The following is a 57,671-nucleotide window of genomic DNA, read 5'->3' as shown; positions in this document are numbered from 1 at the left end:
GCCAACTACTCAATTATTTACAGCCCCTCGCTCTGCTAGGCGCAAGGTTTTATGTTGCTTGGGTATTTTTTGCATCCGGCCTAACAAAGTTACGAGATTGGGGTTCGACCTTATTTTTGTTTGAAGAAGAATATAGTGTGCCTTTTATCCCTTTTGAACTGGCGGCGTATTTAGGCACCGCGGGTGAATTAATTCTGCCTGTTCTATTGGTCTTAGGGTTAGCAAGTCGCTTCGGTGCGTTAGGTTTAACCGTGGTAAATATTGTTGCCGTTGTTAGCTTAACTGAGATTGCTCCTGCAGCTCTTTACTCACACGTTATATGGGGCTTATTATTATTACAGGTCGTGTTGTTTGGCGCAGGAAAACTCTCATTTGATAATTTGTTAAAAATAAAATTAAGTAGGTAGTGTTGAGCAAACTATTCTAATGAAGTAGTGTTTTGCCGCTTTCTTTGTCAAAACATCATTAACCGTTATAAGACGAAGCCAAGTCGACAGATTTGAGCTTTTTTAAATGAGGCATATTTTAAATTACTTGGATAAATACTTTTTGTAAACACTCTTGAGCAACGTCATCCGAGTAAAAAGAACGACGGGAATGGCATAGATTTTAGTGCTGTATTAACAGCACTAGAATCTAATAAGCTAAGTAGTCATTCTCATTAGCCCGTCAATATGTTCATTTGATTTTTCTTGTTTTACGGTAGTAGAAGATTTCCCTTTCAACGAATTTATAAGCTTTTGAATTGGATAGCACCGAACATTATGTTGTCGAATAATGAAGAGGAAATCACTTTTTAAATTACCAACCTTTTAATTAGCCAAAGATTGATAATTAAATAATAAGATCAAAAACGGACAATGAAATAATCACTTAAATACAAAAACATAAATTTCACTAACTACTTGCCATAACTTGTTGAGGTCCATTGAAGTCACAATTTATGTCAATTTTTACAGTATATTTTCGTATGAATTGTTCGAGTCATATTGCTGAGAAATCTCCTTAATAAGCTGTTAGGCTGCCACAACCAACACGACTCAGTAGAAGTGTTAAAATTTTCGATTTACCTGTCAGGATATTTTACATGACTATGGGTAAACGGACGGGCTTTGTCTATTAATCCCTTAAAAACAATTTATTAACGTTATGGTGTGGATGTTGCTTTAGAGTTATGAGTACTCAAAAAAAGGAAAGTAATATGAAGAATATATATCGGTCCATTTTTGCAATCGTAGTAACTGTAGTAATCTCGGTAAATGTACAGGCGACACCTATTCATCAGGCATCCTCCGTCACAGCAACAACAGCGGATTTTGGTGGGTCTTTTGCACTCGTAAATATGATTAATCAAAGTGGTCTATCTGCCGGGTATACTAGTGGAGTCACTGATTTCACTTCATATACTGGCAGTACAACACACAATGGCTTGGAGGGGTTTAGCGTCGGTCCCGATGGTCAATTTAGTTTTGATTTAGGGTCAGCTTTAAATATCGACGGACTGGCCTTATGGGCTTCAACCAACATTGGTTCTCTTGCGTCCTTCGACCTTTATGCAGATACAGATCAAATTTGGGGTAATGGTGTCGGCTCACTGCTTGGCTCTTTTAACGCTCTTGGGGGCGTTGGATCAGACCCCGCGCAAATTTTCAGTTTCGCAGCTACTTCAACTCAGTTCCTTCATATCGATATCCTATCCACCCAAGGTGGTATTGGCTTTCAGCCGGGTATTGGAGAAATTGCTTTTAGAGGTGCATCAGAAGTTCCAGAGCCAATAAGTATTGCATTGCTTGGTTTAGGTTTAGCTGGAATTGGATTTTCGAGAAAAAGATAAAAGCCTAGTAATTTGATTAGTCCTATTTAAAGTCTCAGCTAGTCTGGGACTTTTTAGCCTACAAAGTGTTACAACATAACAACACTTATTCCTAAACATCATTTCGACATTAACTTCTAATGTCTCGAATGTGACATAGTTCGTCTTTCCAATTCAGCCATAAATATTCACTATAGCGAACAGTTGACCTAAATAATTAATGGCTAAGTACAAAAAACCAGCTTAACAGCTGGTTTTAATTCATACCTTTTTTGCTCACCTGCCAAGATTAAATTCTCGGAAAAAACACTAACTAGCTAATATTTTAAGCGGTAATGACAAAGCATCATTGCCTGTTTGACCAACAAACCAAATAATAGCGCTTAAACCTCCAACAGTAATTACATACCACAACGCTGAGACAATTTGTGCATAGCGATTTAACGGTAATAAGTCACTTAAATGTCGACGCTTGTATTCAAAGAATATTTCAATGCTACCAATAGCCAGTAAAAAGCCAAGCAGAGCTAAACCAAAATAGTAACTAATATAAACACCTAACGCAGCACCTAACATACATGCCACTAAACCTACTTTCGAATTGATTGAAAATGCGATACTTTTCAGGACATGTCCGCCATCTAACGGTAATACTGGCAACATATTAAATAGATTAAGCAAGGCATTAAACACAGCTAAACCAGCGAGTATTTCGATATCTGTAAGCCAATAACCAATTAAGCAGGCAACAGAGAGTATTAAACCAAAGAAGGGCCCCATAATGGAAATAACAATATCTTGCCAGCGGGTATTAATTTTGTCATCGCTAAGGGCTAAACCGCCAACAAAGGGAATAAGATAAATACCTTTGGTTTTCAATCCAAAATATTTCATTGCTTTTATGTGGCCATACTCATGAAAAACTAAGCAAAGAATAAGTGCGATGGCAAACTCAATAGAAAACAGCCAGCTATAAGCAGCCAAACTGCCAGCAGCAAACAACACTTTAATGACCTTGGCACTTTTTAGAAGTTTTAAACCAAGACCCGCCATACCAACAAAACTGAATTTAATCGGTTGTTTGGTGTGTTGTGCAATTTGACGTTGCTCTATATCTTTTTCAGTGAGGGTATTTTCTTGTAACAGCTCATCATTGACTAAAAGCTCGAATTGCAGATCAAAGGGCTGCCATTGCAATGAACCTTTAAGTTCAACTTGCAGCTCTCCTTGTTCACTTCCTTCTCTATGCAAAGAAAACTGATGTGAAAATGTCTCACTATCGGCATTAGCATTAATTTGAGAGACACACTGATCCCCCCAAAATAATTGCTGCCACCCAGCCAATGAACCTTCTAACCGAAGTGTTTGACCTAAACACTCTATTTCTAATAATTGCACTTATTTAACCTAGCATGTAAAAACCTTGCCCGATTATCGCTATATTTTGTTAACCAGCAAGGTTTATCGAAAAAAAAATTGAATTGAGTGCTGATAAATAAACTATTCGCATGAAATATTATATTTACATGTGCAGAATATTTAAGAGTGAAATGATTTATTCAGGGAAATACTTTTTGAGCCCATAGCTTGACTTAGCGAGTTCCTCCTAACATTCATTTGATCTTCAGCAGATAAAGCCGCACAATCCCCGCCAATAGTTCCCGCTAAAACAACACCTAAAAATGACGCTCGATAATTAGCCCTGAAAACAAAGCAGAGCAATCATATGCAGTGAGCAGAGTAAAAATAATGAATTCAAAAATGCAACTTTCCAAAGAAGATCTTAGAAAAAACAAACCAACACGAGATGAATATTTAACTACCCCAAAAATCCCCTTAATAGTGGTCTTAGATAACGTCACCAATAGTTACAACATAGGTGCTTTTATCCGTTTGGCAGATGCTTTTGCTATCGAAAAAGTCATTGTTTGTGGCGCGCTAACCATTTCAGATAAAAAAATGAAAAAAGCCTCTAGAAACGAAGCAAAATGGGTTTGTGTTGAATATAGCGACAGTACAACAGCAAGCTTACAAGCTTTATTAGATGAGGGACATAGTATTTATAGTGTCGAGTTATGCCATGAATCTGCTGATTACACTAGCGTTACTTACCCTGCTAAATGCGTATTAGTACTAGGAAATGAACGCAAAGGCGTGAGTGAAGCAGCATTGAAATTAAGCCATCAGCAAATACATATTCCTATGTTTGGCATGGGTAACTCGCTTAATGTTTCTACTGCTGGGGCTATTGTTTTAGCCGAGTGCGCTAATCAAATTAGAAACCAATCATAAGACTAATATATTGTAAGAGGGGCTTATTCACAATAAAAGACTCAGTTTTGTTGGAATATTTCTACATTTCTTAATATGAGGTAAGTTTTACCTATAGTTAGCTAAAAACTTACCTACATTAGCTTTCGTTGTTTTAGTTAACTTCTGAATCATTGCAAATGGCACTTGCTCAATGCCTGCTCGTTGTTGAATATCATCTAACATAATTAGCCAAAGCTTTGCCGTCATTTCTGAATCATATAAGGCTCTATGAAAACTGCCATTTGAAGCAATGCCTTTATAGTTAACTAATGTGCCTAACTTATGATTTGGCGCCCCTTGATATAATCGGCGAGACAATAATAACGAGCAAGCGAATTGACCATCATAATTCGACGAAATACGCTTTAGTTCGCTGTCTAAAAAGCGTTTATCAAAGGAAGCATTATGCGCAACCAAGTTTTGCCCTTGAATAAATTCAGCAAAACGATCCATGACATCATGACATGGCGCTGCTTTGCTTAACATTTCATTAGTGATCCCCGTGTAATCGGCAATAAAATGACTTACCGCTCTTCCTGGGTACATTAACTCTTGAAAACGGTCAGTAACCACACCGTTTTCAAGTTTTACCGCACCAATTTCGATCGCTCTATCACCATTATCAGGTGACAAACCCGTTGTTTCAAAATCGAGGATTATAAGAGAGTTTGCATTCATAAAATCAGCTATAGAGTCGTTAATGGTAGTTTTGAGACGTCTTTAATTTTCAGTTAATGATATCAGTTATTGCGAAAAATTTTCTAGTTTATTCCGTATGCATAGGCAAGGATAACACCACTTCAACACCTTGTTTAGCATGAACAGAACCTTCATCATCACCATGAAGTGAACATTGATAATTGTCTATTTTTATGGAGCCATTATGGTTGAATAAAATTTGTCGACATAGCGCTAAACCAATGCCACTACCTTGAGGTTTGGTGGTATAAAAAGGCACAAAGACATTAGCTAAGTTGGCAATGCCTGAACCAAAATCTCGAATAGAGATATGTTGCCAATGCCCATCTTGAGAGCAGTAAATCTCAATAATTTTGTCATCGATATTGTTCATTGCTTCAACCGAGTTTTTAAATAAATTTATCAACACTTGTTCAAGTTGATTTTTATCCGCTTCGATTAATAAACCACTGTCAATTTTACTCCGTATTTCACATTGTGGATAAAGTGTCGAGAGACCATCAATCAATAATGCTAATTTGAATACTGATTTATTCGGTTTAGGTAGCTGAGATAGTTGACTGTAACTGGCAATGAACTGGCTTAAAGAATCTGCACGTTCATTGATAATGTTAATGCCATCAAGTAAAGGGGCTTTGTCTAAATCACTATCTGCCCTTTGTAATTTTTTTTGCATAGATTGACTAATGGCAACAATGGGCGTTAATGAATTATTCATTTCATGGCTCAACACTCGGAGCAAACTTTGCCAAGCCTGTCGCTCTTTTTCCATCAAAAGACGTTCGGCATTTGTCAGAGTATAAAGTTGATGTTGTTTGCCATCGCTTAAAAAAGACTCTTTCGATAAAAAGTGTTCGCCCTTAATAGTGCCCTCATTAAATTCAATGATACCTGCATTGGCACTAATAATTTCAGCACCAATGGGCAAAGTCGCAAGTTGAATAGTCTTGATATTATCAACATCTGCCAATACTAGTTTATGTGCTGAGGCATTCGCCATAACGACAAAACCTTGCTCATCTGTTGCTAATACCATGGCATCCATTTGTTCCATGATTCGTTCTAATAACAATCGTGATTCTTTAGCTTCAATTTTATGTTGCGACAAAGTATCGGCTAAAACATTAACCGAATTGAGTAACTCTTGAAACGCTTGGTTCGTTTGTAACCGTCCTCTCAACGTGTAGTCACCATCAATCATTGACTCAATTAAGCTAGATAAAGTGCGGATTTGATACTGTGAACTTTGCCTGCTCGCCACAATAGCAAAACTGCACAGCAACAATAAAACAATAAGGATAAAAGCGATTAAATAGCCTGACATATTAGTAAAGAAAAGTGCAGTGGCCGTAATGATAAAACACGGAATGCACACCAATAGTAATAATTTTTGCTGATTATCACCGCGTTGAATTTTTGAATTACCCAAAAGTAATTGCCAGCTTTTTTTAATCCAATTCATATTTACTCAAACGTCGATAATAGCCGCTTCGACTTAACCCCAAAGACTTCGCTGTTTCAGTGGCATTACCACGGTGAAACTTCAATCGCTTAATTAAGGTTTTTCTTTCAATTTCATCGAGACTTAAAGTAGGGTCATCTAACGATTCAACGTCATTGTTTTCAGCGCCTGTTAATCTCAAGTCAACAGTATCAATACTATCTTTTTTACAAATAAACAGTACTCGCTCCATCATATGGCTAAGCTCTCGAATATTACCGGGCCAGTCATATTGCTGCATGGCAATGATCGCATGCTCAGTCAATTGAGGGCATGCTCGATGGTATTTAGCACTAAAAGCATGTAAAAAGTGCGCAGCGAGCGCAGGGATATCTTCCATTCTTTCTCTTAAAGAAGGCACCCTTAACTCAATAGTATTGAGTCGGTAATACAGATCTTGTCTAAAAGTATTGTTTTTAATATCGGACAATAAGTCACTGTTAGTCGCCGAAATAATACGTACATCTGCATGTAATGACTTGCTACTGCCAACCGCCTCAAATTGTTGTGCCTCGAGCACATGCAACAATTTAGCTTGTTGCGCAAAAGGAATGTTGGCTAATTCATCTAAAAATAAAGTGCCTTGCTCTGCCATTTCGAAGCGACCAATACGATTTTCTTTAGCGTCAGTAAACGCCCCCTTGACATGGCCAAACATTTCACTTTCAAAAAGAGATTCTGGTATTGCGCCCATATTAACTGGCACAAAAGAGTGTTTTGCTCGACTAGAAACACTGTGAACATATGCAGCAAGCATGCTTTTCCCGGTACCATTGTCACCCGTTAATAAAATGCTCATATCGCTTTGGGCTAAGTCATCAAGTGTTGCTAATAATTCTTGCATTGTTTGAGACTGTGCAATGATACCTGCACGACTGTCAGGGTGAGCTTGTGAGGTTAGTAATTGGTTTTGCTGACTGAGCCGTTGTGCTTTTTTATCTGATTTAGCCAACGCTAATTGATTATCAATTGCGCTGAGCATACGTTCATTTTTCCACGGTTTCTGAATAAAATCTTTTGCGCCAGCTTGCATTGCTTCAACGGCTATATCAATTGTCGCCCAGCCCGTCATCACAATAATAGGAATATTAAGTTCAAGTACCGAGATTGCTTCAACCAATTGAACGCCTTCAGCCCCTGAGGTGGTGTCTTGTTGAAAATTCATGTCAAGTAGAATCAAATCGATACTTTGCATATTTAAACTTTCTAACGCCGCTTGTGGTGTTGTGACCGCCACAATATCATAGCCTTCATCAGCTAAAACAAATTTTAAACTAGCAATGATATTAATATCATCATCGGCAATTAATATTTTTTTATTCACAAGCAATTATTCATAAAGAGTTAAGTTACCAAGGTTATATAGTCACTTTAAGTAATATCGAGAAAATGAACAAGAATTAGATGACTATAACCAAGCCACTTGAAGATGCGTGGCTCTGGACGTTTGAGCACACCCGGTATTATAGGTGTGCACCAAGAGCATAATTTTATTCATAACGTAATGCCATACTCGGTTCCATTTTAACGGCGCGTTTAGTGGGTGCAAATATTGCCAACATTACAATAACGGATAATCCTATGACAACCGTTGTAGCAATAACGAAGTAGAGATATACCGGAAAAATTTCTTCAGTAAACTTGTGAAAACCAAAAGAAATTAAAGCAAATAATATTACAGCCAAACCTAAACCGATAATTAATTGACGAGCGCCTTGCTTTAAAAACATCTGGGTAATATTTTTATCACTCGCACCAACCGCACGCCTAATACCGACTTCATGGGTACGTTGAGCCACTGAATTTGCTGTTAGACCATAAATGCCTACCATAGCTAACAAGAGCGCAAAAAAGCCAGTACCAAAGGTTACATTAGACATTAGGCCCATAGAGTCGCGCATCATATGACGATTTTTACTCGCTAATTGCACAGAGTATGTCATTTCAATAGAGCGATCGGTATCAAACATGGCTTGATAAAAAATTTCTTCTGCATTTTGTGTTGTGGGTAAAATCCGATAATAAACAATTTGAAAACTACTAATAAATTGTAACCCTGATAAATACACTTCATCGGCGCTATCTAACCGGCTAAACATAGTCGACGGATTTAATCGGTCTGTAACCACACCAACAACAAACACTTTTTCATTTTTATTATCAATTTTAACCTGAAAGCTTTTTTCTAAAGGTGATTCACCAGGCCAATAACGCTTAGCCATAGATTGACTTATCATCGCTGTTTTACGGTTGCCCAGCTTATCAAGGTGGGTAAACTGTCTGCCTGCCACTAAGTTAATACCAACCGTTGAGGTTTCACCAATAACGGTAATTGTATCAATTTTAGGTTTACTCTCTTCAGATGGATAATCTCTTCCTTCGAGAGTTACCGTCAATTGAGGCCGCCAGTCGTTTGCGACAACACCAACAATATTCGGATGCTGCTCCATCCTTTCTTTCAGCAATTGAAATAATGCTAACTGCTGTTCTGGCTCAGGATATTTACTTTCCGGTATAGTCATCCTTGCTGACATCACATCAGTATAGTTATCCCCCATTTCTAGGTTTATAAACTTATGTGATATATAAGCGGAAACAGAGCCAATTAACATTAATGTCGCCACTAGAAAAACTTGACTGGTAACTAATATTCGAGAGATTCTTCCTGCTTTTTTACTTTGTGCACCGCGAGTACCATCTCTTAATGTGGCATTAATATCTTGCCTAGCGGATCGCCATGCAGGTAAAAATGCTGATAATAAAATAGTAACAAAAATAAAGGCTATTCCCATTAACAAGGTCTCTAAATCCATGCCCCAATGCCACCAAAATGAACCTCCGCCAGGAACCCAAGAATGAAAAGCAATTTCGGTATAATCTAACGCAGCGCCCACTAACAGTAATGACAGAACACCACCAACGCTTGATATGATGATGCCTTCCCACATTAACTGACTAACCAAGCGAGCAGTGGTTGCCCCCAGAGCAGCACGAATTGCTGTTTCTTTTTGTCGTTCGATAGTACGTGCCAGTAATAAGTTACCGACATTGATACAAGCAAGTAATAAAATTAACCATGAAATACCATTTAAAAAGACAAAAACAATGCCACCTTGCCCGTTGGTTTGTGCTGATTGAAATGACATCAGTTTGGCGCCTTTTTCAAATTCAGGCAGGTTATATAACTTAACATTTTGCTGATAAACTTGATTAATAGCTTGGCCTAACTCTAACTCAGCTTGCTCAATAGTCGTATCAAGGTTAAGTCGACCATAAGCATGATAACTTTCACTGAGCTGTGCCGCAGTATTGAATACGCTATCAGACAAAGGTAACCAAACTTTTGAAGTATTTGGAAACAAATATCCTGCTGGCATAACGCCAATCACATCAGTAATCACACCGTTTAGCATCAGTGATTTTGATAATACATTTTCATCGCCATTAAGTTCAGATTGCCATACGTCATAGCTAATTAATGCTACTGGCGCAGCACCTACTTGAGTATCTTGAGTTTGGATTGTTCGACCTAAAATAGGTTTTGTTCGACTGAATTCAAAAAAACCACTTTGGACATAACTGCCTGAAATATCTTTGCCCGACGCTTCAACAGACAATCGAATACTTCGATTATCATAAACACCAAACTCGGAAAAGCTGGTTACACTCTCTTTAACACTGCTAAATTCATACCCTGTGATTAAATTATAATTACCGTCAAATTTGACGGTAATTGCTTTTGCCGTTTGTGCTTCAGGTATTGGCAGTGGTTTATAAACCATGGTGTATAAAAATGAAAAGGTGTATAAGCTAATCGATAAGCCACCGACTAAGACACCTAACGTCATCGCAGTAAATTTAGGTGCTTTAAATAACAAACGAAAAGCGTATTTAATATCTATTAACATCGACATAGTACTTCTCCTCAGATTTAGCTAGCAGCCAATTCAGCTGGTTTAATAGTCGCTTTATCTTGCTTGTTGTGATTATCTTTAATCAATTGTCCATCAAACATCTCCAAGCAACGACTCGCTCTTTTCGCTGACGAGGGATCATGAGTTACCATGCAAATTGTTGCACCATCCTGATGAAGGTGATCGAAGAGTTGTAATACTGCCTCCGCATTTTTTGAGTCTAAGTTGCCTGTCGGTTCATCCGCAAGAATAATGGCAGGGTCATTCACTAGGGCTCTAGCAACGGCAACACGCTGTTGTTGTCCGCCAGATAACTGTGAAGGGTAATGATTTTTACGATGCCCCATTTCCACTTTTGCTAAGACTTCATCGACTTTCGCTTCTATGATTTTTTTTGATTTTCCACTTTGATATGTCAACGGCAACATAACATTTTCAAATACCGTCAGATCTGATATTAAATTAAACGATTGAAAAACAAACCCTATTTGCTCGCTGCGTATTTTTGCTCTTTGATCTCGTGTTAATGCGGAAACATCATTCCCTGCTAAATGATAATGCCCTGAACTAGGCGCATCTAATAAGCCTAATAGGGAAAGTAAGGTCGATTTACCACAACCCGACTGGCCACTGAGAGAGAGGTATTCCCCCTTATTAATCGTTAGGTTAATAGTATTTAACGCCCGTGTTTCTATTTCTTCGGTTAAGAATGTTTTACTAATATTTTTTAAGGTGATGAGTGCTGTCATAATTATTCCCATATCAAATCAGCAAGTTGCTTGTTTCTAATTTTCACTTTTAACGAGTGTACTTTGTGTCACTATTTGTTCAGTATTATTGGTTGTACAGCCTTAATTGAGCTTAACTTCTTGGTGTTCTTGCCAGCTTGAGGTATCTGAAACGATAATTTCATCGCCAAGCATCAAACCTTCAATAATTTGAATTTTATTCACAGAGCTCTGCCCTAAACCAACGGCATGTTTACTGGCAAACTGCTGATCTTGGCTCAATTTATACAAACCGACTTTGCTATGTCTAGGCGCATAAACAGGGCGTTTAACGTACAAAGCATTTTCTATGTTACTAATGGCAATCAAGCCATCCACAGTTAATTCCGGACGAGCTTCTACCGGTAGATCACTGATTAATTTGACATCAACTAACACCATGCCAGATTTTACCGCAGGGTCGATACGCATCACTTCGCCAATAATTTCACTGGTGCGAGTATCAATAGTCACCAATTGACCTAACGCAATATCTCTGACTCTAACTTCTTGTACTTGTAACTCTGCAAATAAGGTTTTTTGATCAGCGACTAAAGCGACACTATCCCCTACTTGTGCCCGTTCACCGAGCTCTAGTGAGACTTGCTGCACCACACCAGAGGTTGAAGATCTCACTTGCAATGCAGCAACCTGCTCTTTCACCCGCTGATAATTATTTTCGACTAAACCAATTCTGGCGTTTTGAGAAATTTTTGTTGCTGCCATATTCGCTTTCATTTTTTTAGCTTTTTGTTGCTGGGCGCGCCAATATTGCATTTGTTGCTTAACGGTTAGCTGGCTTCGTTGATATTCGAGCGCAGAGACAGTCGCATTCCCCTGTGCCAAGAGCGCAGTTTCTGCATCAAGTTTTAGTTTCGCTGATTGATAGCTATATTTTGCGGACAATACTGAATTTTCTAAATCAACCATCTGAGACTCTAACATCACAAAGGCAACATGACTTTCAGCCTTTTTTGCTTCAAGCTCCCAGCGCGCCTTTTCTAAATTACGATGTAGTTCAGGGTTAGATAATGTTACTAGGACATCGCCTTTATTGACTTCAGCGCCAGCTTTCACAAAAACTTGCTCTGCTCTACCTGACACTTGTGAAGATACCCAACGAATATTAAGCGGCTTTAGCACACCTGTTGCCCGTACATTCACTCGAAAGTCACCTTGCTCTACTTTGGCAATAACCACAGCGCTTCTTTCAATAAAATAAGAAGCATTTCCTAAAATATTCTTTATTGAATAAGTGCCTATTAATAGAGCGACAACAAGTAAAACAACGCCATATTTTTTCCAAAACGGTTTTGGATTAACTTTTCTTTGTATATCCATAATTCATCTTATATACGTAAAGGGGATGAGTTATTTATTACAAGTCTTGTGCCAGAGACAAAACATAAAATAAACCCATGATAATTAATGGTTTTATTTTATATTGAGTAATTAATCATTAATGCAGTGTATCAATTACGACACAGTATTGAATATGTGGCGTCGCAATTGTGGGACATAACAAGGTGAAGTGTAGATGAGCATTACTGCGTTGTGATGAGCGATTTGTATTAATTTCTATTTCAGTGTTGTGAAAACAAAAAACATCTTATTAGCACGTTAGCGTTCACCACTTGTTTCCTTGAGTCACACACATAAGGCATAATGAGGTATCTAAACATGAATAAAAGCAGTGATGGTTTTCAATCAAATCACTACTTTTATTGCGCTTTAATCGGTGGGTTAACTAACCGGAACTCGGTTTAAGAGATATTTAACGCATTAAAATATCTACACAAACCATTCCGATGAGTTTCTTGCTTGATAGTTTTTCTTAATTCAAAGCAAATTTCGCGTCAATAGCAGGTCTATTGCAAGTAAATTTAACGCAGAAGTTAGGAAAAATAGCAGCTAGATAAACATTTGTTAAGCCAAGTTCAGGTTAACTATTATTTTGTAACCACTCAGTTGCCTCAATAATGTCAGCGCCGCCAAACGACAATGAGATTAAGTTAGCTGCAACCAGCTGGTCACCAGTAAAGGTGTGTTGCTTATATTCTAATTTAGGCGCAGCAATAGCATCAGAGATAACCTGACACTTATAACCTTTATTTACTGCACTTCGACAAATGGTTTGCACGCAAGCTTGTGCCATTGCACCGACAATCACTAAGTTATCAATAGCCAATTCAACCAGTGTTTGTTCTAGTGTAGTCTCAATAAAGCTGTCTATGTGATGTTTTATAATGACAGGTTCATTTTCAGCCGGTTGAACCCTTTTTTCAATGTCAGCACCTGCCGTATTGGCAGCAAAAAAGGTAGCATCAGCCTCTTTAAATAGGTGTTGTATATGAATAACCGGCATTTCATTTTGTCTAAAGTAAGCTAATAATTGGCTCGCTTGTTTCACAGCTAAATCAGTATTCTCAAGTTCAAAACGCCCGCCGCTAAAATAATCATTTTGCAGGTCAACCAACACTAAAGCAGTTCTCTTATTATCAACTGGTTCAGTATGTTGTGTTAGTACCGTAAAGTCGTCCTCTTCAAGGTACCACTGACCATCTTCTGCTCGGGTCCACAACTCTTTGCTTATAAAGCCACTGGCAATATTCATAGACCAATTTGCTGATAATATAGCTTGCCCTTCATTTAAAACTTTAATATCAATATTTCGGTAAACTAAATCACTGGGGTTACTTTTGGCAAACTCAGACCAAAAGCCAGCAATAGCTTCTGTTGAAGTGAATTTTCCAAAGGGATGAACTTGCATTATTGCACTGGGTAAGTAGCGGTTAATACATGCTTGAACATTTCCTTGATTGAAATCAGAGATCCACTCGGCGCTAGCTTGCATAACGTTATTTCTAATAGTGTTTAATGTTATTTGATTCATTTTTTATCTCTTAGTTATTTGAGAAGCACCATTTTATTGTTATTCTTAACATTAATAATCAACCAAAAGATGAAAACAATGTTCAATAAAAGTGAACAAAAACGTTTAGCATACCAAATGTTAGTATTTGATGAAGTGCTTAAACAAGGCTCATTTACCGAAGCAGCTTATAGTCTAGGGCATACCAAATCAGCAATTAGTCAATACGTGAGTCAGCTTGAACAAGCCTTAGGCGTGCGTTTACTTAATAGGAGTACTCGAACATTAAACTTAACACCCACAGGTCAGCTGATTGCCAAAAGAAGTGAGCAATTACTTGAATTATTAACCGTAACGTTAGATGAAATACACGAAAATGCGATAGCACCAGCAGGACGGATAGCAATAACGGCGCCACATGCTTTTGAAGCATCCTTAGTCACTCCCATTATCACAGCGTTATGCAATGAATACCCTAAGCTTACCCCTGAGCTGATCTTTACTGACGAACGTTTAGATATACTTAAACATCAGCTTGATGTCGCCATTTCTGTCGGCCCTCAAAAAGACAGCTCCTATCATGCGATACTGATCGGTGAATTAGAAAGTGTGCTAGTCGCTTCACCACAATATTTGGCTAAGCAGAGTGAAATTAATGAGCAAAACTTATCACTGCAAACGCTAATCATGCTGCCTTGGCAGAGTAACTTTGTCTTAACGAAAGGCGGGGAGGATGTAATCAGCTTTGATAGTTTAAAATACTTAAAAATGAATACTTCAACCAGTGCTATCAATAGCGCGGTAACCGGTGCTGGTATCTGTTTAATACCCTCAGTATTTATTAAAAATGAATTACAGTCAGGCACCTTACAGCGAATACTTCCTGATTATTTGGGCGAGGCGAGAAATGTATACGCCGTGCATTCTTACCAGCAACAATTACCGCTAATTTTACGATTGTTTATCAATAAATTAAAAGCTAAGTTCTTACAAGCACAATAAACAGCTAACAATAGAAGCGCCTTAAAAGCCGCCGTAAAAATAAAGCGCTAATGGGATGAATAAAATTGATACCACAGTACTTAAAAAGACAGACAAACTCGCTTTCTCTGGCTTCGCATTTAACAATACTGCCAGTGAGACGGTATTCCCTGCAAGTGGTACGATTGAAAACAAAATGAGTACTTTGTATAAATCGTCATTGAGCAACTGAATAAACGCTTTATCTAAATAAATAAGTGCCAAAATTGCAGCGGGCCAAAAAATAAATTTGATGATAAAAGAGATTTTTATAAATTTAACATCTAAATCTTCACTTTTATTAAAGCCATGAAGCCCCATTCCCAACATCATCATCCCTAAAATCCCATAGGCACTTTTGAACTGATCCGAGTAAAACGTCAGTTCTTCGGGAAGCTTTATCCCCATAACATTCAAGGTAATTCCGATAATGAACGCATGTAAAATCGGCAGTTTTATTATCTTTATTATACTTTGTTTAGCAGTAAAATTTCCTTTTGCCGTAACATAAAAGCCTGTGGTATTTTCATATAACAGAGAAGCCAATACAGTAAAAATATAAATATTTGCTAAGTTTGTATCGAAAAAAATTAACGCGAGAGGAATACCAAAATAACCAGTATTTCCGGTTCCACTTGAAAAAGCTAAAATGTTTCCCGTTGGATCATTCCAGTTTTTTCCAAAAAGGAACAAGGTGGCAAAAGCAATGATAGAACCGAAGATATATAAAAAAATAGGTAAAAAGGCAACACTTACATTGATTTCTACGCTCATGGTTGCTGATAAGACAACAATAGGTCCTATGATATAAATAAGTAGAGCGGCAACACTGTGCCTTTGAACATCCAAATACTTTGTAGCAAAGAAGCCTAAACCAACGTTGATGTATAGTGGGAAAATTTTGATTAATAGTATTAAGAATATATTCACATTACTCTTCACATCACTTGGATAAACGTAAAAAACAATACCACAAACTAGGCTCGCCTATATTGCCTATTTACAATATCTTATTCTTGGCCGTTCTTTAATGGCTTAAAAACTAGGACATTGGTGCAATAAATTAACCCTATTATCGTTTTTTATCTAGAGAGTTACCCTTCCATTAAACACAGTCTTACTTTCATCGCTATGAGTTGCGTTGCCATCTAACACTTTCCTTTGTCTGGCATAAAAAAGCTTTATAAAGGGCTTAATAAGCCCTTTAAATATCCTAACACCTCTAGCAAGAAATAACTCATACCTAAATAACTGCCTTACCGCGCAAGGCTAAATAGCATGATTGGCCATGGTCGCGTTTAGCGTTATTTAGCCCACTGCAAAGAGTATTGGTTAGTCGTTGGTAACAAATGGGCAATAGACATCACATATTTAGCTTTCAAACGACCAAGTTCTGCGGCTTCTCTTTTCAGGGAGACTAATCCACCGGTCGGATCATAGACAGCATTCGTTTGATAATAGAAGGTTGACAACGCCCCCTGTAAATAGAGGGCTGCTGGCCTGATGCTTTCATTACGAACCTGAACAAGATCTCGTACTAAGTTATCAACCTTTATCTTACTCAGGCTTGATATAGGCTGTTCTGACAGTGCAAGTATTGCATTGATTAAAACAACTCGATCACTCGCAATATCAGGGAATGTATTGGCATTCATCCGAGATCTTGCTTGGCTAAATAAGCCTGCTTTTAATAACTTATCGATCTCATCAAGTGTTGTATCATGATTGAATTTAAAGTTGCCGGAGACTAAAGCACTATCAATTCGTTGGGCAACATCCATGAAGTCAGACGATGAATTACAATAACCGGCATCAAGCCACTGCGTTCGAGCTAATAAATAAGTAAACTCATCATGAGTGGTTGTTTCCATCCAGCAATCATCTAACTTAACGGGAATGATAACCGCTGGAGAACTTTGTGCTAAAACCACTTCTTTAGCCACTTCACTAGAGCCAGCTATATTATTTGCTTTATCGCCAATTGAATTGGCGCTTGTCATCAGCACAAAAACATCAATATCCTTTAACGCTGTAGCAATATCCTTGGCATAATAACCACCCGGTAAAATTGCATCTTGATCAAACCAAACATCATACGAAAGTTGTTCTAAAGCCTCTTTCAATCGTGTTACCGCCGGTCTATCAGATGAGCTATAGCTGATAAATACTTTGCTCATTAACTTTCCTTTTTGTGCTGCTGTAGTTGATTACGAATATTCTTAATAGCTTCATCAGCTTTATTACTTGTTTGGCTAGAATCTAACTCAAATAAACTCGTTTTCGCTTCAGCAATACGACCATCAACGACTCGCAACTCATCTTGTTTTTCTTCTTCAGATAAGTCGTCATCTTCTTCAATGCTGGCCCGTTCATCTTCTAATTTTTTCATCAACATTTCAGGACTAATCGTTTCAACATCTTTAGTCTCTTGGTGTATTTTTGACAAACTTTCTTCATTTAGAATTGTTAAACGAATTTTTTCTCCACTGGCAACTGATAAAACAATTTCAGTTGCAGAGATATCTTTGTTTTCATCTTCCCAAAAGTCGTCACGATCAACTTCTTTTTTCGCAATATTGGTAACGTCTTTATAATAAAAAGCATTCGCTTCTTTACCGACCGCTTTGTTGGTTATAAAGTCGTAATACGTGGTGAATACATCAATTTTATCTTTGGTTAAGAAAGTGTACTGGATAAATTGCACAGCACTCACTAGCGTACCGCCTTTTACTGGCCAGAACGAATATTCATTTTCAAATACCAGTTTACTGGCAACTTGAGAGCGTCTCTCTTTGTCTTGAATTAAACTAAAGGTGGGTAGAATAATAGGCTCTTGATTTTTATAGATAATATCATCTTTATCTAAACCACATTCATTCATCGCTAATTCTTGTATTTTACCATTGATCAATCCATCAATGTGGGTTTGAATAAATTGCCCTTGATAAAGGTCTCTATTTTCTTCCTGTAATACAGGTATTTGACTGGTTAATTTTTTTCGATAGCTCTTAATATTATCAATCAGTTGGTAATATCCAGGTAATAACACATTGAGCACGGTCAAATTATTCACTTCACGGTTAGCGTTTTTATTGTGCTTGCGTGATTTAGACCAAAATAACAGCCAAAAAACAGCCAAAAGTACCGCTGGAATATAAACAAGAATGTCCGGATTTTGTTGTGCAACCCTCAATAGCTCTCTGTTCTCTGACACAATAGACTCAAGTAAATCGGGTTGTTGTAATAAAAACCAACCTGCGCCTGCAGCAATAGCTGAAATGACAAAGAAAATCCAAGCCATGGTGCCAAATGTAGCTTTTTTGGAGAAATAACGCGCTTTTCTACTCTCTCCCTCTTCAATCAATTTTAAGAGTTCTTTTTCTTTCGTTCGAGCCGTTTTAATCACCGATTTTAATGCCGTTTTGATTTTTTCAAATATTGGCCGGCTAAAGAAGTTCCAGACTTTCTGCTCAGATGTATTATTCTCAAATTCTAAGGCTTGTTTCTCTAGTTCATGGTGGGCACAAAAAAAGCTCTTTTTCGAGGCAAGAAGGTTTCTTGCATGCTGAAAGTAGCTAACATCTGGGTTTTTACTGATAAACTGCTCCGTTTCTCGAAGTCCCTTAGCTAATTGATCAAATAACTCGACAACATCTTTGTTATTTTGGTATTCACTTTCCAACGTGCCATTTTCATCAAAGAGTGAAATGATCGAATCACTGCGCTTAATTAGCAGTTGCCTCGATTCTAGTTCACAATACGCTCCAAACACAGGGAATGTAAAAGAAAACGATTTAATTAATTTTCCTTCTTTTGTCCATAGAGTTGGCTTAGTATTTTCCGTCCAAATCAACCAATTACCCGATGATAACCGATGAGCAGCTTGCAGTTGCTTTTTTTGACCTTCAAGCTGAACGATTTGCTCACCCGAGAAAGTCCAAATACTCACAGAGTTAGCTTCTTTAATTGCCACAATATCGTGATAAAGAAAGAATTTAACTTGTTCTAATGATTCTAGTGATGTTTCAATTTCACTGATCATTTGACCATTTTTAGTATTCCAGAAACGAAGAAAACCATCGGTGCTAGCAGAGACCAAGTTGCCATCATCAAGCTCGATTAGACCAAGAACCCTTTCATCATGCCCGGTCAATGTTTTCAGATGAGGTCCCTGATTTAAGGATATTTGTAAGCTATTCTCTAAGCCTATACTGACAAAACAACCTTCATTTTTAGGATGCTTTAGCGGTAAAACACCAATAATAGACTCAAGATGTCGAGTATAGGTTTTCTGTTCATCTTCATCGTCACAGTAAATAGTAAAACTTGAATCAACACCCCATTCTAATCTGTATTTATTATCTAAACGTTCTTCCCTTACAATCTCTTTAGCAATTTCATCATCAGTAAGTGTTTGATAAAAGCTTACTTTCTCTGTGGTCATAATTAGTCTCCCTTACTGCTTAAATACAAATTTTTATTTTTCTTTCAAGTCGCTAGCCATTTCTGAACGGGTCCATGTAACGTGCTCAAAAACGGCTTCTTTGGCTAACTCAAGTAACATTTTTTTACTGCTTCTGTCCGGTGTTTCTTCAAACAATATTGTTGCTCGCTCGTACAGTGTTTTCAGGCTGTTATAACCTAACGAAGTAGACTCGTATCCAGCAATTTCACTCCATAGCACAACAATACCCGCTAGCATTAATCCATACTGCACTATGTACATTAGTGCGCCATTTAATGAACTGAAAAAGTCAAAGCCAGCAAAATAAAACGCACTCAAATTTAAGAGTAAAATAACACCAAAAACTACAGCAGTATAAAAACTAAACGAGGCGGATTTACTGCATAAATGAGCCGCATAACGAGGCCGTTTATATAATAATTCACTAAAGGAATTAGCAGATAACACAAGCCGGCTATCTAAAAATTTAATCTGCTCATCTAACCAAATATTTTTAATCGACTCTGGACTACTTTGATAGTTTTTATCCCACCATTGAATTTCTGTCAGTTGTATTACATGGTTTAACAGGGGTAAGTTCTCACGAAATCGCCTAGGAATTAAAGGTTCAGCTGTTGGCTCTACGTTGGCAATATTTAGAAACTCTCGAATGCGAATAGTTTCAGCAACACCTCTCGCTAGTTGATATTGCCATTTATGATCATTTTTTTTCACATGCTTAATAAGCAACCAACTCCCCAACATAGCAACTAACACAACCAGAAGGATGTATACGCTACTCAATTGGTCAATGTAGTTACCGGCAAGCTCATAAGCAATAAAACCAGGCGTAATGATGGTAAAAAATGCTTTGACGTTATTCCTATATTTAGATTGATTCGCAATAGCAATCGAATCCGCCTTTGCAAAAATGGCCTCCGTGCTGAAAAGGCTCTCATTGTGCTCGCTTGATCCACACGGGTGATTTTTTGCTATTTGGTTATAAAACGTCATTTCATCTAGCATCAATTGAAATTCATGCACGATGAGATCATTTAATATATTTTTACTCTTACTTTGACCGACCGATGAATAGAGTTTACCGATACCAGCCTCTATTGAAGTGAATTCAGTTAATTCTGCCAGTTTCGGTGAGTCTGTTTTTCGAGTAACAATGATATGATGAACAATTCCGCTTACTTGACCATCAAAATCAGAAGCTGGTAAGAGATTTTCATCTACAATAATATTTTCTGGCCAAGAAGGTGTATTACCAAGTTTGTATTGAACTGCATCGGCAGTCCCCCCTGGACCTTTACTTTCATGTCCGTCCCATAGGGCCAATAATACATTACAATACTTAGCGACAAATAAACTTTGATTCAAGTATAGGGCAGAGCGAAGCACCCCAAATTCTCTGTCATTAATGGCGGTATCAAATTCTTTCGCTGATAGTGGGTTTTTGAGCTCAAAAAGCTTATTTTTACTGTTGGTTATACGTTCAATGATATCTACATAACCAGAAAGCACGTCTGACGTAATAAAGTCTTGCCTAAACGCTGGCTCCGGCATGGGTAAACAAGCAAGTAAGAGTATATTTTGACCTTCACTTTGTAGGTCTAAAACCGTTTCTGCTACCAGTAAATCAGCGCCCTCAGCTAAGCCCGATAATAACCAAATAGGAGTGTCTGGTCCTAATCGTTTTTGCCATGAAATGAGGGCTTGTTTTACTTGTTCTTTAAGCACCTCAGGTGAGTTTTCTGTGGATGTGAATAAATCACGATGCCCAGTGACCCCCAAGATAAATGGGATATTGCCGGTAGAGTCCGTTCGCATAAAATAAACTTAATTCTTTGTTATTAATAAATAAAATCCTAAAAACACTTATAACATACTTGATTTTATTTTCCAATAAATGAATATAGCCTTATTGATGCTTATCATTTATATGCGAAATATCACTTATGTGTCTGCTGCTCATTACACGTAGTAATAAACTATCAACGATAAAGAGAAGACCCGTTATACCACAAACTTAGCAGCCAACTTTTCAAGGTTATTTGCAATTTCAACTTGCTCACTAGCCGCCAACGAAACATCTTGTGCTCCTGACGTGATTTCAGAAGACTTTTTATCAATATCATTGACATTTTTATTGATTTCCTCTGTAACACTAACTTGCTCTTCTGCTGCGGTGGCAATTTGTTCTATCATCAAGTTTATATCTGAGACCGCCGTGACAATACTTGTCAGGGACAATTCGATTTGATGAGCACCATCAATACTTTCGTCAGCACGTTTTTGGGTACCGGTTACCATAGTATTGGCGTTACTTGCTTCACTTTGCAATTGATTGATAATTTCTTCAATTTCAATAGTTGAATCTTGAGTACGTTGGGCTAACGTTCTCACTTCATCGGCTACCACAGCAAAACCTCTGCCTTGCTCTCCTGCTCTTGCCGCTTCTATCGCTGCATTTAAGGCAAGTAAGTTGGTTTGATCTGCAATGCCTTTAATAACATCAATAACATTGGATATATTCGACGTAGTTGAATGCAACCCAGAGATGAGTAGACCTATTTCAGAAACTTCTGACGCTAAGTTATTGATTGCTTCTAATGAGTTCCCGACAACAGTTTGGCTCTCTATCGCCTGCGTATTCACCTGATGTGTCGATGACATGGCTTCATTAGCATTACGAGAAACCTCTTGCACAGTTGCTGACATTTCCTCTATTGCTGTAGCCACTTGCGCGGTTTCATCTCGCTGCTGCTGAAGACTACCGACGTTATTATCAACAATAACAGAGGATTGTTGTGCCGAGGCAGCAAGAGATACACTACTCGTTTTTATTTCAGTGATCGCGTTAGAAAAGGTAGCAAGTGTTTTATTCAAGCCTTTAGCAATATTTCCCAACTCATCCGTGCTAAAAACGCCTGCTTCTATTGATAAATCATTCTGTTCAGTTACTTTTTCCATGGTTACCGAAATTTCATTCAATTGCTTAATTAAATTGACCAAAATAACGTAAACAATAAATATAGTGAGCATAAAGGTTGCAATAATAACAATCAAATCTACGGTAACATTGGTACTCGCAACACTGAGGAGTTTATTAATGTCTACAATGAACTCATTAGCGACTAAGTTTTCAATATCTTTTAGTAAATTTATCCGCCCTGTCGCACTATTAAACCATGCCTTTGCATCCAGATTAAATGGTCCTGTTTGGCCAATAGATACCGCCACTTCTCTCATTCGATTAACGTCAACTACATCAGCATTATATAACGTTTTTTTATAAGCATTTACCGTGTCTAAAGATGCTTTAGAGGTAAACTGTTCTAAATAACTATTTTGTAAAGCCACTAGGCTAGTAAACTTTTGAAAGGCATTTTGCGAGAAGGCATCTTTTGCGAAACCACCACTAGCAACGGCACGTTCAATTCCTGCCCGTTCTTTAGCTTCTAAAAGAGCATAATACGCAATAGCAGTACTGACAGTTTCTGTTGGACTGATGACTGAAAAAAAGCCTGTTAAGCTTAGCATTTGCTTATTTTGAGCGGTATAATAACCAATAGCCTGATTTAGTTGGATTGATAGATCGTCTGAACTCGCTCTAATTCCTTCTAACTTTACTAAGCCACTTTTAATCGATGAGACAATGTTATTAACCTTGTCATTATCCGAGTGAAAATCCTTCAACTCTGCATTGAGATTTTCATGAGCCTTATTGGTAAGTTTGCGTTGCGTTTCTAATTCGTGTGAAAACCTTTGCCCTTTACTGCCAATATATACAGCCGTAGCGCCACGTTCTTTTTGTAACTCATGAACAAGTGCATTATTAGCAACCGTTAGCGTAATTAGGTCTTGAATTTCTTCAAGCTGCTCTTGTTTTGTCGTTAATGAATTTAAACGGCTCAGACTAAAAAATAGCGTTGCCAAAAGAGGGATCAACACAAGTAAAATTAACTTTTGTTTAAATACTAAGTTATTGAGTAAATTCATATGGAGCCTTATTAAGATTTTGACAAAAACTTAAACAATAAAGACATAAGCGATCCCTTCTCACTCTTCAATGATTAAATATTTTCTACATTTTACAAACTAATTATTGCAGATTTCTATTATAGCCATCTTTTCTGAAAGTTACTGATTCTTTGATAAAACTTTAGTCTAATTTGATATCAAAATTGAAATAGGGCACCAAAGTTTATCGAACATCACTTTCTCTATTACAATATACCCGCTCCACTTGAAGATGCTCGTTTCAGGAAGTCTGAGCGATTCATAATCAAGGAACATTTTTTATTAAGGGTCATTCAGGAGAATATGCTCCTACATTCTCTAATAAGCTAAATCCATGTAGCGTCCTTAACAAGAAATGTAACGCAGAGTATTATTTGCTCAGCCTTCCCCAAAGGGCTGGTTTAGAAACGCTTTAAGCTGCGTTATTGATTTCGACAATAGAATAACTATTCTCTTCAACCAATGCCTTGCCTAAAGGCGTTTCTATTTCCAGCTGAGTCATGCATCTTCAAGTGGAACGGGTATATATTGATAAAAGCACTTAATAAAAAAGTCCCACCATAATGAATATGGCAGGACTTTTTCTTTATGCTTGCTTAATAAAAGAAGCTATCAGCGCTCATAGCTTAAGGTAAGTAACTTTTACCCATAAGGAAGCTATCAACTTCACGAGCACAACGACGACCTTCATCAATTGCCCAAACAATCAGACTTTGACCACGGCGGCCATCACCTGCAGCGAACACGCCTTCTTTGCTTGTAGCAAACTTATCGTACTCTGCAGCGATATTAGAGCGATTATCTTGATCAAGACCAAACTGCTCAACCAAACCACCTTCAGGACCCATAAAGCCCATTGCGATAAGTACGATGTCAGCTGGAAGCACTTTTTCACTACCTGCAATTTCTTGTGGGAACATTTGACCTTTATCATTTACTTCCCAAGTAATATCTACAGTGTGAACCGCTTTAACATTACCATGCTCGTCACTTTCGATTTTCTTAGTCATCACTAAATATTGACGTGGATCTTGACCTTGAATTTCAATTGCTTCTTTTTGACCGTAATCAACTAGTAAACGTTTTGGCCATTGTGGCCAAGGATTGCTATTCTCTTCACGTTTTTCTGGTGGACGTGGCATGATTTCTAGCTGAATTGCGCTGCTACATTGATGACGTAATGAAGTACCAATACAATCGGTACCAGTATCACCCCCACCAATAACCACAACATTTTTGCCTTGTGCATTAATGAACTGGCCATCTTTATGTTCGCTATCAAGTAAGCTCTTAGTATTTGCTTTCAAGAAGTCCATAGCAAAATGAACACCGTTAAGTTCACGGCCTTCAACAGGAAGGTCACGTGGCACTGTAGCACCAATACATAATACTACCGCGTCAAAATCAGTTTCAAGTTGCTCAACACTAACGTCTTTACCTACTTCGGTGTTAGTAACAAATACAATGCCTTCTTCTGCTAAAATATCAACACGGCGTTGTACTAATTCTTTTTGCAGCTTCATATTAGGAATACCGTACATTAACAAACCACCGATACGATCGGCACGTTCATAGACAGTAACCATATGGCCTGCTTTATTAAGTTGTGCAGCTGCCGCAAGACCAGCAGGGCCTGAGCCGATTACGGCAACATTTTTACCTGTGCGTGTTGATGGTGGTTGCGCAACCACCCAACCTTCCTTAAAAGCATGATCAATAATTTCTTTTTCGTGTAGCTTAATAGCCACAGGATCAGCATTGATACCCAGTACACAAGCACCTTCACAAGGCGCCGGACACACACGCCCGGTAAATTCAGGGAAGTTATTGGTTTTATGCAATAGTTCTATTGCATCTTTCCAACGGCCTCGATAAATCAAGTCATTCCATTCAGGAATGACATTGTTTACCGGACAACCTGCAACAGCAGGTGCAAACTCTGATTTTGCCGATTGGCAAAATGGTACACCACAGTCCATACAACGAGAAGCTTGTTTCTCTACGTTTTGTTGTGGTATTTCTTCATAGACTTCAAGCCAATCAATTAAACGTTCACCTGCGTTACGTTCAGTTGGCAAGGCACGACCTACGTTGATAAATCCAGTTGGATTTCCCATAATATATTCTCCTTGGCAGCTTAAGCTTTTGCGCTAGCTAGTTTATTTAAATGGATATCGAATGCTTGTACCGCAATGTCATATTCTGACTCAAACTTTCCGCTCGTGCGTACATCATTCATGTAACCTTGCATTCGCTTATAATCAATCGGCATGACTTTAACAAAGCGTTTCACATTGGTATCCCAATCATTGAGTAAATCATTGGCGACATCTGACCCAGTTGCGGCAAGATGTTCTGCAATTAATGCTTTTAATTCAAGACTCTCAGCGTCGCAATCAACAGTCTCTAATGAAACCATTTCCATGTTGCATTTAGGTGCAAAATCTTTGTTATCATCAAGCACATAAGCAACACCGCCAGACATACCCGCAGCAAAGTTACGACCCGTTGCACCCAAGATTACGGCTTTACCACCAGTCATGTATTCACAACCATGGTCACCAACACCTTCAACAACCGCTGTAGCACCTGAGTTACGAACACAGAAGCGCTCGCCAGCAATACCACGTATAAAGGCACTACCTGACGTTGCGCCAAAGAAGGCAACATTACCAATTAAAATATTTTCACTTGGTGTAAATGTAGCTTCTTTACTTGGGTATACCACAAGGTTTGCACCAGACAGTCCTTTACCGAAGTAATCATTGGCATCTCCTTCAAGTTCAAAGTGCAAACCTTTAGCTGAGAAACACCCAAAACTTTGACCAGCAGAACCATTAAACTTAACCTTGATAGTATTTTCTGGTAAGCCTTTATCTTGATACTTCTTAGAGATTTCATTCGAAATCATCGCACCAATCGTTCTATCCGTATTGATTACGTCATATTCAAGTGAAACACTTTGCTGAGAATCAAGCGCCGCTTGAGCATCTTTTATCATCTGACGATCAATAATATCGTCAATTAAATGTTTCTGACTGATTGATTGATGCAGTGTTTCATTTTCATCGCACTCTTCTTTGTGCAATAACGGAGTTAAGTCAACGCCATTGTATTTCCAATGGTCAACATCACCACGTTGCTTAAGACACTGTGTTTGACCAACCATTTCCTCAATACTGCTAAAACCAAGCTCAGCCATAATTTCACGTAAACCTTCAGCCATCATGGTGAAGAAGTTAACTAGAATGTCAGCACGACCGGTAAAACGATCACGTAACTCTTTGTCTTGTGTGGCAATACCAACTGGACAGGTATTTAAATGACACTTACGCATCATGATACAACCCTCAACAACAAGTGCAGTAGTTGCCATGCCGTATTCTTCAGCACCAAGTAGTGTTGCGATTGCTAAATCACGTGGCGTTTTAAGTTGACCATCTGTTTGTACCGTAATACGGCTACGTAATTTATTACGTACTAAGGTTTGATGAGTTTCAGCTAAGCCAAGTTCCCACGGCAAACCAGTGTGTTTAATTGAACTCAGTGGTGAAGCACCGGTTCCGCCATCATGGCCAGCAATAAGTACCACATCCGCATAAGCTTTAGATACACCTGAGGCGATAGTTCCAACACCTGCTTCTGATACTAATTTAACGTTAACGCGTGCATCACGGTTAGCATTTTTAAGATCAAAAATAAGCTGTGATAAATCTTCAATAGAGTAAATATCATGATGTGGCGGCGGCGAAATCAAACCAACACCAGGTGTTGAACCACGCGTTTTACCAATCCAAGCATCAACTTTATCACCTGGTAATTGACCACCTTCACCCGGTTTTGCCCCCTGAGCCATCTTAATTTGTAATTCGTCAGCATTAGCTAAGTAATGACTGGTAACGCCGAAACGACCCGATGCAACTTGTTTGATGCGCGAATTCATTGAATCGCCATTTTCTAATGGTGTGTATCGAATAGGATCTTCACCACCCTCACCACTGTTACTCTTTCCGCCAATGCGGTTCATAGCAATAGCTAAGGTTGTATGTGCTTCCCAAGAGATCGAACCAAATGACATGGCACCTGAAGCAAAACGCTTGAAAATATTTTCAATGGGTTCAACATCACTTAATGGAATAGAAGGACGATCACTGCTGATTTCTAGTAAGCCACGCAAGGTGAATGCTTCTTTACTCTGATCATCAACTGTTTTGGCGTATTGCTTAAATTGATTAGTATCGTTACTCGCCGTTGAATGCTGCAGTAAACGAATAACCGTTGGGCTAAATAGATGACGTTCGCCATCATTACGCCAAGAATACTCACCACCCGTTGGCAATAGATTTTCAACAGCAATGCGACTCGCTTCTGGGAAACCTTCACGGTGACGTAACAAAGCTTCTTGAGCAATTTGATCTAAGCTTAGGCCTTCAATACGACTAACGGTACCAGTGAAGTACTGTTCGATGACATCTGAATTAATGCCCAAGGCTTCAAAAACTTGTGCGCCTAAATAAGACTGTAATGTTGAAATCCCCATCTTAGAGAAGGTTTTCAATAAACCACTGCCTACTGCTTTAGTATATTTATCCGTAATTTGATCATCAGTTAAATTACTATCAAGCACACCTTCATCGCGTAAACCATACATACTTTCTAATGCTAAATATGGGTTTACCGCTGCTGCGCCATAACCAATGACCGTTGCAAAATGATGCGTTTCGCGCACATCCGCAGACTCAAGAATAATATCAGCATAAGAGCGTAGTTTTTCACGAATTAAATAATGATGAACCGCCGCGGTTGCTAATACAGAAGGAATAGCAACATGGTCACTATCCACTTCACGATCACTTAATATAAGTATTGAATAACCATCTTCAACAGCATTTTTTGCGTTAAAACATACACGTTCCAGCGCTTTTTTAAGTGCACCTGCTTCACCGCTTGCTTTAAAGGTAATAGCAATAGTTTTTGACTGTAGATGATCATTGTCAATGTGTTGTAATTTGCGTAATTGCTCATTAGTCAACACTGGTTGGTCAATTTCAACTTTATGACAATGCGCCGCAGTTTCTTCAAGTAAGTTAAGTGACTTACCGATATAACCACGCAATGACATAACCAGTTCTTCTCGAATAGGATCGATTGGTGGGTTAGTTACTTGAGCAAATAATTGCTTAAAATAATGCGATAATTGTTGTGGGCGATCTGAAAGAACAGCTAATGGCGTATCTGTGCCCATCGCACCTAATGGTTCTTTTGATGTGCCAACCATGCCTGCAAGTACTAAATTAAGATCTTCACTGGTATAACCAAAGGCTTTTTGGATTTTACGCAATTCAGCTAATGGTGGTTGAGCAATCGAAGCCGTTGGTACTGGTAGTTGCTCCAATTCAATTTTATTGTCTGATAACCACTTGCCATACGGCTGTGCTGAGCTGACTTGCTGTTTTACTTCATCATCACTAATGATGCGACCTTGCTTCAAATCAGCAATAAAAATTTTACCAGGCTGCAAGCGGCCTTTTTCAACAACCGTTGATTGGTCAACACATAAGGTACCTGTTTCTGAGCCCATTACCAAAGTGCCGTCGTCAGTTAACAAGTAACGTGAAGGACGTAAACCGTTACGGTCAAGCGTTGCACCAATAACATTACCATCGGTAAATGATAAGGAAGCTGGACCGTCCCACGGCTCCATGATACAAGCATAATACTCATAAAAGGCATGCTTAGTTGCATCCATATCTGTTTGAGTTTGCCATGCTTCTGGCACCATCATCATCATAACTTGCGCTAATGAACGACCACTTAACACCAATAACTCAATTGCCATATCAAGGTTGGCTGAATCAGAGTTATCGTTATTACAAATTGGGTTCAACATTTTCAATTCAGCGTCACTAAAGTTCACTGAGCTAAATAATGCTTCGCGAGCATTCATCCAGTTAATGTTACCGCGTACAGTATTTATTTCACCATTATGGGCGATATAACGGAACGGCTGGGCACGACGCCATGCTGGGAAAGTATTTGTTGAGAAACGAGAATGGAACATTGCCATGCCAGAGATAGTACGTTCATCTTGAAGGTCAAGGTAATATTGACGAACTTGCTCTGTAGTAAACTGCCCTTTATAAACAATTTTAGTTGATGACATTGACGTAACATAAAATTCGTCACGTTCTTTGGCAATGGTGGCATTTATTTTATGCGAGGTGTATTTACGCAGCACAAATAACTTGCGTTCAAACTCTTGAGCAGTCAAGCCTTCTGGTTTGGCAATAAATACTTGTTCAATGTTTGGTTCGCTATCAAACGAAGCAGCACCTAACATAGAATTATCACCAGGTACCTCACGGTAACCTAATAGAGTTAAACCCAATTCGGTAATATTTTTATTTAAAATGTCTCTGCACGCTTCACTTTGTTCTTTATCACGCGGAAAGAAAATCATGCCAACGCCATAACTTCCAGCTTCAGGTAAGCTAAAGCCTAGTTTTGCGGTCTCTTGGCTTAAAAAATCGTGAGGGATTTGAATAAGAATACCGGCACCGTCACCACTTTTGACGTCAAAACCAGTACCACCACGATGCTCCATACAACTCAACATGGTGAGTGCATTTTCAATAATATTGTGAGTTTTTTTACCCTTTAGGTTGGCGACAAAGCCAATACCACAACTATCATGTTCAAATTCGGCGCGATAAAGGCCTTGGGATTTTTTGCTCATATCATTCATTGCTTATTCCTATTTCATCAAACTATTTCTATTAGCTTTTGTTGCTTCTCATTAAGCGGCTTGCTAATTAAGCTATCTATTCATAATGTTCAAACTGTGCCCTACTGATCCTTCAGAATATTACTTAGAATTTCTTGAACATCGAACGCCAGACTTCTACTGAGTCTTTTTGAGACGAATGCAATTGTGAAAGTCATTATTAATTGCGGCCGGCAAAATTACCCGCAAAATGGTTCTGAGTCAATCATTTTATGAATATATATACGACTTATTTGAATATATACAGTAAAAAAGTGATTTAAAACAACTGAAAACTATTAATATTCACACAAAAGAAAAGTTAAAGTAACGATTAAACTCACATCACCACACTAAATTGTTTGAATAAAACACCAGAACCAATGTATAAACAATCAAAGATACTTTAGATGTAAAGTAAAAAAAACAGTGGTTGTGCTTGGCTTTGTACCACAAACACCGTACTACATCGATATATTATCTACGAATAAAGTGGTAGTAAGTCTATTCGGTTACTTAACACTGAGAAATAATAAAAAGACAGATAAACCAAGCATCACTCGAACAGAATAGTTATTCAGGGAATATACATTTAGCATAATTGCGTTTTCATGCTCAAATAAGGGTACCATTAATGCCTTTATAAGCTCCTAAGAAGCCAAATTTAGCCTCAAAATGACTTTAGCATCCAATTAGTGCAATTACTCTTATTAGGCATATTAGAAGGTTAATTAGGACGTATTACGTAATTTTCACTAAATGAGGTGAAATCAACGAGCTTGATGTGGCTCTTAGTTAGCTCGAAAACATGATTATAACGACTGCTTTATAATATCAGCCTGATGTTTTCCACATCAATAGGAGGTATCAGTCCTTTCTATAGAGGTTTGGCAACTTAATATGAAAACTAATGGCTAATGCACGCAGAATGAAAGCAATACAGAAGCCACCAATCAAGTCATAATTAGGAGGGAGACTAAGGGTATTGAGCCAGAGGTACATCACTGAACCAGCCAGAGTCGTGGTGATGTAAAGCTCTTCATTCATCAACGTGAGGTTGCTACCACTGAGAACATCACGAGCGATACCACCAAAGCTGGCAGTCATCACTCCCATACAAATAGCAATTAACGGAGAAGTACCAAATTCTAAAGCGATTTCAGTGCCAACTACAGCGAATAATGCAATACCAACCGCATCCATCCAGATCAGCGCTCGTGTTATAGAAACTAATTTTGGTGCGATAAAATAGGTTATCGCTGTCGAAACAAGACAAATAATGATCCATATCGGCTCACGTATCCAAAACACGGGGACATTACCTAGTAGCAAATCGCGAAGCGTACCACCACCGATCCCCGTAGCCGTACCAATGAGCATAAAACCAAGAATATCCATTTTCTGTCGAGCGGCATCGAGTGCCCCCGATATGGCAAAGACGGCCACTGCAGACAACCCCATAATATTCACTACATCGGTAATTTCAAATAACATCGCAGCACTCCCTTAACTTGCATTTTAGTCAACTTTACCCAACCCCTTAACATTCTTCAATTGCAGAATAAAGTCTGTGAAAGCTGATGACTAGTCTATTAATAATTTATATACAGCAGCAGCCTGCTAACTATCGATATTCACTTGTCAGTTAAATAAAATCAGGGGTTATAGTTGCTATCACTAAGGTGAAGTGGTTTTAATGTTCCCTATTTAACTAACTGCTTTTAGGTTTTTAATTTTGTTATAAATAGCATAAAGTAAATGACTATCATTTTTCTGGATTTAATTACTTGTGAAAACTCAATCGGCATTTATTATCGGCGCTGCGAAACAACAAGATGAGGTAGGTAGCCTTGAAAAGGTATTACTACTTGAGTCACAATTACTTCAATTTGGCGTTACACCAAAGCATTTAGTTATAGAGCCATTAGCGACTGATTGGCATAGCCCTGAGAAAAAACATCATTTTAGAAGCGGCTGCGCTCCTATTGAAGCCTTAGCTGAGGCCAAAAAATTAATTGAAAATGGTGAAGCGGCGGTGGTAATTAGTGGTGAAGATCATATAAGAACAGGTTATAGCCGGGAAAATAGACTAGATAAAATGGCCGTTTATGGGCAGAGCTATCCATTAACACAAGCTTATACGGATTTAGCGCGCGCCTTTAGTGAACATCACACCATTACAGAACAACAATTTAAAGAGTTCTCTAGTGCACTGTTTGAAAATTACCAAATGAGTTTCCGCAATGCTTTGTCAGATAACTTTACGCCAGAATTATTGCCTGATTTGCGTTGGCACAAGCCGATAACAGGTTTGTTTAGAGGGGTTGACTGTGCAAACCCTATGGTCGACTTTTCAGGTCGCTTATTGCTAGCACGTGCAGATATCGCCGAAAAGTTAGGGGTGGATAAAAGCCAATGGTTAAAGGTGAAAGCCGTAGGTTTGAGTCGCCTTGAAGGTGATGGCGAAGAATTTTTAAGTGATATTTCTCGATATGAGCATTTACAACAAGCGTACCAAAAAGCTTGTGACGAGGCGAATATCGACTTTGTTCAACAATTCAAAGGTGGCGATGCTTTATTAGAAACCTATACTTGTTACCCCGTTGTTCCAATGGCTTTTCTATTAATAAGTGGTTTAGTTGAGGCATTAGAAGAGATTCCAGAGTTTCTTGCTGAACATAGTATTACCATAACGGGGGGCATGAATTTGGCGAAAGCTGCTTGGAATAATCCAGCGCTTAATGCGCTTGTGTTGATGCATCATCGATTATGTGACGGTCCTGAAAAACTTGGCTTAATACATGGAAATGGTGGTTTAGGTTATCGACAAGGTATTGCGATTGTAGAGCGTGTTGACACTTAAGAGTTGACGACTTTTAAGCTGGGTTATATTGAATCACACTTTTTATCCTGATTTAACGCCAAGCATTGCCCACTCATAGTCTTGATACACCCCTAATATTGACTTCTTTGCTGTTAATTTCCAAGCATATTTTCTATTTGCTTCAAAAGGTATTGAAAAATATATTTTGAAGCTGCCATCAATTTTTCTTTTCCATTTTACCTTTAACGGCTAATTTAAGACTGTATTAAAAAGACTACAAATGCAGAAATAGCTGGATGCGTTGATAATATACTAGAAGAGCTTCACACCTTGATGTTAATAAAGTGTTATTATAAATTACATTAAGAGGTTATTTACGGGACAGAGTAACTTAAAAATGTAATAAAAAATAAATACTAAATAGGAAGAACAATTGCACAGTTCAAGTAGACAATTAACACTAGCCTTAGTGTGCTTTATTACTTTTATTCCTTACTACTTTATTGCCAGCTGGCTGCCAGTTTCTATTACTAACGCATTAAGTTTTGCTCTTTTTGCTTTGCAAGTATGTAGCAGTATATTTTTACTCTTCTGTTTTCAAAAAAAAACATCTCGATCATTCAAATTATTCTGGCAATATTTGCTCTTAGCAACACTCGCAATAATAGCCAGTAAATTATTAAACGATACTCCTACAACTATCAGCCAACAGCTGTATCAAGACTTTGCTTCACTTTTTGTTTACTTTTTTATTTTATTGGCAATAGAAACCAATCCTCATTTAAGTGATGTCCCGCTTAATAAATATATTGGTGGCCGAGTCCCCGCTATATTTTTCACACTAATTTGTTTTTGCTATTTTATTCTATTACCCGCTGAATTTTCAGAAAAAATATATCAAACAGCTAAGCCGTCCTTGTTATTTGATCTTGTTATAAACAGCCTGATCCTAGCTAGATTACTCCAATGTTTATTGAGTGTTAAAAATGATTTTTGGCGTTATACCTTTGCACTACTTTCTGGCAGCGCAGTTTTTTTACTCATTGGTAATATAAGCACTTTTATTGGCACGAATGATGTGTTCGTTGATACCCAAAGTAATATCAATAACTACTATGCACAGCTTATTCATTTATTGCCCTATTTCTTACTTATACTCACAGCAAATATCACTTTAAAAACAACCAAGTTACCTATCGCAATAGAAAAAGAAACCTATCCAGAATTATATATTTTACTGCTTATGCTAATCCCTACAGCCACACATTTATATGGTTATGAGCATGAGCTGTTTTATAGTGTTAACACTAACCTACAATCCATCATCTTATTTTTTTGGTTGTTTGTTGGCACCACTTTACTAGCAAGCATTGCAATTACTCATCGTCGTCAAACTAATAAGCTTAAACAAAGTCTGCTATCAGAAAAAAGTGAGCTAGAACAACTCAATAACTTGCATAATGATTTAACCGATACGCTGATTAATAGTGAAGATAAAGCAATAGTCAATGCTTCTAATAATGCCATTTTAACTACTTCAATCACTGGTGAAGTCTTATCGGCTAATCCCGCCGCGGTGCAGATGTTTCAAAGTCTTGAGCAAGAATTAAAAGGCACATCGGTGAGTCGCTTATTTGCAGAAAAAGATGAAATGCATTTCTTTTTTGACTTTCAAAGTAATGTTTATTCATTACAGCGTAAAGCTTTAGGTATATCTGTGGAATGTCTTTCACTTCGTTCAGATGGAACAGAGTTTCCAGCGCAAGCTGAGTTGCAGTGGGCGGATCGCGCGAAACAACCTCTTATTGTTATAACCTTCATTAATTTATCAGCAAGAAAACATGCTGAAAAGCAAGCATTAGAATTAAAAGACAAATTTATCGCTAACATTTCACATGAATTTAGAACACCACTCACTATCATTAATGGCATTATTGATAGATATATAACCAAAACTAGCAATGAGTTAGAAAATGAAGAGCTAACGACAGCAAAACGTAATGGTTTACGATTAGTGCGCATGGTTGAGCAACTGTTAGAGCTTTCACGCTTAAGTGACAACCCACAATTATCACTAAACACATACCGACTGCAAACCCTAATGATGATGCCTGTAGATTCATTTTCTCGTTTAGCATCACAAAATAACATAAGCTTTACGAGTAATATCCCTAGCGACTTGTGGTTAGACTGCGACAGCCAGGCTTTTGAAAAAATCACCTTTAACTTGCTTGCTAATGCGATAAAGTACACGCCTTGCGGTGGCTCTGTGCAAGTCAATGCTTATGTTGAGCAAGATACTATTATTTTAAGCGTGATTGACTCAGGTATAGGCATCAATAAAGACTCTATCGATAAAATCTTTGAGCGCTTTCAAAGAGCTGATGATGTTAAAAACCAAGCAACTTTTGGTGTAGGTATTGGCTTATCTTTAGTAAATGAGCTCGTTAAAGCCCATGGGTGGCGAATCAGTTTAGTGAGCGAACATGGCCATGGCAGTAAATTCAGTCTTTCAATACCGTTAGCACCTGCAAATGAAGTTGAAGCAGAAATATCGATGAGTATCTCAGAAAATGAGGTGACCTCATTACTCACAGAGCAGCGTACAGTCGCGAATATTGAAACTAATCATTCACAACAAGTCGTTTTAGTGATTGAAGATAACCTTGATATGCAAAGCCATATAAAGCAAGTTATTGAACAACAACATCATTGTATTCTCGCCGGCAGTGGTGAACTTGGCTTGAAATTAGCACAAGAATATATACCCGATCTTATTGTTTGCGATTTAATGTTGACAGGTATTGATGGATTCGAGGTCTTAACACAATTGAAACAAGATGAAATGACTGCACACATTCCGGTAATATTGTTAACAGCAAGATCTGACCTTGAAAGTAGGTTACAAGGCCTAAACTTAAAAGCCGATGAGTATTTAAGTAAGCCTTTCAACCAACATGAGCTATTAACGCGAATTCAAAATTTAATCACGAATAGACAGCAGTTACAAAAGTGCTTTTTACAAAAATTTAATGAAGATCAAAAAGTAGAGCGAAAAAATACTAGCCAACAAAATGCTGCTGATTTAACACAAAGCATGGTTGAACAAAGCAGTCTGGAAGATAAGTTTTTGCATAAACTTGAAGCCTTGATAGCTAAACATTACACAGATCCAGAGCTTGATATATCATTGCTAGCAAAAGAACTTGCCATGAGCGAGAGGCAACTACAACGAAAGATAAAAGTAATATTAGGTACAACACCTAATAACTTTATCAAAGAATTTCGTTTGAAAAAAGCACAAGTATTACTCACTAGTGGCGCGCAGATTGGCCGTATAGCGCTCGATGTAGGTTTCTCATCTCAGACCTATTTTGGCCGTTGTTTTAAAGAAAGCTATCACTGCACACCCAAACAATATCAACAACAAATAGCGCAACAAGACTCAACTCAAGATTCATAACTGACCAATCAACTTGTCGCTGTAGACCCCAGAGAAGCGGAGGAGTGTAAGTAGACTCTTGAGAACTTTCTATTAAAAGTAATAGGGGTGGCTATCAATCTATTACCGTTTATTCTAATTTTCTCTCTACCCTTGATTAATCACTAACCCTGTTTTATTTTGACTAATTGACTTAACTCACTAATATCATTTTGCTGTATAACATCTAAATAATTAAACGGCTGAACTTTAGGAGAGTATAACCCCAACCAATTGATATTATTATCACGAGCAACTTTTAACGCATGTTCAGTAATAACACTCACTTGATCCCATGATAGCGCCATGGGTTGTTCATAATTGAACGGGTAAAATGAATAAGACATATCTGCTTTAATGTTATGATCTAATACTTGGGCAAATCGACCCGTTAAACGTGTTACTAGCTCTCGGGTATTATCATCCTTTTCATAACCGATAATCACAAAAGTATCATCAGCCCATCGAATAACTAAATCTTCATTATTTCGGCTATAAAGTAGTAGATCAGTAAGATTAACTAATTGGCTATTGGTTACTTGTTTTATATTGTCTAGCTTTATCATTACTAGGTATAACCGCGGTAATAAACTGCGTTGTACCGGTAGAATATTTTCATGAATTTGCGACATCAATTGGCTAGCTTGTTCGATATAAATATCTAAATAACGCCGGCTTTTAACGCCTGTTACCTTATCTATCGTTGCAGCATCTTCTAATTGCTGATTTGCTTGTTCAAGCTCAACATTTTTCAAATGAAACTCTTGTGTCTTATCTCTTACTTGCTGTTTTAAACTGGCTTTTTGTTGTTGTTCAATAAGAAGTTTTCGGTTTAATAAACGCGAATAAGTTAACAATAACAGAGCAATTAACGCAGCATAAAGTAAATATGCCCACCAAGTATTCCATGGCGCTGATTTAACAACGATATCAAGGGATAGTCCAGGTTTACTCCATATATTGTCATTATTACCAGCAATGATTTGCAGCTGATATTTACCAGAGGGCAAGTTCGTGTAAGTAGCTCGTCGTGACTTGCCTGCATCTATCCACTCTTGATCAAATCCCAATAAACGATATTTGTAACGGGTAGACTCTGGAGCAGAATAATTCAATCCGACATATTCGAATGAAATAAGTTGTTCACTGTAGTCAAATTCTAATTGGGTCAATTTAGACAATGAACTCCCCAGTGGTATTGGCTCATTCAACTTTAAAACGCTAGTTAATCGAACTTCAGGTGATGTAAGACTGCTACTAATTTTTTCTGGGTTGATACTATTCATGCCTTTACCAGCACCAAAATACAAAGTGTTATCCATTGCTCTAAATACGGCAGAGTGCGTGTATTCTAAATCAACTAAACCATGAGTCAGGTTAAAATGCTTAAAGCTTTTATCAGCCATTGAATAACGAGAAATGCCTTTATTAGTACTAAACCAAATATCATTATATATATCTTGAGTGATACCATATACCGTCAAGCTTTTCATACCATCTTTGCTATCTAGGTGAGTAAATGAAAAATTGTTATTCTGACGATTTTCACGACTTAATATACTTAAGCCTGAAGATTGAGTTCCAAACCAAAGGTTTTTTTCGTTATCCATCAACATAATCCATGAAAAATCATCAGAGATTCCTTTGAGATTATCTTCCTTATGATTAAAATGCTTAAAGGTTGCTTTCTTAGGGTCAAAACGACTTATCCCCCCGCCAAAAGTGGCCAACCAAATAAAGCCTTGGTCATCCTCTAACAACTGGACAACATGATTACTGCTGGGCCCTTTTTCTCTATTTAACTTATTTTTGGTAAAGCGCGTAAAAGTCCCGTCTTTATGCAATAAGTTGAGCCCTTGATGGAAAGTCGATACCCAAAGATTACCATTCCTATCTTTAATAACATCTGTAATGCTATTTGCTGAGATAGAATTATTATTTTCAGCATCATGTTTATATGAAACCACTTCTTGCGTATCTAAATTTATTGAAAATAATCCTGAAGTTCTCGTCCCGACCCATAAGGTATTTTCATCCGCAAATAGCGTCATAATCCTATATTTTGAAAACGAAGCATTAAAGGCGGCAGGAAGAATTGAATTATCATATTGCGACAATTGATATATTCCTGCGCTATAGGTGCTAAAAAATATATTATCTTTATCGAATTGCGCAAAACTAGTGATGTTGTGATTTTTTAAAACAGGATCAGTTTGCGTATTATATTGTCGAAACGTCGCAAGGCTAGGATCCCAACGATTAACTCCTGAAAAAGTACCTATCCACATCACCTTATGTTTATCTTCAAAAAAAGTAAGAACAAAGTCATTACTTATACTATACGGATTATTCGGAGAGTAATTATATCGAGTAAAATGATTGGTTTTATCATTATAAATAGATAAACCATTGTCTGTAGCAACCCAAATATTTTGTGCTGAATCCTGAAAAATACTACTTATTGCATTACTGCTAATCGTTGACTGATCATCAACATTAAGTTGATAGTGAATAAATTCTTCTGTTCTGGGAGTATACTTTAATAAACCACTACCAACTGTACCTATCCAAACATCTTCGTTGTTATCTAGGAATAAACTACTGACAAATTTATTGACATAAGTTGCACTATTTTGATCGCCATACTTAATGTATTTAATAAAATTTCCCTGTAAATTAAAGACTGAAATTCCCCCGCCATTTGTGCCAACCCAAATTTCTTGATTACGGATTTCAATAATGGAAAGTACAGCGTTATGCGTAAGACTATTAGGGTTGCCTAATTCTTGAGATATTTGCTGAGTTGACCACCCTTCTTCATGATAACTAAGAATATTTAAGCCATTTTCTGTAGCAACCCATATTTTACCTTCGCTATCTTCAAATAATGCATTTACTGAATCATTGGTTAACCTTGCATTTTTTGTTTTGCTGGTGAAATGTAGAAAATCTTGAGTTTTTTCTCTATACAAATTCAAGCCGCCACCAAAAGTGCCCACCCAAATATTTTGTTGTTTATCAATAAGAATACGACTGATCACATTAGAACTAAGTGAGGTAGGATTCGAGCTATCATGCTGGAAGCTTAGCGTTTGGTGACCATCGAAACGATCAAGCCCCTCAGATGAACCAAACCACATAAAACCATCTTTATCTTGAGCAATAGTCCTAACAAAGTTATATGACATTGGGTTGTCAATACCGAAATTTTTAAACAATTTTACTTCTTGTGAAAAAGCACTGAAATTAAGGCTAAATAAGAATAAAAAAAGAAGTGTTTTTTTCACAAAAAAGCTCTTATAAAATGATGATATATAGGAAGTTTACAGTATGAAATACAAACATAAAAAAGCCACCGTGCCCACAGTGGCTTATGAAAGAATTGAGCTACTGCTGCTCAACCCAATTATTAACATTAATACCGGTAGTGCTATCTGCTAAACTCATCCGCCAAATGATGGTATCTGATTCAACATTCATTCGCCAAATAATAGTGTCAGTTTCGACATTCATTCGCCAAATAATGGTATCGGTTGAGGCAGTATTTCTCCAATCTAAAGCGTTTTCAGCAAAATTCATTCGCCAAATAATAGTATCACCACCAAGGTTACTATCATCTAATTGCCAGACATACTCATCACCTAAACCTTCAACATAAAAGTTTCCATCATCATTGATGTTAGCAGGCCCAAAGAAATGCTCATTGCCTTCTAAGTCTTGAGCAATATCTAACGCTTGATTTGCACATGCTGAAGCAGTACTCGTTAATGCATCAGCAGCATTTACAAGACCAGCCCCCTGTTGGAAAACACTATAAGCAAGCTCATCGTTATTATTAAATGCCGCATGTGCGCTGTCCATCAAACGACACTTAACTTGATCTGGACTTAATGCTGGCTCTTGCGTTAATAACAGTGCCACAATACCTGAAACAACTCCCGCAGCTTGAGAAGTGCCAGACATTTCAAAATAACGTCCGCCATCATGAAATTCAGGATGATCTTGAACAATTTGTGAATCATAAGCCATTAAACCTGATAAATGCCCTCCTGGTGCGACAATATCTGGTTTAACAAATCCTTCAATAGTAGGTCCTGCAGCACTGAAAGTAGCTAAAACATCATCACTTTTGTCTGATTCAGTAAAGCTATCTGTCATCGCTCCAACTGTAATAATATAGGGAATATTACCTGGGACACCAATTGTCATGGGATCAGGACCACTATTACCGGCAGAAGCCACAACAACAATTCCTGCTTGCCATGCTTTCATAACGGCTTGATTCAATGGGTCTTCCCAATAGTATGAACGCGCAGGCCCACTGAATGACATATTCAGAACTCTAAGGTTAATTTGATCTTTTACTTGCAGTGCCCACTCAATACCACGGATAACATCGGCATAGGTTGCCTTGCCTTCAGCATCAAATGCTTTGATTCCAACTAATGAAGCGTTTGGTGCTACGCCATAAACATTGCCGAACACGTCGTAGTCTGCATTCCCTGCAATACTAGCGACATGAGTACCGTGACCACTTTCTTCATTACTATAATTACTGAGGTTATTATTTATCGCATCGTAGGTTCCCCAAAACTTATCTCGCCCATATAAGTCCGTTGATAACCCTAGTCCATTTGAGGTGCCTTCTAACTGATCTAACCCTGTATCTAAAAAGCCAATGGTTACCCCATCACCAAAATTGCGAGCGGTATGGGCAGAAGAAGCATCAATTAGCTCATTAACGACGGCTTTAGGCTGCCATTTACGTTTTCCCCAAGCATTACCGCCTGATAACTCGACATTATGGTTTTTAGTGGCCGTAATATTTAGGCTTTGCTGTAAATGAGATAACTGGGATTGAGTCAACTCAACCGCGACAGCATTAATAATGGCGAGTTCATGAGATGGTACCAAGTTAAGCGTTTGAACTTTTTCTTTTAACAATGGGTAATTCGCTGAACTGATGATATAAGACTGAGCTTTATTATTAACATTGTTATTTAATAATAAACTGACAAGCCAAACCGATAAGCTAATTGCGCCTAACAATGACAATGGTTTGCTTAATTGTTTTACTGAATTGTTCGACATTTTATTTCCCCTATGCCCATTACATCTTTCAAAATACCAAAGTATTCTTTAAAACATCAGGGTGTACTTTCTTTCATCTTGAAGCGTCTTTTTTACTCAGGTTACATTTGTAAAAAAGAAGTTACAAAAAACACATCGCTACAAAACATAGACTAAACACACACCGATCTCAATAACTTTTAACGCAATAATTAAAGGCCTTAAAAGTTAATGTATCGTAAATGAAAATATCCAGCTTATACAATAAGCTGGATATAAAGTACTTGAAGGGAACTATTTCAAGTACTTAACTCGGTTCAAATTAGAAGTTGACAGTGACTTCACTTGAACAATTATCACTACCTTGGTCACAAACTTTATAAGTAAAAGAACCGGAAGTTCTAAAGCTATCGGTATAAGAGCCATCATTTGATGTTGTTGTTCTTAAAGAGCCATTACGGTAGATATCTACACTTGAGGTAGCTGCACCAGACCAAGTTACGTCAACTTTGTTTTTACCTTTAGCGCGATAGCCAGAAGCGTCAGCTGTGATATCACCACCAACTGGAGGAGGTGTGACGCCACCGCCACAACCGTTAGCGGTTAAATAATCATTCGCGGCTTTAGCTTTAACAATGCCGTGACCGAAGTAATCATCATGACCAGCTGCGCCGCTGTCTTGTGCTGTTGCTTTAAGTGCGTCACGAATTTCAGTACCTGTACAACCGTTATGGTTCGACCATACTAATGCAGCAATACCTGATACTGCTGGTGTCGCCATTGATGTTCCTGTCATCAAACCAAAGTCACTGGTACCAATTGATACATCAGCAGAAGCTGCTGCTAATAAGGCAGTGCGATCTTCAAATGCGGCACCTGCTGCAGGGATAGTCGTTGAGTTAGTATCACCTAACGTGGCGTATAACATACCCGCTTCATTGTTAATGATAATGGCGCCAATGCCACCAGAGTTTTCACAATTTTGTACCTTGTCGTGGAAAGAGATAACGCCGCGGTCTATTACACAAACATTACCGTTAGCACCAGAATCTGTCGCTTCAGCCGTGCCCATATAGTAGATATTACCCGCCGCATTACCAGCATTTTCCATTGCTGAAGAAGCATAAGCTTGACCGTCAGCACTCAACGCTGAATTTGTCGCCATATCAGCAGGATAAGTTGATAAAACATCGACGCCACCTGCTGTGACTTCTACACAAATAGTTTCATCCGTTGTTGTTGTTTGCCTTTTACCTTTACCTGAAGTTACCGTACAACTTGGATATTGAGATTCAGTATAACGATTGTTATCGGCATCATTGCCACCCACCATCATTACTGATGAATAACCAGCGGGGAATGAGCGAACATCATTACCATCGTTACCCGCTGCCGCAACCACTAAACCACCAGCAGCTGTAAAGGCTTTAAAGGCATTTTCTTCAGTACTGTTTGCGCCACCACCACCAAGACTCATACTGATAATATTAGCGCCAGCATTAGAGCATTTTTCAGCTGCGTAAGCTAAATCAGAAGAATAACCCCAACCGTCAGCATTAAATACTTTAATAATATGCATATCAACGCCAGGAGCCATGCCGATAACGCCGATGTTGTTATCAGCAGCACCGATAGTACCGGCAACGTGTGTACCGTGAGGACCACCATTTTCATCCCAATTACCTGTGCCTGAATCATTATCTCCGGTAATATTACTCCAAGCGAAATCTTGGTTAGAGCGATCTAAACCAGAGTCAATAACACACACTTTCATACCGGCATTAGCGTTAAAATTAACTTGGTCAGCTTGAGATTGATAAACTGAATACGGTGTAATCTGTTGAGTCATAGGATTGCCTGCATCATCACTATACGCTGACATTAGATGACGTTTGTGGTCCACTTCTATTAACTGAACATGCGGGTTATTCAATAAACCTTTCACTTCACTTAGGCTTTTGCCTTCAAATGATGCAGCAAAGAATCCATTACCATCAACTTTTAAATCAGCTCCTAGCTTCTTTGCTAAGGCTTTTACAATACCCTTTTTACTTTGATCTACTTTAACTATGTATCTGTCATCAGCTGCTTGAGCTGAAAATGCTGCAGAAACTGCTAAGGCTAAAACCGAGGTTGCAAACTTAGAAACTTTCATAGGTACTCACTCTCTTTAATGTTTGTCGTTTAGTTATTATTATTTAGATTAATTGTATAAATGAACTGTCCGTTCTCTTTTTATATGCTTCACGTAATATATACATTTGCTTATACTTGGCTCCCTGCCTCTTGCATAATTCGATAGTAACAGTTGCTAAAACTCCCCCTAGCAATATTGCGACAATTTTTCGAACAGATCCGACAAAAATAAATATAACCACTTAATTTCAACAACTTAAAAACAAAACAAAACTTAGATATGTCGGTTTTTTATTAATACCCGTCCATTATTTGCTAGTTAAAAAGCAGCTAAAGATTCAATCTGATAAATGTTGATTTTCTGTTAAACACTTAAAACAACCTATAAAAATAATGCGCAAAGCACCAATCGAAATGATGATTGCAATAAGCGTGAAATATCAATGATGGAGTTAATATCAGATGAACAATAATAGAAAGCTAGTATTAAGTACTATAGCCATATCCGTTTTAGCGGTAACTAGTGCAGCGAGTAATGCAGCACCTAAAGCAAAGCTAAATAAAGTTGCTCCTGCAGCTCAATCTTCAACTCAAAGTTTTGCTGATTGGCGAGCACAGCAAAAGCTTAATCGTAATGATTATACCGATCGATTAATTATTACTTTTAAAAATAAGCAGCAAGGAAAATCAGTTCCGCCTGGACTTGCAAAAAAAATTGGCTTAGATTTAAAGCACGTGAAGATCTTAAAAAATAATAGCCATGTTATTGCGCTTGATAAAATGCACGCAGTGAAAGATATTGAGAAATTCATTGAGAAACTTCGCAAACATCCATCAGTTGAATCTATTGAGCCCGATTATCAGCGTTATTTAATGGCTCAAAATCAACCTTGGGGTATCGCTCAAACACAATCAGATCAGTTATCAGATACTGATGCCTCGAACATGACGGTTTGTATTATTGATTCAGGATATGAGCAATCAAACCCTGATTTAACAGCTAACAATGCATCTGGTACTAATAACTCTGGTACAGGTAACTGGTACCAAAACGGTGGCTCTCATGGCACACACGTCGCGGGTACTATTGCTGGCGTAAATAACAGTGAAGGTGTTGTCGGTATTCTTCCGAGCACTAACGTTAACTTACATATTGTAAAAGTTTTTAATGAAAGTGGTTGGGGTTACTCAGGCGATTTATCAGATGCTGTAGATATTTGTGTAAATAATGGCGCTAAAGTTATTAATATGAGCTTAGGTGGTTCAGGCTCAAGTAACACTGAAAAAAATGCCCTACAGGCTGCTGCTGATACAGGTGTATTATTAATCGCAGCCTCAGGTAACGATGGTAATGCCACTATGTCGTACCCTGCCTCTTATGACTCAGTAATGGCTGTTGGCGCTTTAGATAGCAACAACCAACATGCTGAATTTTCTCAATATACTAGCCAAGTTGAAATTTCTGCACCGGGTGAAGCCATTTTATCAACGGTTGCGGGCGACGGTCGCTTAGGTTATATCACTGCGGGTTCAACAACTTATGGAGATGATAATGTTGTGCCACAAACACATTACATCCAAAGTGGCGGTAATTATGTGGTGAGTAATGTTGATGGCAGTGCGAATGGCGTTTTATCAAGCTGTACAATATCTGGCAGCAGTTATAGCTGTAGTAATGTTAATGGCAACATTTGTTTAGCAGAGCGTAATGATAACCAAAAGGGTAGTAACTACCCTGAAATCAATCCAGCTAAAGCGTGTGCTGATGCTGGAGCATCTGCTGTAATAGTTTACAGCAATAGCGATCGTCCAGGTTTACAAAATCCATTCTTAGTAGATGCTAATACCGATGTAACCGTGCCGACGGTATCTGTAAGCCGTACTTTAGGTCAGCAGTTAATGACTCAGTTAGGCACAAATGCAAGCGTAACCGTTAATGGCTCACAAGATTATGCCTATTACAATGGTACTTCTATGGCAACGCCACATGTTACTGGTGTTGCTGCATTAGTTTGGAGCAATAACATTAACTGTACTGCTGATGATGTTCGTAGTGCTATGAAAAATACTGCCGTAGATTTAGATGCCGCGGGTCGCGATGACAAAACAGGCTATGGCTTAGTGCAAGCGAAAGCGGCATCTGATGCGCTTTCATCTAGTTGTGGTGGTACAACACCGCCGCCGCCAACAGAAAATGTTCTTGAAAATGCTGTAACTAAAACTAACCTTGGTTCAAGCACAGAGCTTAACTTTACTATGGAAGTTCCAGCTGGTGCCACAGAGTTAAACTTTGCGATGACTGGCGGCACAGGTGATGCTGACCTTTATGTTAAATTTGGCTCAGCACCAACCAGTAGTAGCTATGATTGTCGCCCCTATGAAGGTGGTAACAACGAAACTTGTCCTATTGCTAGTGCGCAAGCAGGTACTTACTATGTGAAAGTTGTTGCATACTCAGCATTTACGGATGTTAGCTTAACAGGCTCTTTTACCGAACCTACTACAGGTGGCGGCGCTACTGGCGGCAGTAGCTCAGTAACAGATATTAATGTTGCTCGTCGAGCGTGGACATATTACACCATTGATGTACCTGCAGGTATGGCAACATTAGACTTTGCAATGAGTGGTGGTACCGGTGATGCTGATATGTATATTAGACGTGGTTCTCAACCAACGTCGTCTATATATGACTGTCGTCCATACAAAAGTGGTAACACTGAGGCTTGTGCATTTACCAACCCAGTCGCGGATACTTGGCATATAGGTATTTACGGTTACTCTGCAGCAAATGGTGTTAGTTTAGACGTTACTTATAACCCATAAGTTAAATGGTTACCTAACTGGTAACGTTTAAAACCCGATATAAGTTACCTTATGTCGGGTTTTTTATTCTATGGTCACAGACACTATGATAATGATTGTGACATTAAGACTTTAATTTTTTCATCTTGTTTGAGCATTAAATGAATTGCTTTATTAACATCTTGGCGGGTTTGTGATTTATACCAACGATTCCAACAACCAACATTATCCCAGTCAGTGATAATAGTTCTGATATTTGGGTTATCAACATTGGTGTACGACGCACCAGAAATATATCCTTTGGCTGTCATTATTGCTGCTAAGGTTTTACGAATTTCATTATCGTAGGTGCTTTCCATATCTTCGGCGAGTACACGCTCAATAATTACTTTTATCATACTTATTCCGCTACCTAATAATTAAATATTTAACTTACACATCACATTTTTCGTACTTACAACATAGATATAACGTATTTAACCCTGCATTGTAAAGTAGAGAAATAGCTAATATTGTCTGTTTTTCAAATGTTCGTCTGTTTTAGACTAAAGAGGCTTATCAAGAAGAATGAGTATTCAGAAAAAAGCATAAAAAAGCCCCGACTATTTCGAATCAGGACTTAATATTGGTACTGGAAGAGGACTTAAACCGACTCCCCTACGACAGTGATTTTAAAAAGAACGTCCACTCAAAAAATACTAACTCTATACTATGTTCGGTAAAGTACTTTAATGACATGCCAACCAAATTTAGTTTTAACAAGGTGAGGCTCTAATATAGCACCTTTAAAGGCAACTTTATCAAACGCAGGTACCATTTGACCTCGTTTAAATTCGCCTAAGTCGCCGCCTTTTTTATCAGAAGGGCACGTTGAATATTTTTAGCTAAGGTTTGAAACTTAGCACCCTTAGCTAACTGCTTAATAATATCTTCTGCAATTTCTTTGTGTTTGACCAATATGTGAAGTGCATGCGCTGTAGCTGCCATGATAAACCTTTAAAAATTATCTTTTGAATATAAATGGATGATTGCCGTCCAATTACCAGTTCTGACATCAAAGGGTGAAAACGGTAAACGACGAGCCGCATTTACTGAAGATGAATACGATAAAGTTTTTGATACACTGCTCAATATGATTGATAACAGCCGCAAAAAGAAAACAAGATTAATCAGAGAGCTATTACTTAACTATATGGAATTTGCTGTTTTCACTGGAATTCACCCCCGGTACTAAAATGGAAGGCATTACTTGGGGTGATATTGAGATGGCTCGTCAAGATAATAACGCACGTTTCAAAGTAAAGTTAGAAAAGGTAAAACAAGTAAACATACGGGCACCCAAACAGTTATCTGTCGTGACCAAATATAGGATACCTTAGATACATTACGAGAAAGATTTCCTAATAGAAAACCTAAGGATAAATTGTTCAGATTAGCTGATGGCGAAGAAACCAAAGAGCTTGGCGTTACCTTCAAGAAAGTACTTGATGCCTGTGACTTAAAAGACTCTCCAGATGGTGCTAGAACACTTTATTCATTACGTCACTCTTACATTACTTGGCAATTACTACGTCGTGATTTACGAATAGATATTTTAGCCAAGCAATGTGGTACCAGTACTGCAATAATTGAGCAACACTATAGTCATGTTGTCCCCAGTATGCTTGAAGAAGAACTCTCAGGCGTCAAGTTTGAGAAGAAAGAAAAAAAGTTCGCCATATAAACAAGAAATTTCTAGATAAACAAATTGAAAAATACAAAGGCTGGGAAGCTGAGTATAAGAAGCGTGGTTGTATTTAATATGCGAGAGCTGGCTTATCAGTCAGCCCGCCACATTAATAACCCATTGATTCAAATTCCATTTTATCAAAAACAAAACCGATGCATAAGTCAGCTCAACTAACAATTATAAAGCACTGTTTTAAAGACAGTTTAAAATTTTATCGACACCACTGCTTTCATTCATAACGTCTTGTTTTTTTCATTGATAACATTATGTTCAATATATTTAAAGGCTGCTAAGAGGGCCCAATATAGTCATTCAACCTTAACTTTCCATACTTGGATTGTTTCGGTTATGTGCACCTTGCATACGAATCAAAATTCGTCCCTGATAAGTATCATTTTGATACGATTTCTGACGTGTCAGGTTTTTAATGTACGGTATGGTATTACTCTGAACATAGTCGAAGTCGGCAAGAGATATGTTAGAAAATGTAGGTTAAATTGTAATCTGTGAAACTAATTCACTATAAGACTTGGCTTGTATATGCGTAAGGCACTCTATAATAACGCTAGCCAAAGGTGCTAATTCAACTATTTGGGTTGCATTAACATACATAGTAAACAATGTAACAAGCCGAAATATGGTTTTTCATATGAATGAAGAAAAACCATATCGACTTGAACACACAGCCTGAAGTTTAATTAATTAATCACTGTTGTGACCATTAATTCGAATTGATCAAGCAATATCAGACTTTGCTGCACGTGCGGTGCGGGGGATCCGCTTTCCTGACGTGTAGTCATTAATGAGATCACATGGCGTATAATTACGCTCTAACTCAAAAATTTCATCACTGGTAAGCTTGGTCTCTAGTGCCGCTAATGCACTATCGAACTGCGCTGTTGAATCAGCTCCTACTAACATAGAATTAACCTGTGAATTGTTAAGTACCCAAGCCTGAGCGATCTGAGCGGGAGAGCAGCCGCGCGCGTCTGCCACCTTAGCAACAGAGTACGAAATATCTTTCGAGGCCTGATCGTTGTACATTTCTTGAGTGAAGAAATCGGTCTGATTTCGATTCGATTGCAGGTCACTGGTCAAAATGCCGCGTGCCAATGGACTAAATACTGAGATACCGATACCTTGATCCTGACAAAATGGTAGCATTTCTCGCTCTTCTTCACGGTACGCACAGTTCAATTGCAATTGCATATTGATAGGGCGAACAAAACCATTTTGATCACACACTTGAAGAATTTTTGCCAGCTGCCAAGTATTCATAGTGGAAACGCCGATGTAACGAGCTTTTCCTGAACGAACGATATCATTAAGCGCGCTCATTGTTTCCTCTACCGGCGTTTGGGTATCAAAAAAGTGCAACATATAAATGTCTACATAATCCATGCCCATACGCTTAAGTGAAGCATCAATACTATTAAAAATGTGCTTACGGGAATGGCCTTGCGCATTGATGTCATCGCTCATCGCGTAACCAACCTTGGTAGTGATGACAAGATCATCACGACGGCCAATTCTACGTAATACATTACAGACAACTTCCTCGCCCGCGCCAACGGAGTAAAAGTCAGCTAAGTCGATAAAATTCACGCCCATGTCTAACGCATGACGAATAATAGGTTCACTTTCCTTTTCATTGAAAATCCATGGCTTCCAATCTTTTGAGCCCATGTTCATGGTACCAACGCACAAGCGAGAAACTTTCAGGCCAGAGTTGCCCAAATTTACGTATTGCATAGTAATTCCTTAAATATTTTACCAAGCCAGTATCTCACTGGCTTATTTTAATCGTTGTTGATAATTTATTCGTCGCCGAAGTAAACCCAAACACATTTAGTTTTGGTGTACGAACTTAGAGAATGAATTGCCATTTCTTTGCCCCAACCACTTTGTTTGAAGCCGCCGAATGGGCTACTTAAACCGTAACAGCCATAACGATTGACAAATAACATCCCTGCATCAATTTGCTCTGCCACTCGATGGGCACGAGTAACATCGCTGGTATAAATACCCGCAGCTAAACCAAACGCGGTACCATTAGCCATAGTCACGGCTTCAGCAGTCGTTTTAAAACGAGTACAGCAAAGTATCGGACCAAAAATTTCTTCTTGAGCAATACGTGCATTTTGCTCAACATTAGAAAAGATCGTAGGACGGATAAAGAACCCGTTAGCATTGTCACCTTCTGTATCTGCAGAGCCACCAGCAACAAGCTCGGCTTCTGTTTTACCGATTTCGATGTATTCCATGATCTTATTAAATTGTGCTTCATTACACTGTGGTCCTTGAGTGACATCTTCTGTAAAAGGGTCACCACATTTAACGGCGTTGGCTTTTTCAATCAGCGTAGTTAATACTTGATCATAAATACTGTCATGAATAAGAAAACGCGTTGGCTCAGAACACTTCTCACCTTTGTGAGAAAACATCACATTGAAAGCACGATCAATCGCGCCTTCAAGATTTGGCGTGTCTTCAAAGAAGATACACGGTGATTTACCACCAAGCTCAAGTGTCGCCGCTTTAAGATTCGATAGACCAGAGTTCTGTACTATCTTACGACCGACATCAGTGCTACCAGTGAAAGAAATTTTATGAACGTTTTCACTAATTGTTAGCTGATTGGCCATCTTGCCATCGGTTAACAACAAATTAATCACACCTTTTGGCAGGTCTACATGTTGATCGATTAACTCGATCAAATAGATCGCGGTTAGCGGCGTATATTCTGACGGCTTAACAATGACTGTGTTGCCCATTGCTAATGCCGGTGCAATTTTAAGACTTGCTTGGTATAGCGGAAAATTCCAAGGGGCAATTAAACCACAAACACCAACAGGCTCTTTCAGCGTATAGTTAAGAAAGCCATCATCAACGGGTGACGTTTCGCCATAATACTTATCGGTCCAGCCAGCGTAATAATCAAAAATATCGGCACAGGTTGGAATATCATCAACCATAGATTCGCTGTAAAGTTTACCGTTTGGTAGCGTTTCTAATACCGCCAGCTCTTCGGTGTGCTCTCGGATAAGGCGGGCAATTTCGCGCAGTAACTTAGCGCGTTGAACGCGATTGGTCTTAGCCCAAATTTTACTTTCATGGGTTTGATTAGCTATCTGCGCCATGGCTTCAACTTGCTCGGCATCGGCCATGGAAAATTGACATAACTCTTGACCGTTGGCTGGGTTTTTAACTGTCCAACATTCACTGCTTGCACCTGCTACCCATTGGCCGTCAATGTATTGATTTTTTGGCTGCTTAAGCCATTGATTCGCCCAGTCTAGCGGAATACTTTTCATTAATTCCATAGTATCTATGTTCCTATCGTTTTTTATTAGCTTCTTAATTATCAGCAATCATAAAAACCTTGCCGACAATCCACAATTGACATTACTGCATAGCGCTAGTGACAAAAACTCATCCCTAAAATGAATTCAGTCATTAATCTTGTAGATATTTACGAATAGCCTCAATGTCACCTCCACTCTCTTTGTAAATACGAGAAGCAAAAGAATATCCTTTGGCATTTTTAAGTCGGATTAAACTGGGGATCAGGGTATTAATATTGTCTTCGTTCCGTTGCAGGTTCGGTTCAACACCCGCTAAGCAATGCTCGGTAAACACAGTAATGCCGTTTTCAAGGCAACTCATGGCATCGAGCACATTGTTAATGACGATTGCCTGCCATACATTGAAGTCTAGCTCTCCATGATCTTGCGTCATCTGTACTGAACAACAACGACCACAAGTCTGCAAACAGCATTGCACTAAAAATTCAGGGATGGTTGGATTTATTTTTCCAGGCATAGCTGAGGAGCCCGGCTGGACTGCTGGCAAGGTTATTTCACCTAAGCCCGTTTCAGGACCCGAACACATGAGTCTAAAGTCTTTCGCTACCTTAATAAGGCCTCGGGAGAGTAAATCAATCCGCCCGGCAATAGCGACCATATCATCGTGATTTTGTGAACTATCGAATAAATTTTCGCTGCGCTTAAAGCTATTCGATGCCATAACTTGGTTTAATATATCCATTGAATTATCAAAGAAGGCATCCGAGCAATCCCCTCTACGGCCAATAATGTTACCGCCCAAATTGACGCTGTACAATTGCTCAACATCAAGCTTAAGGCGCTGCATATTACGTGTTATCAATGCCGAATAGGCGCTAAAAAACTGTTCGTAGCTGATTTCGACGGCATCTTGTAAGCAGGTTCGAGAAATTTTTAAAACCTTGCGCCACTTCTGTCCCTGCTGATCAAAAGTTTGTGCCAAGTTGCTCAACGAGTGTTCAAGTCCCTGCCATTTTTTTAGGATGGCTAAATGACAAGCGGTCGTCAGCGCATCGGCCGTTGAGTTATTAAGGTTGATATGATCATTGGGATGAATAGGTGTATAGCTGCCAAAGGCATTACCGAAACTGTCACGGTTAGCTATATTAGCGATCACTTCATTGACATTCATGTTGCTGGAGATGCCACCACCACCATGAAAAGCATGAACCGGAAACTGTTCCGCAGGCAAATCATCTTGCAAATACCTAATCGCACCGAGAATTGCCTGACTAAGTGTTTCATCAAGCTCGCCAGTCGCCAAATTGGTACGTGTCGCCGCTTCTTTAACTTGTAACATGGCGATGATTAGCTCAGGGTATGCTGACAGCGGCTTCTCTCCATTAAGCGGGTACAGCTCAACAGCTCGCTGTGTTTGTGCGCCGTACATAACATCAAGAGGCACCTTGATAGCGCCAATGAGGTCATGTTCGGTGCGGTAATTATTGTGTGGCATATTATTATCCTATTTAATGAGTCAATTTATCCGCCATCTGATGTAATTACCGCATCATCCACAATCGATCATTTATCATAGTGAGCTGAAAAAAACTCACTCTGATATTTTGCTCTGCAAACGTGCTAGCTTACCCATTAAATAACATGCCTATGTAGTTAGCTCAGGATGTTGCTGTAAACATCATCTTCGAAGTTTCTGATCGAAGATCCATCACTTTTTAGACACTGGCTCCCCGATTAATACACCACGGGGATGACGTTCCTGAGCTATGTGAATGAGAATGGGAATGTTAATGTTAATGTTAAATAATAATCATTTATCGTGGTTAACAGCCATCGTCATATCATGGTTAATTATCCAACTCTTCCCCCATCAAGTAACCTAGCCTAATCAATGATGCACAATTCCAGATAGAGCTTTTTATAACAACGTGATTAATAATTTATCAAAAAGCTATATCAAAAAAACCTAGTAAAAACTTATTTACCTCCCTGACAAAATGATTAAAGTTACATTCGTAATTGACTGTTTTAAATAAATACATTAATCGTCAAACCGAGCAACCTTCAAACAATCAAGCCCACTTGTTACTTTATGTAATAAGCGAGTGATTTTTTATGGCTTCTGTTCTTTGCTAGATTACGCCACTCTAATTAGGCTAAAATCAGCCCATAATGACCAACACTATTGGTCAACTATAATAATAAGGAAATCGGTATGAAACACCTGCGCCCGATAACATTCTGGCCGGCTTTTGTCTGCCTGGTATTAACGGTTATTTACACCATCATTGATGAGAAAAACTTTATTGCGGCAACTTCCGCGTTAAACTCCATGATCATCACCAATTTATCTTGGCTTTTTAATCTCAGTGCCGTTTTTTTGGTGTTTGTAGTTGCTTATGCTTTTTTTGCTCCTATCAGCAAAGTCCGCATTGGTGGTGAAGGCTCCACGCCATTACTTACCCCGTTTAAATGGTTCGCTGTATCACTTACTACGGTAATCGCTATGGGTATTTTGTTCTGGTCTGTTGCTGAACCAATTCTCCATTATTACCAGCCACCTGAGTACCTTGGTATAACGCCAGAAAGTGCGCAAGCTATGCGCTTTTCAATGTCGACAATCTTTGTCCATTGGACTATCACACCATACTGCATTTATACCGTTGCCGCACTCGCCTTTGCCTTATCGTTACACAATTTAAAGCTTAAATTCTCTATCGGATCAATGTTGCGCCCTATCTTGGGTCGTTGGGCTGACGGTGTCGGTGGTCAAGTTATCGATGGTCTTGCATTATTTTCAGTTGTTTTAGGTATGTCGGCGACTCTAACGTCGGGTCTGCTGGTTATCGGTGATGGCTTTCAGTCTATTTTCGGTATTGAAAAAAGTGCTACCGTTTATGCACTCATTGCGGTAGTTATCATTGGTTCGGCTATTGTTTCTGCTACGACTGGACTACAAAATGGTATTCAAAATTTAGCTCGCCTTAATACTTGGATCTATTTAATCGGCGCATTATTTATATTCATTGTTGGCCCTAGCGTCTTTATTTTGTCGTTGGGTGTTGAATCTTTAGGGGTTTATGTATCAGATTTCTTTGCCCGTAACTTAGTAACCGGCGCATCAGGTAATAGCCAATGGCCGGGTTGGTGGACCGTTGCTTTCTTTGCAAGTTGGTTTGCATGGGCACCGCTAAGTTGCTTATTCTTAGGCAAGATCGCTCGAGGTTACACTGTACGTCAGTTTATTATTGTCAATACATTGCTACCATCACTGTTTGGCTTCGTATGGTTCAGTATTTTCAGTGGTTCATCATTGTTCTTCGACACCACTCAAGGTGGCATCATGTATGATGCATACAAGGCAAATGGTTTTGCCTCGGTAATTTATGTACTATTTGATCAATTGCCAGGTAGTACCATACTCAGCGCAATATTTATCTTCACCTGTTTTATCACCTTTATTACCGCGGTAGATTCCAATACTGATGCCATTGGTAGCTTATGTACTAAGGGAATCGATGCTGAAAATATTCAGTCACCATTGTGGATAAAAGCTTGTTGGGGCGGTGCTATTGCTTTTGTTGCATGGATAAGTGCTAGCTTTATTGGAGTTGATGGAGTTAAGATGTTATTTAACCTCTCTGGTGTTCCAGGAATGTTAATAGTGGTTGGCTCGGCCTTTGCTTTTATAAAGCTGGCTAATCGTGTAGTGATCACGGGAAATATTGTTGAACTAAGACCCGATGCTTTAGATGGCAGAAAGAGTGAGGACGTAGCGCCACAAACAGCTACTGTCATAGCTAATTAATACTTAGTAATATCTATTTAGAGTAAACCATAACTGAGCCAGCATCACGCTGGCTCAGTTTTTTTTGCTCTATAAGCATGCTAAGACAACTAATACCGATCAATTAAGAGATTGTTAATAAGGCATTGTCGCAATCAGGTGTTGTAAAAAGAAGGAAATATAAACTTTCCATCGAGCAAATGTTTTGAACTAACATTTCTATAGCTTTATTTCGTAAGATGTCTTTGCCTTAACCAAGTCACCTACGTTTATTTACTGATGCTCAACTTCCCTTAAGCCAACCAACAAAGTGCGCAACTTTGGATAACCCTTGTTTTTCACTGAGAATATCGAGCCAATACCCATAAGGGCCGCTGACCTCTACATTACTAAATTGAACTAAGGTTCCTTTTTCTAGCTCTTTAGTGATCATGTATTTATCAATGACAGCAAAACCAGCGCCAGTTTTTACAGCGTTAATGACCTGATCCATCGTACTGAATTCCATACCACGATGAGGGCTTATTTGCTCACGAAGACCTGCAGCCTGTAACCAGTCTGCCCACACACCAAGCCTTTTTCCCTCATGTAAAATATGTAATAAGTTATTGCTTTCTTTCTCTAGGGATTGGCTTCGCAGAACCAATTCGGGAGTACAAACAGCGACATGCTGTTCCAGCCTCAAAAGTTCGCTATAAAAACGAGGTTTTTCAGCCAGCCCAAAACGGATGATACAATCAAACAAGGTATGCTGACTCACTTGATCTTGAATCGAAAGCTCTAATTCGGGGAAACGATTCTGGAAGTCCGCCAACCGTGGGGCTAGATCACGCGTCGCATAAGTAGGTGAAACAAATATATTAAGTTTTTGACGTTGATTTGGTTCGCGAATGTCCAGAACGGCTTCTTCCATCATATCGAACGATCGTTCCAACTTAGTTAACAACTGAAATCCGGCATCTGTTAACTCCATTTTGTGGTGTAATCTCACAAAAAGAGGAACGCCTAAAAAACTTTCCAATTGCTTGACTTGGCGACTCACAGCACCTTGGGTAACATGCAGTTGTTTAGCTGCCAACGTAAAGCTTAACGATTTGCCAGCCGTTTCAAATACACGTAGAGCAGTGAGGGAAGGAAGGGAGCGCATATACTACTACTTATTATTATAATGTGATTAATAGAATATCAGCTTAGTTACATAACTCAAAGTGAATCAGGTAAGAGGCTAAGTCAGTTCGGGTAGAATAATACTTACAGAGCTAAATAAAGTTATTTTCATTTCAAAAAAGAATGGTAATCTTTAAACTTTAGCAACTTAGTTTATCGGACGTCAAAGGATAGATATAAAGTAATAAGCATTGTTATAAGACTCAAATGCAATGGGTAAGATACTATTGGGCAATAAGTTAAAACCTTTCCCTTAGTGAGTGAGATGAACGGGCAACTAGTTTGGCGTTGCCCGTTATAAAAGTGTCGGTGAAAGCCAGAGATACTAACTTTCATAAGATCAATAATTAAAAATAGTAGCCGATATTGATGTTAAGACGCTTGTTCCATTCGTCACTGTCACCAGCCATAGTTCCACCAATAAAGGGTTGGTTCTTCGCCGTTATAAAATCAACATAAGCGTAGACACCACCTGCGGTAATAGCTACACCTGTTACGTTCATTACAGTATCTTCTTTAAAATCGCCTGATTTATCCGTCATCAAGTTATAATCATTATAGAAAGTTAGATTAGTAATTGGACCGAAAGACACGGACTTATTGTAGGACAGATTAAGGTTGTATAACTTAGCTTCTGTAGGAATAGTATCATTGAAAGCCCAGGCACCCACTACAACAGAATCAAAGCCATTGTCTAGGTCATACTCATAATCAGAGTATTGGAACATGATACCAATATTATCTATATTACTTTTAACGTGAAAAGCGTATGCCGTTTGAGCACCTAACGAACCATTTACACCTTCAAGATCACCCGACTGTAAAGATACACCCACTTCAGTATTAGTGAAATTGTAAGCATATCTCAAGTTAAAAGTATTACTTTCGGCCATGCCCTGATCGGGAGCGTCCCAGATGCCTTCACCATTCTCAAAATTTCTGATCCCGATAACATCGTAAGAGTAGCGTTCATTTCTGCTACTTACATAACCGTCTAGACCACCCTGCTCGTCATTTTTAAAAAATGCCAGTCGAATATCATGTTGATCGTATTTTCCAATAAAGTTAAGACCTGTATCATAATCATCTTCGAGACCAACGTAATAGCTGCATATTCTCATGCATCGCGATCACCTAATACCATCTAAGCCGATCACCTAATACCATCCATCGCGATCACTCAATACCATCGATGCCGATCACTTTTCGGTCAAAATGGTATTGAGTGATCGGCT

36 protein-coding genes and 1 pseudogene (1 of these 37 running past the window's edge) are annotated in these 57,671 nt (G+C 38.5%); 11 read left to right on the top strand and 26 right to left on the bottom strand.

From position 1 onward, the window contains the following. Window positions 1-407 carry the 3' portion of a DoxX family protein gene (locus ND2E_RS03410; protein WP_033095393.1) on the top strand. The gene continues 46 nt to the left of window position 1, outside the view, so only the last 407 of its 453 coding nucleotides appear in the window; the start codon falls outside the window, past its left edge; the stop codon is at window positions 405-407. 794 nt (window positions 408-1,201) lie between these two features. Continuing rightward, a complete protein-coding gene (locus tag ND2E_RS03415; protein ID WP_223303688.1) occupies window positions 1,202-1,834 on the top strand; it encodes a PEP-CTERM sorting domain-containing protein in 633 nt (210 codons plus the stop codon). Between the two features lie 288 nt (window positions 1,835-2,122). On the opposite strand, the gene ND2E_RS03420 is transcribed toward ND2E_RS03415, so the two are convergent. Beyond that, window positions 2,123-3,211, bottom strand: a complete 1,089-nt coding sequence (locus tag ND2E_RS03420; RefSeq protein WP_033095391.1) for a metalloprotease — start codon at window positions 3,209-3,211, stop codon at window positions 2,123-2,125. 351 nt (window positions 3,212-3,562) lie between these two features. Between ND2E_RS03420 and ND2E_RS03425 the strand changes: the two genes are divergently transcribed. Further along, window positions 3,563-4,105 carry a TrmH family RNA methyltransferase gene (locus ND2E_RS03425; RefSeq protein WP_033095390.1) on the top strand — a complete coding sequence of 181 codons (543 nt, stop codon included), beginning with the start codon at window positions 3,563-3,565 and terminating at the stop codon, window positions 4,103-4,105. Between the two features lie 87 nt (window positions 4,106-4,192). Here the strand turns inward: ND2E_RS03425 and ND2E_RS03430 are convergent, their stop codons facing one another. The 7 genes from ND2E_RS03430 to ND2E_RS22530 form a co-directional block, all read right to left on the bottom strand. Beyond that, window positions 4,193-4,804, bottom strand: coding sequence for a 3'-5' exonuclease (locus ND2E_RS03430; RefSeq protein WP_033095389.1), 612 nt, complete (start codon window positions 4,802-4,804; stop codon window positions 4,193-4,195). A gap of 88 nt (window positions 4,805-4,892) precedes the next feature. Continuing rightward, complete coding sequence (locus ND2E_RS03435; RefSeq protein ID WP_033095388.1) at window positions 4,893-6,287, bottom strand: sensor histidine kinase; 1,395 nt, start codon at window positions 6,285-6,287, stop codon at window positions 4,893-4,895. After that, window positions 6,274-7,650, bottom strand: coding sequence for a sigma-54-dependent transcriptional regulator (locus ND2E_RS03440; protein WP_033095387.1), 1,377 nt, complete (start codon window positions 7,648-7,650; stop codon window positions 6,274-6,276). Before ND2E_RS03440 ends, ND2E_RS03435 begins: the two co-directional genes overlap by 14 nt. A gap of 166 nt (window positions 7,651-7,816) precedes the next feature. Beyond that, complete coding sequence (locus ND2E_RS03445; RefSeq protein ID WP_033095386.1) at window positions 7,817-10,240, bottom strand: FtsX-like permease family protein; 2,424 nt, start codon at window positions 10,238-10,240, stop codon at window positions 7,817-7,819. Window positions 10,241-10,257: 17 nt separating this feature from the next. Next, complete coding sequence (locus tag ND2E_RS03450; protein ID WP_033095385.1) at window positions 10,258-10,989, bottom strand: ABC transporter ATP-binding protein; 732 nt, start codon at window positions 10,987-10,989, stop codon at window positions 10,258-10,260. Between the two features lie 102 nt (window positions 10,990-11,091). Beyond that, the gene (locus ND2E_RS03455) at window positions 11,092-12,348 is read right to left on the bottom strand and encodes an efflux RND transporter periplasmic adaptor subunit (protein ID WP_033095384.1); all 1,257 of its coding nucleotides are present in this window, start codon (window positions 12,346-12,348) and stop codon (window positions 11,092-11,094) included. 601 nt (window positions 12,349-12,949) lie between these two features. Beyond that, window positions 12,950-13,900, bottom strand: a complete 951-nt coding sequence (locus ND2E_RS22530) for a cysteine hydrolase family protein (RefSeq protein ID WP_052056925.1) — start codon at window positions 13,898-13,900, stop codon at window positions 12,950-12,952. Window positions 13,901-13,978: 78 nt separating this feature from the next. On the opposite strand from ND2E_RS22530, the gene ND2E_RS03460 reads away from it, so the two are divergent. Further along, window positions 13,979-14,881, top strand: coding sequence for a LysR family transcriptional regulator (locus ND2E_RS03460; RefSeq protein WP_052056923.1), 903 nt, complete (start codon window positions 13,979-13,981; stop codon window positions 14,879-14,881). 21 nt (window positions 14,882-14,902) lie between these two features. On the opposite strand, the gene ND2E_RS03465 is transcribed toward ND2E_RS03460, so the two are convergent. The 8 genes from ND2E_RS03465 to ND2E_RS03500 form a co-directional block, all read right to left on the bottom strand. Continuing rightward, the gene (locus tag ND2E_RS03465) at window positions 14,903-15,829 is read right to left on the bottom strand and encodes an AEC family transporter (RefSeq protein ID WP_033095383.1); all 927 of its coding nucleotides are present in this window, start codon (window positions 15,827-15,829) and stop codon (window positions 14,903-14,905) included. 374 nt (window positions 15,830-16,203) lie between these two features. Continuing rightward, window positions 16,204-17,076, bottom strand: coding sequence for a toll/interleukin-1 receptor domain-containing protein (locus ND2E_RS03470; RefSeq protein ID WP_033095382.1), 873 nt, complete (start codon window positions 17,074-17,076; stop codon window positions 16,204-16,206). Further along, window positions 17,076-19,343, bottom strand: a complete 2,268-nt coding sequence (locus tag ND2E_RS03475) for a WD40 repeat domain-containing protein (RefSeq protein WP_033095381.1) — start codon at window positions 19,341-19,343, stop codon at window positions 17,076-17,078. Before ND2E_RS03475 ends, ND2E_RS03470 begins: the two co-directional genes overlap by 1 nt. 33 nt (window positions 19,344-19,376) lie before the next feature. Further along, complete coding sequence (locus tag ND2E_RS03480; RefSeq protein WP_033095380.1) at window positions 19,377-21,179, bottom strand: hypothetical protein; 1,803 nt, start codon at window positions 21,177-21,179, stop codon at window positions 19,377-19,379. Between the two features lie 186 nt (window positions 21,180-21,365). Beyond that, on the bottom strand, window positions 21,366-23,351 hold the full coding sequence (locus ND2E_RS03485; RefSeq protein WP_033095379.1) for a methyl-accepting chemotaxis protein: 1,986 nt from the start codon (window positions 23,349-23,351) through the stop codon (window positions 21,366-21,368). Between the two features lie 647 nt (window positions 23,352-23,998). Further along, the gene (locus ND2E_RS03490) at window positions 23,999-25,489 is read right to left on the bottom strand and encodes a glutamate synthase subunit beta (RefSeq protein WP_033095378.1); all 1,491 of its coding nucleotides are present in this window, start codon (window positions 25,487-25,489) and stop codon (window positions 23,999-24,001) included. A gap of 20 nt (window positions 25,490-25,509) precedes the next feature. Next, window positions 25,510-30,117: a glutamate synthase large subunit gene (gene gltB / locus ND2E_RS03495; protein ID WP_033095377.1), complete on the bottom strand. Its 4,608-nt coding sequence runs from the start codon at window positions 30,115-30,117 to the stop codon at window positions 25,510-25,512. Window positions 30,118-31,002: 885 nt separating this feature from the next. Next, window positions 31,003-31,629: a trimeric intracellular cation channel family protein gene (locus tag ND2E_RS03500; protein ID WP_033095376.1), complete on the bottom strand. Its 627-nt coding sequence runs from the start codon at window positions 31,627-31,629 to the stop codon at window positions 31,003-31,005. A gap of 295 nt (window positions 31,630-31,924) precedes the next feature. Between ND2E_RS03500 and ND2E_RS03505 the strand changes: the two genes are divergently transcribed. Together ND2E_RS03505 and ND2E_RS03510 are read left to right on the top strand one after the other, a co-directional pair. Then, window positions 31,925-32,998 carry a hypothetical protein gene (locus ND2E_RS03505; protein ID WP_033095375.1) on the top strand — a complete coding sequence of 358 codons (1,074 nt, stop codon included), beginning with the start codon at window positions 31,925-31,927 and terminating at the stop codon, window positions 32,996-32,998. A 394-nt stretch (window positions 32,999-33,392) separates the two neighbouring features. Then, window positions 33,393-36,422 (top strand): ATP-binding protein, encoded by a 3,030-nt coding sequence (locus ND2E_RS03510; protein WP_223303687.1) that lies wholly within the window; start codon window positions 33,393-33,395, stop codon window positions 36,420-36,422. 143 nt (window positions 36,423-36,565) lie between these two features. Here the strand turns inward: ND2E_RS03510 and ND2E_RS03515 are convergent, their stop codons facing one another. From ND2E_RS03515 to ND2E_RS03525, 3 genes are all read right to left on the bottom strand, one after another. Continuing rightward, on the bottom strand, window positions 36,566-39,727 hold the full coding sequence (locus ND2E_RS03515) for a ligand-binding sensor domain-containing protein (RefSeq protein WP_033095374.1): 3,162 nt from the start codon (window positions 39,725-39,727) through the stop codon (window positions 36,566-36,568). A 100-nt stretch (window positions 39,728-39,827) separates the two neighbouring features. Then, complete coding sequence (locus ND2E_RS03520) at window positions 39,828-41,531, bottom strand: S8 family peptidase (RefSeq protein WP_033095373.1); 1,704 nt, start codon at window positions 41,529-41,531, stop codon at window positions 39,828-39,830. Between the two features lie 301 nt (window positions 41,532-41,832). Next, complete coding sequence (locus tag ND2E_RS03525; protein WP_033095372.1) at window positions 41,833-43,665, bottom strand: S8 family serine peptidase; 1,833 nt, start codon at window positions 43,663-43,665, stop codon at window positions 41,833-41,835. Window positions 43,666-44,108: 443 nt separating this feature from the next. On the opposite strand from ND2E_RS03525, the gene ND2E_RS03530 reads away from it, so the two are divergent. Next, window positions 44,109-46,469, top strand: a complete 2,361-nt coding sequence (locus tag ND2E_RS03530; RefSeq protein ID WP_033095371.1) for a S8 family serine peptidase — start codon at window positions 44,109-44,111, stop codon at window positions 46,467-46,469. 83 nt (window positions 46,470-46,552) lie between these two features. On the opposite strand, the gene ND2E_RS03535 is transcribed toward ND2E_RS03530, so the two are convergent. Both ND2E_RS03535 and ND2E_RS22265 read right to left on the bottom strand, forming a co-directional pair. After that, window positions 46,553-46,846: an antibiotic biosynthesis monooxygenase family protein gene (locus ND2E_RS03535; protein ID WP_033095370.1), complete on the bottom strand. Its 294-nt coding sequence runs from the start codon at window positions 46,844-46,846 to the stop codon at window positions 46,553-46,555. Between the two features lie 311 nt (window positions 46,847-47,157). Further along, window positions 47,158-47,435 (bottom strand): annotated as a pseudogene (locus ND2E_RS22265) (peptidylprolyl isomerase). A gap of 37 nt (window positions 47,436-47,472) precedes the next feature. Between ND2E_RS22265 and ND2E_RS22525 the strand changes: the two are divergent. Genes ND2E_RS22525 through ND2E_RS22520 form a run of 3 tightly spaced genes read left to right on the top strand, consistent with a single transcriptional unit; the run spans window position 47,473 to window position 48,171 of the window. After that, entirely contained in the window at window positions 47,473-47,682 is a 210-nt protein-coding gene (locus tag ND2E_RS22525; protein WP_052056921.1) for a hypothetical protein, read from the top strand. Between the two features lies 1 nt (window position 47,683). Next, a complete protein-coding gene (locus tag ND2E_RS23200) occupies window positions 47,684-47,827 on the top strand; it encodes a hypothetical protein (protein ID WP_190277865.1) in 144 nt (47 codons plus the stop codon). A 44-nt stretch (window positions 47,828-47,871) separates the two neighbouring features. Next, window positions 47,872-48,171 (top strand): site-specific integrase, encoded by a 300-nt coding sequence (locus tag ND2E_RS22520; protein ID WP_052056919.1) that lies wholly within the window; start codon window positions 47,872-47,874, stop codon window positions 48,169-48,171. Between the two features lie 741 nt (window positions 48,172-48,912). On the opposite strand, the gene ND2E_RS03540 is transcribed toward ND2E_RS22520, so the two are convergent. The 3 genes from ND2E_RS03540 to ND2E_RS03550 all read right to left on the bottom strand — a co-directional run bounded on the left by ND2E_RS03540 (window position 48,913) and on the right by ND2E_RS03550 (window position 52,977). Next, window positions 48,913-49,929 carry an aldo/keto reductase gene (locus tag ND2E_RS03540; RefSeq protein ID WP_033095369.1) on the bottom strand — a complete coding sequence of 339 codons (1,017 nt, stop codon included), beginning with the start codon at window positions 49,927-49,929 and terminating at the stop codon, window positions 48,913-48,915. A 65-nt stretch (window positions 49,930-49,994) separates the two neighbouring features. Further along, window positions 49,995-51,500, bottom strand: a complete 1,506-nt coding sequence (locus ND2E_RS03545) for an aldehyde dehydrogenase family protein (protein ID WP_033095368.1) — start codon at window positions 51,498-51,500, stop codon at window positions 49,995-49,997. Window positions 51,501-51,633: 133 nt separating this feature from the next. Then, window positions 51,634-52,977, bottom strand: coding sequence for a lyase family protein (locus ND2E_RS03550; protein WP_033095367.1), 1,344 nt, complete (start codon window positions 52,975-52,977; stop codon window positions 51,634-51,636). Window positions 52,978-53,697: 720 nt separating this feature from the next. Here ND2E_RS03550 and ND2E_RS03555 point away from each other — a divergent pair. Then, on the top strand, window positions 53,698-55,290 hold the full coding sequence (locus ND2E_RS03555; RefSeq protein WP_033095366.1) for a BCCT family transporter: 1,593 nt from the start codon (window positions 53,698-53,700) through the stop codon (window positions 55,288-55,290). 262 nt (window positions 55,291-55,552) lie between these two features. On the opposite strand, the gene ND2E_RS03560 is transcribed toward ND2E_RS03555, so the two are convergent. Both ND2E_RS03560 and ND2E_RS03565 read right to left on the bottom strand, forming a co-directional pair. Beyond that, entirely contained in the window at window positions 55,553-56,416 is an 864-nt protein-coding gene (locus ND2E_RS03560) for a LysR substrate-binding domain-containing protein (RefSeq protein WP_033095365.1), read from the bottom strand. 367 nt (window positions 56,417-56,783) lie between these two features. After that, window positions 56,784-57,557 carry a hypothetical protein gene (locus ND2E_RS03565; RefSeq protein ID WP_223303686.1) on the bottom strand — a complete coding sequence of 258 codons (774 nt, stop codon included), beginning with the start codon at window positions 57,555-57,557 and terminating at the stop codon, window positions 56,784-56,786. Between the last annotated feature and the right edge of the window lie 114 nt (window positions 57,558-57,671).

Source organism: Colwellia psychrerythraea (assembly GCF_000764225.1).
In the GTDB taxonomy this organism is placed as follows: domain Bacteria; phylum Pseudomonadota; class Gammaproteobacteria; order Enterobacterales; family Alteromonadaceae; genus Colwellia; species Colwellia psychrerythraea_D.
This window is presented reverse-complemented; position numbering and strand designations above follow the sequence as displayed.

What these genes read in the sequence shown, in the direction of transcription:
- ND2E_RS03480 (WP_033095380.1), bottom strand. Translation starts at nt 21,179, where the DNA reads ATGCGAACGGACTCTACCGGCAATATCCCATTTATCTTGGGGGTCACT.
- ND2E_RS03445 (WP_033095386.1), bottom strand. Translation starts at nt 10,240, where the DNA reads ATGTCGATGTTAATAGATATTAAATACGCTTTTCGTTTGTTATTTAAA.
- ND2E_RS22525 (WP_052056921.1), top strand. Translation starts at nt 47,473, where the DNA reads ATGATTGCCGTCCAATTACCAGTTCTGACATCAAAGGGTGAAAACGGT.
- ND2E_RS03535 (WP_033095370.1), bottom strand. Translation starts at nt 46,846, where the DNA reads ATGATAAAAGTAATTATTGAGCGTGTACTCGCCGAAGATATGGAAAGC.
- ND2E_RS03500 (WP_033095376.1), bottom strand. Translation starts at nt 31,629, where the DNA reads ATGTTATTTGAAATTACCGATGTAGTGAATATTATGGGGTTGTCTGCA.
- ND2E_RS03530 (WP_033095371.1), top strand. Translation starts at nt 44,109, where the DNA reads ATGAACAATAATAGAAAGCTAGTATTAAGTACTATAGCCATATCCGTT.
- ND2E_RS03435 (WP_033095388.1), bottom strand. Translation starts at nt 6,287, where the DNA reads ATGAATTGGATTAAAAAAAGCTGGCAATTACTTTTGGGTAATTCAAAA.
- ND2E_RS03560 (WP_033095365.1), bottom strand. Translation starts at nt 56,416, where the DNA reads ATGCGCTCCCTTCCTTCCCTCACTGCTCTACGTGTATTTGAAACGGCT.
- ND2E_RS03490 (WP_033095378.1), bottom strand. Translation starts at nt 25,489, where the DNA reads ATGGGAAATCCAACTGGATTTATCAACGTAGGTCGTGCCTTGCCAACT.
- ND2E_RS03520 (WP_033095373.1), bottom strand. Translation starts at nt 41,531, where the DNA reads ATGTCGAACAATTCAGTAAAACAATTAAGCAAACCATTGTCATTGTTA.
- gltB (WP_033095377.1), bottom strand. Translation starts at nt 30,117, where the DNA reads ATGAATGATATGAGCAAAAAATCCCAAGGCCTTTATCGCGCCGAATTT.
- ND2E_RS03525 (WP_033095372.1), bottom strand. Translation starts at nt 43,665, where the DNA reads ATGAAAGTTTCTAAGTTTGCAACCTCGGTTTTAGCCTTAGCAGTTTCT.
- ND2E_RS03550 (WP_033095367.1), bottom strand. Translation starts at nt 52,977, where the DNA reads ATGCCACACAATAATTACCGCACCGAACATGACCTCATTGGCGCTATC.
- ND2E_RS03470 (WP_033095382.1), bottom strand. Translation starts at nt 17,076, where the DNA reads ATGAGCAAAGTATTTATCAGCTATAGCTCATCTGATAGACCGGCGGTA.
- ND2E_RS03460 (WP_052056923.1), top strand. Translation starts at nt 13,979, where the DNA reads ATGTTCAATAAAAGTGAACAAAAACGTTTAGCATACCAAATGTTAGTA.
- ND2E_RS03545 (WP_033095368.1), bottom strand. Translation starts at nt 51,500, where the DNA reads ATGGAATTAATGAAAAGTATTCCGCTAGACTGGGCGAATCAATGGCTT.
- ND2E_RS03430 (WP_033095389.1), bottom strand. Translation starts at nt 4,804, where the DNA reads ATGAATGCAAACTCTCTTATAATCCTCGATTTTGAAACAACGGGTTTG.
- ND2E_RS03565 (WP_223303686.1), bottom strand. Translation starts at nt 57,557, where the DNA reads ATGAGAATATGCAGCTATTACGTTGGTCTCGAAGATGATTATGATACA.
- ND2E_RS03475 (WP_033095381.1), bottom strand. Translation starts at nt 19,343, where the DNA reads ATGACCACAGAGAAAGTAAGCTTTTATCAAACACTTACTGATGATGAA.
- ND2E_RS03425 (WP_033095390.1), top strand. Translation starts at nt 3,563, where the DNA reads ATGAATTCAAAAATGCAACTTTCCAAAGAAGATCTTAGAAAAAACAAA.
- ND2E_RS03540 (WP_033095369.1), bottom strand. Translation starts at nt 49,929, where the DNA reads ATGCAATACGTAAATTTGGGCAACTCTGGCCTGAAAGTTTCTCGCTTG.
- ND2E_RS03555 (WP_033095366.1), top strand. Translation starts at nt 53,698, where the DNA reads ATGAAACACCTGCGCCCGATAACATTCTGGCCGGCTTTTGTCTGCCTG.
- ND2E_RS03455 (WP_033095384.1), bottom strand. Translation starts at nt 12,348, where the DNA reads ATGGATATACAAAGAAAAGTTAATCCAAAACCGTTTTGGAAAAAATAT.
- ND2E_RS03485 (WP_033095379.1), bottom strand. Translation starts at nt 23,351, where the DNA reads ATGAATTTACTCAATAACTTAGTATTTAAACAAAAGTTAATTTTACTT.
- ND2E_RS03450 (WP_033095385.1), bottom strand. Translation starts at nt 10,989, where the DNA reads ATGACAGCACTCATCACCTTAAAAAATATTAGTAAAACATTCTTAACC.
- ND2E_RS03415 (WP_223303688.1), top strand. Translation starts at nt 1,202, where the DNA reads ATGAAGAATATATATCGGTCCATTTTTGCAATCGTAGTAACTGTAGTA.
- ND2E_RS22530 (WP_052056925.1), bottom strand. Translation starts at nt 13,900, where the DNA reads ATGAATCAAATAACATTAAACACTATTAGAAATAACGTTATGCAAGCT.
- ND2E_RS23200 (WP_190277865.1), top strand. Translation starts at nt 47,684, where the DNA reads ATGGAAGGCATTACTTGGGGTGATATTGAGATGGCTCGTCAAGATAAT.